At 66.5% G+C, this 54,700-nt stretch carries 57 protein-coding genes, 1 tRNA gene and 1 other RNA gene; 33 read left to right on the forward strand and 26 right to left on the reverse strand.

Annotated elements, in window-relative coordinates:
• On the reverse strand, window positions 1–964 hold a 964-nt coding region (locus AC5RVB_RS11885; protein ID WP_227902797.1), incomplete at its 3' end, for an ATP-grasp domain-containing protein.
• 136 nt (window positions 965–1,100) lie between these two features.
• Window positions 1,101–1,853 carry an SDR family NAD(P)-dependent oxidoreductase gene (locus tag AC5RVB_RS11890; protein ID WP_494142797.1) on the reverse strand — a complete coding sequence of 251 codons (753 nt, stop codon included), beginning with the start codon at window positions 1,851–1,853 and terminating at the stop codon, window positions 1,101–1,103.
• 123 nt (window positions 1,854–1,976) lie between these two features.
• Here AC5RVB_RS11890 and AC5RVB_RS11895 point away from each other — a divergent pair, with 123 nt between their 5' ends.
• The 4 genes from AC5RVB_RS11895 to AC5RVB_RS11910 all read left to right on the forward strand — a co-directional run bounded on the left by AC5RVB_RS11895 (window position 1,977) and on the right by AC5RVB_RS11910 (window position 5,804).
• Window positions 1,977–2,675, forward strand: a complete 699-nt coding sequence (locus AC5RVB_RS11895; protein ID WP_494142798.1) for a phosphoribosyltransferase — start codon at window positions 1,977–1,979, stop codon at window positions 2,673–2,675.
• A 52-nt stretch (window positions 2,676–2,727) separates the two neighbouring features.
• Window positions 2,728–3,552, forward strand: coding sequence for an SGNH/GDSL hydrolase family protein (locus AC5RVB_RS11900; protein ID WP_227902800.1), 825 nt, complete (start codon window positions 2,728–2,730; stop codon window positions 3,550–3,552).
• Window positions 3,553–3,630: 78 nt separating this feature from the next.
• Window positions 3,631–4,230, forward strand: coding sequence for an HdeD family acid-resistance protein (locus AC5RVB_RS11905; RefSeq protein ID WP_227902801.1), 600 nt, complete (start codon window positions 3,631–3,633; stop codon window positions 4,228–4,230).
• Window positions 4,231–4,517: 287 nt separating this feature from the next.
• Window positions 4,518–5,804, forward strand: coding sequence for an ammonium transporter (locus AC5RVB_RS11910; RefSeq protein WP_227902802.1), 1,287 nt, complete (start codon window positions 4,518–4,520; stop codon window positions 5,802–5,804).
• An 80-nt stretch (window positions 5,805–5,884) separates the two neighbouring features.
• Here AC5RVB_RS11910 and AC5RVB_RS11915 read toward each other — a convergent pair whose 3' ends face one another.
• Window positions 5,885–7,678, reverse strand: coding sequence for a thiamine pyrophosphate-requiring protein (locus tag AC5RVB_RS11915; protein ID WP_494142799.1), 1,794 nt, complete (start codon window positions 7,676–7,678; stop codon window positions 5,885–5,887).
• Between the two features lie 212 nt (window positions 7,679–7,890).
• On the opposite strand from AC5RVB_RS11915, the gene AC5RVB_RS11920 reads away from it, so the two are divergent.
• The 4 genes from AC5RVB_RS11920 (at window position 7,891) to AC5RVB_RS11935 (ending at window position 11,631) form a co-directional block, all read left to right on the forward strand.
• Window positions 7,891–8,424 carry a dihydrofolate reductase family protein gene (locus tag AC5RVB_RS11920; RefSeq protein WP_494142800.1) on the forward strand — a complete coding sequence of 178 codons (534 nt, stop codon included), beginning with the start codon at window positions 7,891–7,893 and terminating at the stop codon, window positions 8,422–8,424.
• A gap of 210 nt (window positions 8,425–8,634) precedes the next feature.
• Window positions 8,635–9,450, forward strand: coding sequence for an alpha/beta fold hydrolase (locus AC5RVB_RS11925; RefSeq protein WP_494142801.1), 816 nt, complete (start codon window positions 8,635–8,637; stop codon window positions 9,448–9,450).
• Window positions 9,451–9,452: 2 nt separating this feature from the next.
• Window positions 9,453–11,015 carry an ATP-binding protein gene (locus AC5RVB_RS11930; RefSeq protein WP_227928436.1) on the forward strand — a complete coding sequence of 521 codons (1,563 nt, stop codon included), beginning with the start codon at window positions 9,453–9,455 and terminating at the stop codon, window positions 11,013–11,015.
• Between the two features lie 139 nt (window positions 11,016–11,154).
• A complete protein-coding gene (locus AC5RVB_RS11935) occupies window positions 11,155–11,631 on the forward strand; it encodes a GtrA family protein (RefSeq protein ID WP_227902807.1) in 477 nt (158 codons plus the stop codon).
• Window positions 11,632–11,642: 11 nt separating this feature from the next.
• Here the strand turns inward: AC5RVB_RS11935 and AC5RVB_RS11940 are convergent, their stop codons facing one another.
• The 7 genes from AC5RVB_RS11940 to AC5RVB_RS11970 all read right to left on the reverse strand — a co-directional run bounded on the left by AC5RVB_RS11940 (window position 11,643) and on the right by AC5RVB_RS11970 (window position 17,042).
• Entirely contained in the window at window positions 11,643–13,022 is a 1,380-nt protein-coding gene (locus AC5RVB_RS11940; protein WP_227928434.1) for an NAD-dependent succinate-semialdehyde dehydrogenase, read from the reverse strand.
• Window positions 13,023–13,115: 93 nt separating this feature from the next.
• Entirely contained in the window at window positions 13,116–13,880 is a 765-nt protein-coding gene (locus tag AC5RVB_RS11945; RefSeq protein WP_227928433.1) for a trimeric intracellular cation channel family protein, read from the reverse strand.
• Window positions 13,881–14,028: 148 nt separating this feature from the next.
• Window positions 14,029–14,310, reverse strand: a complete 282-nt coding sequence (locus tag AC5RVB_RS11950) for a hypothetical protein (protein ID WP_227928432.1) — start codon at window positions 14,308–14,310, stop codon at window positions 14,029–14,031.
• Between the two features lie 102 nt (window positions 14,311–14,412).
• Window positions 14,413–15,462, reverse strand: a complete 1,050-nt coding sequence (locus AC5RVB_RS11955) for a glucose 1-dehydrogenase (RefSeq protein WP_227928431.1) — start codon at window positions 15,460–15,462, stop codon at window positions 14,413–14,415.
• 136 nt (window positions 15,463–15,598) lie between these two features.
• Window positions 15,599–15,968: a transfer-messenger RNA gene (gene ssrA, locus AC5RVB_RS11960) on the reverse strand.
• A 216-nt stretch (window positions 15,969–16,184) separates the two neighbouring features.
• Complete coding sequence (locus AC5RVB_RS11965; protein WP_227902812.1) at window positions 16,185–16,481, reverse strand: hypothetical protein; 297 nt, start codon at window positions 16,479–16,481, stop codon at window positions 16,185–16,187.
• A 66-nt stretch (window positions 16,482–16,547) separates the two neighbouring features.
• A complete protein-coding gene (locus tag AC5RVB_RS11970; protein ID WP_227902813.1) occupies window positions 16,548–17,042 on the reverse strand; it encodes a hypothetical protein in 495 nt (164 codons plus the stop codon).
• Between the two features lie 142 nt (window positions 17,043–17,184).
• Between AC5RVB_RS11970 and AC5RVB_RS11975 the strand changes: the two genes are divergently transcribed.
• Both AC5RVB_RS11975 and AC5RVB_RS11980 read left to right on the forward strand, forming a co-directional pair.
• A complete protein-coding gene (locus tag AC5RVB_RS11975; protein WP_494142802.1) occupies window positions 17,185–17,850 on the forward strand; it encodes a nucleoside/nucleotide kinase family protein in 666 nt (221 codons plus the stop codon).
• A gap of 101 nt (window positions 17,851–17,951) precedes the next feature.
• Entirely contained in the window at window positions 17,952–18,878 is a 927-nt protein-coding gene (locus tag AC5RVB_RS11980; protein ID WP_227928426.1) for an SMP-30/gluconolactonase/LRE family protein, read from the forward strand.
• Between the two features lie 42 nt (window positions 18,879–18,920).
• Here AC5RVB_RS11980 and AC5RVB_RS11985 read toward each other — a convergent pair whose 3' ends face one another.
• Window positions 18,921–19,940, reverse strand: coding sequence for a GTP pyrophosphokinase (locus AC5RVB_RS11985; protein WP_227902816.1), 1,020 nt, complete (start codon window positions 19,938–19,940; stop codon window positions 18,921–18,923).
• Between the two features lie 197 nt (window positions 19,941–20,137).
• Here AC5RVB_RS11985 and AC5RVB_RS11990 point away from each other — a divergent pair, with 197 nt between their 5' ends.
• The 9 genes from AC5RVB_RS11990 to AC5RVB_RS12030 all read left to right on the forward strand — a co-directional run bounded on the left by AC5RVB_RS11990 (window position 20,138) and on the right by AC5RVB_RS12030 (window position 28,975).
• Complete coding sequence (locus AC5RVB_RS11990) at window positions 20,138–21,211, forward strand: CdaR family transcriptional regulator (protein ID WP_494142803.1); 1,074 nt, start codon at window positions 20,138–20,140, stop codon at window positions 21,209–21,211.
• 97 nt (window positions 21,212–21,308) lie between these two features.
• Window positions 21,309–22,508, forward strand: a complete 1,200-nt coding sequence (locus AC5RVB_RS11995) for a glycerate kinase (RefSeq protein ID WP_494142804.1) — start codon at window positions 21,309–21,311, stop codon at window positions 22,506–22,508.
• Window positions 22,509–22,563: 55 nt separating this feature from the next.
• Window positions 22,564–23,919 carry a GntP family permease gene (locus AC5RVB_RS12000; protein WP_494142805.1) on the forward strand — a complete coding sequence of 452 codons (1,356 nt, stop codon included), beginning with the start codon at window positions 22,564–22,566 and terminating at the stop codon, window positions 23,917–23,919.
• 161 nt (window positions 23,920–24,080) lie between these two features.
• A complete protein-coding gene (locus AC5RVB_RS12005; RefSeq protein WP_494142806.1) occupies window positions 24,081–25,547 on the forward strand; it encodes an amino acid permease in 1,467 nt (488 codons plus the stop codon).
• 137 nt (window positions 25,548–25,684) lie between these two features.
• Window positions 25,685–26,089: a hypothetical protein gene (locus AC5RVB_RS12010; RefSeq protein WP_494142807.1), complete on the forward strand. Its 405-nt coding sequence runs from the start codon at window positions 25,685–25,687 to the stop codon at window positions 26,087–26,089.
• Between the two features lie 60 nt (window positions 26,090–26,149).
• Window positions 26,150–26,467 carry a hypothetical protein gene (locus AC5RVB_RS12015; protein ID WP_494142808.1) on the forward strand — a complete coding sequence of 106 codons (318 nt, stop codon included), beginning with the start codon at window positions 26,150–26,152 and terminating at the stop codon, window positions 26,465–26,467.
• Window positions 26,468–26,595: 128 nt separating this feature from the next.
• Window positions 26,596–26,958, forward strand: a complete 363-nt coding sequence (locus tag AC5RVB_RS12020) for a DUF1622 domain-containing protein (RefSeq protein WP_227902823.1) — start codon at window positions 26,596–26,598, stop codon at window positions 26,956–26,958.
• A gap of 61 nt (window positions 26,959–27,019) precedes the next feature.
• On the forward strand, window positions 27,020–27,508 hold the full coding sequence (locus AC5RVB_RS12025) for a DUF5684 domain-containing protein (RefSeq protein WP_227902824.1): 489 nt from the start codon (window positions 27,020–27,022) through the stop codon (window positions 27,506–27,508).
• 213 nt (window positions 27,509–27,721) lie between these two features.
• Window positions 27,722–28,975, forward strand: a complete 1,254-nt coding sequence (locus tag AC5RVB_RS12030) for an Nramp family divalent metal transporter (protein WP_494142825.1) — start codon at window positions 27,722–27,724, stop codon at window positions 28,973–28,975.
• Between the two features lie 17 nt (window positions 28,976–28,992).
• Here AC5RVB_RS12030 and trxB read toward each other — a convergent pair whose 3' ends face one another.
• Entirely contained in the window at window positions 28,993–29,970 is a 978-nt protein-coding gene (gene trxB / locus AC5RVB_RS12035) for a thioredoxin-disulfide reductase (protein WP_494142809.1), read from the reverse strand.
• Window positions 29,971–30,085: 115 nt separating this feature from the next.
• Between trxB and AC5RVB_RS12040 the strand changes: the two genes are divergently transcribed.
• Window positions 30,086–30,625: a GNAT family N-acetyltransferase gene (locus AC5RVB_RS12040; protein ID WP_494142810.1), complete on the forward strand. Its 540-nt coding sequence runs from the start codon at window positions 30,086–30,088 to the stop codon at window positions 30,623–30,625.
• A gap of 225 nt (window positions 30,626–30,850) precedes the next feature.
• Window positions 30,851–32,401, forward strand: coding sequence for an HNH endonuclease signature motif containing protein (locus AC5RVB_RS12045; protein ID WP_494142811.1), 1,551 nt, complete (start codon window positions 30,851–30,853; stop codon window positions 32,399–32,401).
• A gap of 235 nt (window positions 32,402–32,636) precedes the next feature.
• Here the strand turns inward: AC5RVB_RS12045 and AC5RVB_RS12050 are convergent, their stop codons facing one another.
• From AC5RVB_RS12050 to AC5RVB_RS12065, 4 genes are read right to left on the reverse strand one after another with little or no spacing between them, the layout of a single operon-like run.
• Window positions 32,637–33,512, reverse strand: coding sequence for an ABC transporter permease (locus AC5RVB_RS12050; protein ID WP_227902830.1), 876 nt, complete (start codon window positions 33,510–33,512; stop codon window positions 32,637–32,639).
• Window positions 33,509–34,435 (reverse strand): ABC transporter ATP-binding protein, encoded by a 927-nt coding sequence (locus AC5RVB_RS12055; RefSeq protein WP_227902831.1) that lies wholly within the window; start codon window positions 34,433–34,435, stop codon window positions 33,509–33,511. Before AC5RVB_RS12055 ends, AC5RVB_RS12050 begins: the two co-directional genes overlap by 4 nt.
• Window positions 34,436–34,456: 21 nt before the next feature.
• Window positions 34,457–34,996, reverse strand: a complete 540-nt coding sequence (locus tag AC5RVB_RS12060) for a GNAT family N-acetyltransferase (protein ID WP_494142812.1) — start codon at window positions 34,994–34,996, stop codon at window positions 34,457–34,459.
• 23 nt (window positions 34,997–35,019) lie between these two features.
• Window positions 35,020–35,160: a hypothetical protein gene (locus AC5RVB_RS12065; RefSeq protein ID WP_227928411.1), complete on the reverse strand. Its 141-nt coding sequence runs from the start codon at window positions 35,158–35,160 to the stop codon at window positions 35,020–35,022.
• 174 nt (window positions 35,161–35,334) lie between these two features.
• Here AC5RVB_RS12065 and AC5RVB_RS12070 point away from each other — a divergent pair, with 174 nt between their 5' ends.
• A complete protein-coding gene (locus AC5RVB_RS12070; protein ID WP_494142813.1) occupies window positions 35,335–35,814 on the forward strand; it encodes a hypothetical protein in 480 nt (159 codons plus the stop codon).
• A 168-nt stretch (window positions 35,815–35,982) separates the two neighbouring features.
• On the opposite strand, the gene AC5RVB_RS12075 is transcribed toward AC5RVB_RS12070, so the two are convergent.
• The 4 genes from AC5RVB_RS12075 to AC5RVB_RS12090 form a co-directional block, all read right to left on the reverse strand.
• Window positions 35,983–36,705, reverse strand: coding sequence for an SDR family NAD(P)-dependent oxidoreductase (locus AC5RVB_RS12075; protein WP_494142814.1), 723 nt, complete (start codon window positions 36,703–36,705; stop codon window positions 35,983–35,985).
• 41 nt (window positions 36,706–36,746) lie between these two features.
• Window positions 36,747–37,085, reverse strand: a complete 339-nt coding sequence (locus AC5RVB_RS12080) for a PadR family transcriptional regulator (protein ID WP_227902836.1) — start codon at window positions 37,083–37,085, stop codon at window positions 36,747–36,749.
• A 3-nt stretch (window positions 37,086–37,088) separates the two neighbouring features.
• Complete coding sequence (locus AC5RVB_RS12085) at window positions 37,089–37,538, reverse strand: hypothetical protein (protein WP_227928410.1); 450 nt, start codon at window positions 37,536–37,538, stop codon at window positions 37,089–37,091.
• Window positions 37,539–37,692: 154 nt separating this feature from the next.
• A tRNA-Ala gene (locus AC5RVB_RS12090) sits at window positions 37,693–37,765 on the reverse strand.
• 227 nt (window positions 37,766–37,992) lie between these two features.
• Between AC5RVB_RS12090 and AC5RVB_RS12095 the strand changes: the two genes are divergently transcribed.
• Complete coding sequence (locus AC5RVB_RS12095) at window positions 37,993–38,397, forward strand: four-helix bundle copper-binding protein (protein ID WP_227902838.1); 405 nt, start codon at window positions 37,993–37,995, stop codon at window positions 38,395–38,397.
• Window positions 38,398–38,420: 23 nt separating this feature from the next.
• On the opposite strand, the gene AC5RVB_RS12100 is transcribed toward AC5RVB_RS12095, so the two are convergent.
• Window positions 38,421–38,936: a mycothiol transferase gene (locus AC5RVB_RS12100; RefSeq protein ID WP_290243875.1), complete on the reverse strand. Its 516-nt coding sequence runs from the start codon at window positions 38,934–38,936 to the stop codon at window positions 38,421–38,423.
• A gap of 146 nt (window positions 38,937–39,082) precedes the next feature.
• On the opposite strand from AC5RVB_RS12100, the gene AC5RVB_RS12105 reads away from it, so the two are divergent.
• From AC5RVB_RS12105 to AC5RVB_RS12140, 8 genes are all read left to right on the forward strand, one after another.
• The gene (locus AC5RVB_RS12105) at window positions 39,083–39,304 is read left to right on the forward strand and encodes a hypothetical protein (protein ID WP_290243873.1); all 222 of its coding nucleotides are present in this window, start codon (window positions 39,083–39,085) and stop codon (window positions 39,302–39,304) included.
• Between the two features lie 79 nt (window positions 39,305–39,383).
• Complete coding sequence (locus AC5RVB_RS12110; RefSeq protein WP_494142815.1) at window positions 39,384–41,522, forward strand: heavy metal translocating P-type ATPase; 2,139 nt, start codon at window positions 39,384–39,386, stop codon at window positions 41,520–41,522.
• Window positions 41,523–41,737: 215 nt separating this feature from the next.
• A complete protein-coding gene (locus tag AC5RVB_RS12115) occupies window positions 41,738–43,333 on the forward strand; it encodes an SLC13 family permease (protein WP_494142816.1) in 1,596 nt (531 codons plus the stop codon).
• Between the two features lie 159 nt (window positions 43,334–43,492).
• Complete coding sequence (gene corA / locus AC5RVB_RS12120) at window positions 43,493–44,488, forward strand: magnesium/cobalt transporter CorA (RefSeq protein WP_227902843.1); 996 nt, start codon at window positions 43,493–43,495, stop codon at window positions 44,486–44,488.
• Window positions 44,488–44,904, forward strand: a complete 417-nt coding sequence (locus AC5RVB_RS12125) for an META domain-containing protein (protein WP_494142817.1) — start codon at window positions 44,488–44,490, stop codon at window positions 44,902–44,904. Before corA ends, AC5RVB_RS12125 begins: the two co-directional genes overlap by 1 nt.
• A gap of 49 nt (window positions 44,905–44,953) precedes the next feature.
• Window positions 44,954–45,613: a M23 family metallopeptidase gene (locus AC5RVB_RS12130; protein ID WP_494142818.1), complete on the forward strand. Its 660-nt coding sequence runs from the start codon at window positions 44,954–44,956 to the stop codon at window positions 45,611–45,613.
• A gap of 148 nt (window positions 45,614–45,761) precedes the next feature.
• Window positions 45,762–47,360 (forward strand): DHA2 family efflux MFS transporter permease subunit, encoded by a 1,599-nt coding sequence (locus AC5RVB_RS12135; RefSeq protein ID WP_494142819.1) that lies wholly within the window; start codon window positions 45,762–45,764, stop codon window positions 47,358–47,360.
• Window positions 47,361–47,551: 191 nt separating this feature from the next.
• Window positions 47,552–47,881 (forward strand): hypothetical protein, encoded by a 330-nt coding sequence (locus tag AC5RVB_RS12140; RefSeq protein ID WP_494142820.1) that lies wholly within the window; start codon window positions 47,552–47,554, stop codon window positions 47,879–47,881.
• A gap of 184 nt (window positions 47,882–48,065) precedes the next feature.
• On the opposite strand, the gene AC5RVB_RS12145 is transcribed toward AC5RVB_RS12140, so the two are convergent.
• Window positions 48,066–48,947, reverse strand: coding sequence for a manganese catalase (locus tag AC5RVB_RS12145; RefSeq protein ID WP_290243857.1), 882 nt, complete (start codon window positions 48,945–48,947; stop codon window positions 48,066–48,068).
• Window positions 48,948–49,143: 196 nt separating this feature from the next.
• Here AC5RVB_RS12145 and AC5RVB_RS12150 point away from each other — a divergent pair, with 196 nt between their 5' ends.
• Window positions 49,144–50,613 (forward strand): S10 family peptidase, encoded by a 1,470-nt coding sequence (locus tag AC5RVB_RS12150; protein WP_494142821.1) that lies wholly within the window; start codon window positions 49,144–49,146, stop codon window positions 50,611–50,613.
• Between the two features lie 10 nt (window positions 50,614–50,623).
• Here AC5RVB_RS12150 and AC5RVB_RS12155 read toward each other — a convergent pair whose 3' ends face one another.
• The 3 genes from AC5RVB_RS12155 to AC5RVB_RS12165 are packed head-to-tail and all read right to left on the reverse strand — an operon-like array spanning window position 50,624 to window position 51,896.
• Entirely contained in the window at window positions 50,624–51,166 is a 543-nt protein-coding gene (locus AC5RVB_RS12155; protein WP_494142822.1) for a class I SAM-dependent methyltransferase, read from the reverse strand.
• Between the two features lie 28 nt (window positions 51,167–51,194).
• On the reverse strand, window positions 51,195–51,374 hold the full coding sequence (locus tag AC5RVB_RS12160; protein ID WP_227903059.1) for a hypothetical protein: 180 nt from the start codon (window positions 51,372–51,374) through the stop codon (window positions 51,195–51,197).
• A gap of 21 nt (window positions 51,375–51,395) precedes the next feature.
• Window positions 51,396–51,896 carry a DUF456 domain-containing protein gene (locus AC5RVB_RS12165; protein ID WP_227902850.1) on the reverse strand — a complete coding sequence of 167 codons (501 nt, stop codon included), beginning with the start codon at window positions 51,894–51,896 and terminating at the stop codon, window positions 51,396–51,398.
• A 355-nt stretch (window positions 51,897–52,251) separates the two neighbouring features.
• Between AC5RVB_RS12165 and AC5RVB_RS12170 the strand changes: the two genes are divergently transcribed.
• Complete coding sequence (locus AC5RVB_RS12170) at window positions 52,252–53,397, forward strand: TIGR04086 family membrane protein (protein WP_227928398.1); 1,146 nt, start codon at window positions 52,252–52,254, stop codon at window positions 53,395–53,397.
• Window positions 53,398–53,745: 348 nt separating this feature from the next.
• Here the strand turns inward: AC5RVB_RS12170 and AC5RVB_RS12175 are convergent, their stop codons facing one another.
• On the reverse strand, window positions 53,746–54,654 hold the full coding sequence (locus AC5RVB_RS12175; RefSeq protein ID WP_227902852.1) for an SDR family oxidoreductase: 909 nt from the start codon (window positions 54,652–54,654) through the stop codon (window positions 53,746–53,748).
• Between the last annotated feature and the right edge of the window lie 46 nt (window positions 54,655–54,700).

Raw genomic sequence — 54,700 nt, forward strand, 5'->3', positions numbered from 1 at the left:
AGGCGTCCTGGCCGGCTAGGCCGGCGAGGTACCTGGCCAGCGCCCGCGGCGCGGACCGGGGTGCCACCGCCTCAACGGCGGCGTTGTAGTTGGTGTTGGTGTTCACGTCATAGGTGAGCAGCCGGCCGTCGGCCGCTTCGATGAATTCGATGCCGCAGACCTCAATCCCGTTGCGCCGGGCGAAGTCCAGGTACTTGGCGATCACCGGCGAGTCGAAGTCCTCGCGCAGGCTGAACAGCTGGGTGTCTGCGTCGGGGGCGATGGTGGCCCCCGGGGGCATCACGGGCCGGCCGGTGACCGGGTCAATGGCGCAGGCGTCGGCCGGGCAAAGCTGGAAGCCGCCGCGGGCGGTATCCGCCCGGATCGCGTAAATGAACTCGCCGCCGACAATCTCCGCCCGGGTAATAAAGGGTTCGGCGGCAACAATGAATTCCTGGACCAGGGTGATGCCGTCCACAGGTTCCTCGAACTCCTCCGAGGCAACGTAATCCGCCAGCTCGCCGTGCGACTCGAACTTCCGCACCCCGAGGCCCTTGCCGCCCTGGTTGTGCTTGAGGATGAACGGGGCTTCAAATTCCTTCGCAGCCGCCAGGATCTGGTCGCGGCCCACCGCTGCCACGGTGCGCGGGGTGTCAATGCCCGCAGCGCGCAGCGCGGTCAGCTGGTCCACCTTGCTCATTTCCATCTCCAGCACGCGGCGGCCGTTCACCGTGCGTCGGCCGTGCGCCTCAAGCCAGGACAGCACGGAGCGGGCATAGTCCTTGGACAGCCCGTGGTCGCGGGTATGCGCGGAGGCACTGATCCGGGACCAGAAAATCCCTTCCGGCGGTACGGCGTCCAGGTCCAGCACCCCGTCGGTGAGCAGCCATTCCTCCACGTGGATCCCCTCTGCCTCGAAGGCGCGCGCAAAGGGCGGAAACCATTCGGGATTCTCATGCAGGGCATAAACCGTGGGGGTGCTCATGGGGTTCGCTTTCGCCGGTGTACTCGTTGGTCCTGACGCGTCCCGGTGGGGCGCACCGCCACCCTAGGCCCGCCGTCGTTCTCCCGCCAGCCCGTGTGACGCTGCACGACGGCGGGGGCGGGCGCCCGGGAGCGGCCTAGCGTCCCCTGCCGGCGAGTTTGGCTACCAGCGTCTGCGGCGCCAGCTTGCTCACGGCGGCCACTGCCCGGTACCGCCTGGAGGGGATGGACATGCCCTTCCCGGCAAACGCATCGGCGAGCCCCTCGCGCACCACCTGCTCAACCTGCAGCCACATCCACTTGGGGTAGACGCTCTTGTCCATCTGCATGCGCTGGTGGAACTCGGTGTGCACAAATCCCGGGCACACGGCGGTGACGGTGATGCCGCGGTCCTTGTAGTAGATGTTGGCCCAGCGGCTGAAGTTGATCAGCCACGCCTTGGCGGCACTGTAGGTCCCGCGCGGCAGCAGGCCGGCAAGGGAGGCCACGTTGATGATCCGGCCGCCGCCGCCCGCCTGCATGGCGTTCAGCGCCGCATGGCTGAGCTTCAACGGAGCCGTCACCAGCACATTGAGGTGGTCCACCTCGGCATCAAGGTCATTCCGGGCAAAGTCGTTCTTCAACCCGTAGCCGGCGTTGTTCACCAGGATCCGGACGTCGGGCTCCTGCACCCGCCGGGCCACGGCGGCCACGCCGTCCTCGGTGGAAAGGTCCGCCCCGATGTATTCCGTTTTTACCGAGTGTTGCTCCGCGAGCCGTGCGGCGGCATCCGCCAGCCGCCCGGTGTCCCGGCCGGTGAGCACCAGGTTGTAGCCGCGTTCGGCCAGACGGCGGGCGAATTCCGCACCGATGCCGGAGGTTGCCCCTGTGATTACTGCTGTCTGCGTCATAGCCGCCACTTTGCTATGTCCCTGCAGCTTTGGCAACGCGGCAGGCTCCTTCCCGAACGGGCTTGCCGCCCTCCCGGCGCGGGCCTAGCGTGAAGAAAACACCACCTGCCGGAAATGGGCCCCATGCCGGAATCCGCCACCCCTTCAGGCCCCGTCCCCCCGCACGGATGGCGGGACCGCACCGATGCCGGCCGTCAGCTGGGCGCAGCGCTGACGGCCTATGCCGATGCACCCCAGCTGCTGGTGCTGGGCCTGCCCCGCGGCGGTGTGCCGGTGGCAGCGGAGGTGGCGGCCGCCCTGGACGCCCCGCTGGATGTGGTGGTGGTCCGCAAAATCGGATATGCGTTGCAGCCCGAGCTCGCCGCCGGGGCGGTCGCCGGGATAGCGGGAATCACCGGAGTGGTGCGGAACCATGACGTGCTTAGCTACTGGCGCAGCCGCAGCAGCCGGGCGGACACAATGTTTGAGGCTGCCGCCGAGGAAGAGCTGGCCGAAGTGCGGCGGCGGGAAGAGCTGTTCCGGCCCGGAACCCCGGTGCGGGCGGTGCCGGGGGCAACAGTGATCCTGGTGGATGACGGCCTGGCCACCGGCTCCACTATGCGCGCGGCGCTGGGGGTGGTCCGCCGGCTGGCCCCGGCCTGGCTGGTGGCTGCCGCCCCCGTGGCCTGCGGCAGCGCGGCGGACATCCCGGCGTCGCTGGCCGACGACGTCGTGGTGCCGTGGGCACACAGCGGACTGGACGCCGTCGGACTGGCCTATGACAGTTTTCCGCAGACCACGGACGCGGAGGTCCGGTTCTTTCTCGGGGTGGGCGGGCCTTAGGGGCCGCAGTGACTCTGGCTGCTGGGAAGGCGCACGGGCAGACTGTCCGCTTATGGAGACCACGCAGAGCAGTGCACAGCCGCGTCCGAACTTCTCCGGTGCCGGGTATGTCGCCCTGGGCAGCTCCTACGCTGCCGGCCCGGGGCTGGGGATTCCGGTCCCCCGCTCAGCGCCGGGTGCCCGCCGCACCGACGCGAACTATCCCCACCGCCTGGCGTCCGCCCTGGACCTGATGCTCACCGACGTCACCAGTTCCGGGGCGGTCACTGCGGACATTCTGTACCGCCGGCAGTTCGGCCAGCCGCCCCAGGCGGACGCGCTGACTCCGGACACGGACCTGGTCACCATCACTGTGGGAGGCAATGACATTGGCTACGTCACGGGTCTGGTGGCCGCCGGTTTGCCGCCCGGTCCGGCCCGGCTCGCCGGGCTGGCAGGCGGACTGCAGCGGCTGGGCACCGGGGGCCTGGACCGGCAGCTGGTCCTGCTCGAAGCCTCCCTCACCATGGTGGGCGAACTGGTCCGCCGGCGCGCGCCGCGGGCACGGGTCCTTTTTGTCCAGTACCTTCCCGTGCTGCCGCCGGACCCTGTGGTCCGTGTGCCACGGATGAGTACCCGGCAGGCAGCGTCCGGGCGCAGGTTCTTTACGCATCTGGCCGGTGCAACGGCGCGTGCGGCCGCGGCTACCGGGGCAACTCTGGTTCCGGTAGCCGCTGCGGGTGCGGACCACCATGCCTGGTCCGATGACCCCTGGACCACCGCGGGCATCCGGCCGCGGCCGGGCGGCCCGCTGCCCTTTCACCCAAACACGGAAGGCATGGCGGCCGTGGCCGCAATGATCGGGGCGGAGCTGACGGGTTCCGGCGCCGCTCCCTAGAGAAGCAGGGCGTGCCCGGCGGATACTTGAGGCGGGTCCAGCCGGTCCGTGGGGGCAATCTCTCTGGAGGTCCTAAGCATGTCCGCATCAGGAAGCAGTTCATATCGTCAGGACAACGGGTTTGCACTGGACGCCCTGAATCTTGCCAGATCCGCCATCCGCGGGATCCGCATCGGGCTGGGAATCACCGGCCTGGTATCCGTAATTCTTGGCCTGCTGGTCCTTTTCTGGCCCGGAGCGACACTGGAGGTCCTCGCTTTTCTCTTTGGACTCTATTTCCTGGTTGCCGGCATTATCCGTGTGCTGCTGGGCATCTTTACCGGAATCGGCGTCGGCCTGAAGATCCTGAACATTCTTGTAGGGCTGGCCCTGCTGGTGGTTGGCGTTATTGCCATCCGGAATCCGGCGGCAACCCTGACTGCGCTCGCACTGCTGCTGGGCATCGCCTGGATCGTGGAGGGCGTCATGAGCCTGGCCGAGTCCGACCGCGGGGGCTCGCGCTGGTTCGCCATTGTGCTGGGCATCCTCAGCATCCTCGCCGGAATTGCGGTGCTGATCCTGCCGCTGGGCTCCCTTGCCGTGCTGGTGATTTACGGCGGCATTTTCCTGATCGTCCTTGGCGCCCTCCAGCTGATTCGGGCATTTACCTTCGGCCGCGGGCTGCCGCGCACGGCATAGCCTGCCAGCCCCTGTCCCCGCGGTGCACACAGCATCCAGCGTTCTTACAGCAGACACCCAGCGGGTGTTAACACAGCGCTAACCTGCAGGCGCTGCCGCGCGTAACATCGGGCCGCCACCCTTGAGGGAGCGTCTCCGCCGCGGCTGCGGCGGGACTGCCGGTCAGTAATGGGGGCTGATCCATCCCTTGCCCCGCCGGCTGCACCTGCCCTTCCCTGAATGTCTGGTCTGTGTTCCGGGGGGGGGCACGTAAACAGCGGGCACCCGACCCGAACGGGAGTACCTCCATGGACTCTGGAAACACGGCCTGGCTGCTGGCCAGTTCCGCGCTGGTCTGTCTGATGATCCCCGGCATCGCTTTTTTCTACGGCGGCATGGTGGGTTCACGGCGAATCCTGAACATGATGATGATGTGCTTTGGCGGAGCCAGCCTGGTAGCCGTCCTCTGGGTGCTGTACGGCTATTCCGCGGCCTTCGGCAACTCACTGGGCGGCGTAGGGCTGCTGGGAAACCCGCTGGAGTTCTTCGGACTGTCTGAACTGCTCACCGAGGATCCCGCAGCATCCATCCCGCTGGCACTATTCGCCGCCTTCCAACTGATGTTCGCGTGCGTCACCACGGCCCTGGTGGCCGGGTCCGCCGCCGGGCGGATGAAATTCGGCGCGTGGATGGTCTTCGCCGGCCTCTGGGCGTCGCTGGTCTACTTCCCGGTAGCGCACTGGGTCTTCGCCTTCGACAATGCCGACGGAACGGTGACCGGCGGCTGGATTGCCAACCAGCTGGGCGCCATCGACTTTGCCGGCGGCACCGCGGTGCATTTGAACGCCGGGGTTGCCGCCCTGGCACTGGCCCTTGTCCTGGGCCGGAGCAAGGGCTGGCCGCACTCACACGGCCAGCCGCACAGCCGGCCGCTGATCCTCCTCGGAGCCAGCCTGCTGTGGATCGGCTGGTACGGGTTCAACGCCGGGTCTGCGCTGAGCGCCGGGCACTCGGCCGCCGTCGTTTTCCTGAATACCGCTGTGGCCGCTGCGGCCGGCCTGCTCGGCTGGGCGCTGATGGAACGTATGCGCCTGGGCCGCTCCTCCAGCCTCGGAGCGGCGTCCGGACTGATTGCCGCCCTCGTGGCCATCACCCCGGCCTGCGGTGCCGTCAGCCCGCTGGGAGCCGTAGCCATTGGGGCAATTGCCGGGCTGGTCTGCTCGCTGGCCATTGAGCTGAAGTTCCGGCTGGGCTTTGACGATTCCCTGGACGTGGTGGGTGTCCACGCCGTCGGCGGCCTGCTGGGCACTCTGCTGATCGGCCTGTTCGCCACCGACGCGGCACCCAACGGGGTCAGCGGCCTGTTCTACGGCGGTGGTTTCTCGCTGCTGGGCATCCAGGCGCTGGCCTGCCTTGCGGTGCTGGTGTACTCGTTCGCGGTGACCTGGCTGATTGCCAAGGTGCTGCAGCTGACCATCGGGCTGCGCATCCCGGAGGAGAGCGAACTCAAGGGCATTGACCTGATCGCCCACTCCGAATCCGCCTACCGCAATGACGAAGAACCCGTGGAACTCGGCGCACCGGCCCGCTCCTAGCCTCCTCATAGGGCAGGCCGGTTCGCTGAAAGGAGGAACGGACGCACCCTTCACGGGTGCGTCCGTTCCGTTATCCCGGCTCAGAGATCGTCGTAAAGCCCCTCCTCCTGCGCCAGGTAGGTGTCCAGCAGCCGCCGGGAATGTTCGCCCGCGGCACCCTCCTGTGCCAGCCCGTCCTTCATGGTTTGCGCCTGGGCAGCTCCGGCGGGGAAGGGCGGCAACAGCGGCACAGCCGGATCGGTCACGACTTCGATCAGGAACGGCCGCTTGGCGGCGAGCGCCACGTCCCAGGCCTCCCCCAGCAGTTCCGGGTCCTCCACCCGGACACTTTCCAGGCCCAGCAGTTTGGCGTATTCGGCGTATTTGAAGTCCGGCAGCGACTGGCTGTCCTCGAACCGCGGGTCCCCCTCCATCTCGCGCTGCTCCCAGGTCACCTCCGCCAGTTCGCGGTTATTCAGCACACACAGGACAAACCGCGGGTCCTCCCACTTCTGCCAGAGCCGGCTCAGGGTGATCAGCTCGCTCACGCCGGCCATCTGCATGGCACCGTCCCCGGAGAGCGCCACCACCGGACGGTCGGGAGCAGCAAGTTTCGCCGCCAGTCCGTACGGCACGGAGCAGCCCATGGACGCCAGGGTGCTGGAGAGGTGCGCCGGCACCCCTTCCGGCAGCTGGAGCTGCCGGGCGTACCAATAGACGGAACTGCCGACGTCGACCGCCACCTGCGCGTTGTCCGGCAGCCGCTTGTTCAGTTCCCAGACCACGCGTTCCGGGTTGACCGGATCTGCGTCGGTCATGGCGCGGACCCGGGCCAGCTCGTGCCAGCGGCGTACGCTTTCCTCCACCTTGCCCCGCCAGGGTGTATCCGGCCTGGCCTCCAGCAGGGGAATGAGGGCATCCAGTGCGGGACCGGCGTCTGAGGTAATGCCCACCTCCACCGGGTACCGGTTGCCGATGGCCGAGGCATCCCGGTCAATCTGCACGGCCCGGGCCGATCCGGGCGTTGGATAGAACTCGGTCCAGGGGTCATTGGAACCGATGATCAGCAGGGTGTCGCAGTTATCCAGCACGTAGCCTGCGGACGCGGTGCCCAGATGCCCCATGGTCCCCGCGGCCAGGGGCGCCGTTTCATCCACGTAGGGCTTGCCGAGCAGGCTGGTGGTGATACCCGCACCAATCTTCTCCGCCAGGGCATGGACCTGCGCCCGCGCGTGCCGGGCACCCTGGCCTACCAGCAGCGCCACCTTCTGCCCGGAATTGATCAGGTCTGCCGCGGCCTGCACATCAGCCTCGCCGGGCTGGGTGCGGGCGGGACGGAACACCGGGACGGTGTTCAGGATGCCGTGTTCCTGTTCCAGCTCAGGGGCCGGGGCCTGCTGCACATCATGCGGAATGATCACGACGGCGGGTGTGCCGGTGGCGAGCGCCTTCTTGAAAGCCCGGTCCAGGACCAGCGGCACCTGTTCCGGGGAATTGACCTGCTGCCGGAAGGCCGAGGCCACGTCCCGGGTCAGGTTCATCAGGTCCACCTCCTGCATATAGGAGGACCCAAGCACGCTGCGGGACTGCTGGCCGACAATGGCGACCACGGGGACACCGTCCAGCCGTGCGTCATACAGTCCATTGAGCAGGTGGATGGCTCCCGGGCCCTGCGTGGACATCACCACACCCACTCCGCCGGTGTATTTGGCGTGCCCCACAGCCATAAAGGCGGCGTTTTCCTCGTGCCGGACCTGGATGAATTCGGGATCTCCGCTGCGGCGCATGGCGCCGAGCACGGTGTTGATCCCATCGCCGCTGTACCCGAAGACGCGCTGCACGTTCCAGGCTTTCAGGCGATCGACAATCACATCAGCAACAAGCCGTTCACTCATGTTTCGTCCTTCCGCGTTCCGTCCGGCCGGAGCCGCCCGGCGGCCGGATGCGCACATAGTCAGGGTGCTTATGGTGCTTTCCTTTCAACCTATCCCCTTCGCGGCGTCCACGCCTCACCCGCCCATGATGTCCGGCGTCCTGATCCCGTTCCGGCACCACCGCCGGCTCCCGTCCCCTGCCTTTCGGCGGACGCTGCGCGTAATCTTGCAGCATGCCCAAGGTCATCTATTACGTAGCTTCGTCCCTGGATGGCTTTATTGCGACAGCCGACAACAACCTGGACTGGTTGCTGCAGTTCGGCTTCGAGCCCTTCCAGGCGCACTATGACCGGTTCATCGCCGGAGTCGGTGCGGTGATTATGGGTGGAGAAACCTACCGCTGGCTCCGTGCCGAGGAACCGGATGCCTGGGCCTACAGCCAGCCGTGCTGGGTGCTGACTTCCCGGGAGGAAACCCCGCCGCCGCAGGGCGACATACGGTTTGCCGCCGGGAACGTGAAGCAGGTACTTGACGAAGCCCGGGACGCCGCCGGGGAGCGCAACGTCTGGGTGGTGGGAGGCGGCAATGTGGCGGTGCAGTTTGCTGACGCCGGCCTGCTGGACGAACTGTGGGTGACCTACATGCCCGTTGCCCTGGGCAGCGGGCGGCGGCTTCTTCCGGTGGACCGCCCCACCCAGCCCATGCAGCTAGTGGCCACCACCCAGTTCAACGGCGGGGCGGCCGAGCTCCGGTTCTCCGTCCGCTAATTCCAACCGGCCGCCCATTCCCTCATCCGGCGGCATAAGAGTACTGTTTTTCACCGCATTGGAATCCTCCGCCGCGGAACACATTAGAGGGCATATTTATGCACCCCGGGCTGGCAATTAAGGCCGCGCGGAACCTGTAAAGTGTGCAGTTGAATCCGCTCTGGGCCCCGGGCGGGGATTGCATCAGAAGAAAAGCAGGCGCTGGGACACATGAAGACTGATATCCGGACCCGGAACAACGTTCGAGTGCTCGGACGCACGGAGGGCCCGGTATTGCTTTTCGCGCACGGGTTCGGCTGCGACCAGGGGATGTGGCAGCATGTGCTGCCGTATTTCACCGATGACTACAAGGTGGTCGTCTTTGACCACGTGGGCGCCGGCGGCTCGGACCTCGATGCCTATGAACCGGAAAAGTACTCCACGCTGGACGGCTACGTTTCCGACGTCCTGGAACTGTGTGAGGACCTTGACCTGGAGGATGTCACCTTCATCGGCCACAGCGTCAGCGCCATGATGGCCGTGGCCGCGGCGGCAAGGAAGCCCGACCGGCTGAGCCGGATCATCCTCGTGGCTCCCTCCGCCAGCTACATGGACTACCCGGAGGACGGATATACAGGCGGTTTCAGCCGCGCCGACCTCGACGACCTGCTGGTCTCCCTGGACACCAATTATCTGGTCTGGGCAGCAACCATGGCACCGGTCATCATGGGAAACCCCGACACTCCCGCCCTGGGCACCCGCTTGGAGGACAGCTTCTGCCGGGTCAACCCGGCCATCGCCCGCCAGTTCGCACGGGTGGCCTTCCTGTCCGACGTCCGCCACCTGCTGAAGGACGTTTCCCTTCCCACACTGATCATGCAGGCCTCCGCAGACCTGCTCGCCCCGGATCACGTGGGCGTCTATCTGCAGGAACGCATCCCCGGCAGCACGCTGGTGCGGATGGAAGCCACCGGCCACCTTCCGCATGTGAGCGCGCCCAAGGAGACGGCAGGCATCATCTCGCAGTATCTGCAGCAGTCGACGTAACCGTGGAGCAGCTTTTCCCCCTCGACTACGAGGCGTTGTTCAACAATGCCCCGGCCGGACACATCCTGACCCTGACGGACGGAACCGTCGTGTCCGCCAACACCATGCTCCTCTCCTGGATCGGCAAGTCCCTGGAGGAGCTGCGCGGCACCAGCCTGCTCCAGCTGCTCCCCGTGGGTGACCGCATTGTCTACACCACCCACGCCATGCCGCAGCTGGGAATGAAAGCGACTTTCGCCGAGCTCGCCGTCGACCTCCTGGGACCCGAAGGCCGGCGCATCCCGGTGCTGCTCTCCGCTACCCGCACCCCCGCCACCGCCGACCGCCCGGCGCTTGACCAGGTGGTGGCGTTCTACGCGCATGAGCGGCGGCTGTATGAACGGGACCTGATTTCCGCCCTGCGCACCGCGGAAGAGGCCGAAGCCGCACGCGCTGAGGCCGAAGCCACTCTGACCGCTCAGACCGTGGTGTTGCAGGAGAAGGACGTGGTGCTGCAGGCCTCCCTGTTGGAGAGCCTGCGCAAGGAGCTGATGCTCGAGTCCATCCTCAACACCGTGCGGGTGGGTGTGGTGGTCATTGACGAGGAAGGGCGGCGCCTGCTCACCAACCCCCGCCAGCAGTTCCACGAACGCCTGGCCGCCCCCAGTTTCACCCGGCGCCCCTCCGAGGCCGAGTTGCTCATTTTCGGGCCGGACCGCATCACCCCGGTTCCGCCGGCCGAGCGTCCGGTGCAGCGGGCATCGGAGGGGCACTCCTTCTCCGACCAGCTGGTCTGGTACGGCGAGGGCGAGGAGCAAAAGGCACTTAGCGTCTCGGCCCGTTCCATGCACGGCGACGACGACGCGTTTCAGGGCTCGGTGATCGCGTACAGCGACGTCACGGGCCTGGTGAATGCGGTGGCTGCCAAGGACGACTTCGTGGCCAATGTGTCCCACGAGCTGCGCACCCCGCTGACCTCCATCATGGGGTACCTGGAACTGGCGCTGGATGAGGAAGACGCCATCCCCTCCTATGTGGCGTCCTCCCTGAAGGTGGCGCAGCGGAACTCCGAGAAACTGCTGCACCTGGTCTCGGACCTGCTCTCCGCCGCGGCCGGTTCCGCCAGCATGGAGCTGGAGGTCACCGACCTCAGCGAGCTGATCCGCGCAGGCATCACCTCTGCGGCCCCGCGCGCGGAAATGAACGGCGTCGACATTGTCACCGAGCTGCCCGAGAACCTGCCGGCCATGCTGGATCCCAAGCGGATGGCGCAGGTCCTGGACAACCTGCTCTCCAACGCGGTCAAGTACTCCCCCGACGGCGGACAGGTCACGGTCAGCGCGTGGCGCACGGAAGCCGGGACCACGGTGCTGCGGGTCGCCGATTCCGGCATCGGCATGACCGGCGCCGAGCAGGCCGAGGTCTTTACCAAGTTCTTCCGCTCGGGCACGGCCCGCAGGGCACAGATCCCCGGCGTCGGCCTTGGCCTGGTGATTTCCAAGCGCATTGTGGAAGAGCACGGCGGCACCATCGCCTTGGAGAGCGAATCCGGCAAGGGCACTGTATTTACGGTCACACTGCCCTGATCCAGCTTGCCAGCGAACTGATTTTGCGGCCGAATGCACGGTGTGCAATCATCCGAAGGTAAAAGGCCCGGCCGTGTGTACGCACCGGCCCGGGCAGGAAGCAGCCTCCCGGGCGAGCGCGGTTGAACGGATTTCGGTAATGGCAGGAACCACAGGGGTGCGCAGGATTGCTCACCGGCTGGGCTCATTTTCAGTGGTGGGCACCGTCGCGTTTGTGGTGGATGTGGGCCTGTTCAACATCCTCTCGGCCACCCTGATCCAGGACAGCCCCATCTTGGCCAAGACCATTTCCGTGCTGGCCGCCACCACCGTGTCATGGCTGGGCAGCCGGTACATTACCTTCCGGAAACTCCGTACACGCAGCATCCGCAGTGAAACGCTGCTCTTTGCCCTGACCAACCTCGTGGGGCTGCTGATCTCCGCCGGCTGTCTCTACGTCTCGCACTACCTGCTGGGCTTCCAAAGCCAGTTCGCGGACAACATTTCCGGCAACGTGGTAGGTATCGCACTGGGCAACATCTTCCGGTATTTCGCCTACCGGTACGTGGTGTTCAACGGCCCCAGCGAGCACGCGGATGCTTCCCGGCCGGAACCGGAAAGCAGCCGCGCGGCCTGAGCGGCAGGGGCTCAGCGCTTCTTGGGAATGCGGATCAGCTTCCGGTTCACAAACTCGGCCATCCCGTACCGGGCCAGTTCCCGGCCCACGCCCGAACGCTTGACGCCGCCGAAGGGCAGGTCCTCCTGCGTACCGGAAGTGCCGTTGATCCAGACCATACCGGTCTCCAGCCGGTCAGCCACCTCCAGCGCCCTGCCTTCATCGGTGCTGAACACGGCCCCGCCCAGACCGAAGGGCGAGTTGTTGGCCAGCTCCACTGCTTCATCGGCGTTGGCGACCTTGTAAATCACGGCCGCCGGCCCGAACAGTTCCTCCGAGAAGGCACGCATGTCCTCAGTGACGTCGGTCAGGACTGTCGGCTGGACGTAGGATCCGGGACGGTCGATCCTCCCGCCGCCGGTGCGCAGGGTGGCGCCCCGCTCCACGGCGTCGCGTATCTGTTCCAGCAGCCCGTCCGCGGCGGACTGTGAGGAGAGCGGACCAAACCGCGTCTCCGGCTGCAGCGGGTCTCCGGGCTCGATGGCCGCCATGCGGGCGGTGAACTTCTCCACGAACTCCTCGTAGAGCTCCTCCACCACAATGAACCGTTTCGCCGCATTGCAGGCCTGCCCGGTGTTACCCATCCGCCCGGCAACCGCTGCCTTGACCGTCGCGTCCAGGTCTTCGGAGTCCAGGACAATGAACGGGTCGCTGCCGCCCAGTTCAAGGACATACTTCTTCAGGTTGCGTCCGGCCACTTCGGCGACGGCGGCACCGGCACGTTCGCTGCCGGTCAGCGACACACCCTGGATGCGCGGGTCGGCAATGATGTCCGCGGCCTGCTCGTTGGTGGCGAAGATGTTGGTGTAGGCACCGGAGGGGACACCGGCATCGGCGAAAATCTGTTCCATGGCCAGCGCGGACTGCGGGCAGTTGTTGGCGTGCTTGAGCAGCACCGTATTGCCCAGCATCAGGTTCGGCGCCGCGAAACGTGCCACCTGATAGTAGGGATAGTTCCACGGCATGATCCCCAGCAGGGCACCAACGGGCAGGGTACGCACCACGGCGCTGCCACCGCCCCGGGGATCAAGCTGTTCATCCGCCATAAAGCCGGGCCCCTCGGTGGCGTAGTACTCGTAGATGTTGGCGGAGAGCGCCACTTCACCCTTGGCTTCGCGCAGCGGCTTGCCCATTTCCAGGGCAATGAGGGCGGCGAGTTCGTCGGAACGCTCCCGGTAGAGTTCGGCGACGCGTGAGAGAACCTTGCTGCGGTTTTCCACCGGTTCGGCACGCCAGTGGGTAAAAGCGGCATGGGCTGAATCGATGGCCTGGCGGATTTCGCCGTCGGTGGCCGTGGGGAATTCCTGAAGGGTCTCTCCAGTGGACGGATTTACGCTCTTGTAAGCAGTCATGTGCGCCACGCTACCCGCGCGTATCGCGTCTGTAAAAGCACGGATTCCGGGGACTAAATCCGGTTGTTTCAGTGTTTAGGCGGACATTTTTTGCTAGGAATGCCGGGGCGCGTCCGGCGATTCTTCGCTGGTGCCGTTTCCGTTCCGGCGCAGGCGCGGCAGCTTCAGTTTCGGTCGCGGCCAGCCGGCTCCGGGACGCTCCGCTGGCCGTGCCCGCCGCGGCAGCCGGACGTTGAACTCCCCCGGCCCGGGCAGCCGCCAGCCGCGCCGCCGGGCCAGGATGCACAGCACGGCGGCCGTGCCGATGGCCACGCCCATGCCCACGTTCTGCAGGCCCATGTTGTACAGGACAGCCATTTCCACGGCGGCCACCAGTGCACCGGTGGCGTACAGCGTGTTGCCACCGAAAATGGCGGGCACCCGGCCCACCACAATGTCGCGGATCATGCCGCCGCCCACGGCCGTGGCCACACCGATGAGGATGGCCGGCAGCCAGTCCAGGTTCACGGCGAGTGCCTTGGCAGTGCCGGTCGCGGCCCAGCAGCCCAGCGCGAACGCGTCGATCACTATGAGGAAGCGGTTGGCCCATTTGCCTTTGAGCTCAATGGCGTAGGCGATGAAGGCACCGGCGAGGGCGGTGATGAGGTAGGCGGGGTTGGTCAGCGCCACCGGTGTCCCTTCCTGCAGCAGGGTATCCCGCAGGACACCGCCGCCCAGGGCGGATGTCAGGGCCAGCACGATGAACCCCACCGGGTCCATCCGCAGCTGCCGGGCGACGGCTCCACCCAAAACGCCGTTGGCCAGCACACCGGCCAGGTCGACGACGTCGAAGACCGCCGCCGGGTCAAAGTAATTCACGCCGCTCCTGCTGTTGATCTGCCCCTTGTGCCGCCGTTCATTCTACGCGGGCCGGCACGCCGGCAGCGGTGCCGCAGCCGGGAATCCGCGGCCGCGGACCCTGATGCGGCACGTCCGGTACCGCTGGAGCGGGCAGGGCATCACGGCATCAGCCGTCCCCCTGCGGATAGTCCTCGTCGCTTCCCGGAACGTCGGTGTTCTGTTCCAGGATGTCGGCCTCGGACCCGTCGGGGTACACCCGGCCTTCCGGACCTGCGTCACCGGCCCCCGGCACCTCCGGGATTTCCTGCTCGATACCGTCAGTGCCGTCCCGGTGGATTTCCCCCGCGGGCCCGGCATCTCCTGCACCGGGAACGGCGGGAATGTCCTGCTCCGCCCGGTCAGCTTCGGAACCGCCGGGAATCAGCGGAAGATCGGTGTCCTTATCCATCTGAGTGCCTCCAATGCGAGCTGGCGTGACCGCGGCGGCGGCCGCTTTGGTCCTTCCTGTGTATCACCGAATCCTCCGCGGCTGAATAGCCTGCGGAACCGGTCAGGCGTCCTGCAGGTCAAGCACCACTTTGATGTCCTCGCCCTGATCTTCAAAGGCCCGGGCATAGTCAGCGAGCGGGACCCGGCGGGAGATGATCTTCTCCAGCCATCCCGTGTCGGTCCGTGCCAGCACTTCAGCGGCCTTCAGGTAATGCCTGCGGTTGGCATTGACGGTTCCAAAGACCACCCGGTTGTCCATGACCAGTCCCAGGTTCAGGGCGCCCAGGTCCAGGGGCTCCTCGGCACCGGTTTCGGAGACACCGGTCAGGCAGGTGACGGAGTTTTTGGCGCCGCGGTGCAGGACCTCCCGGATCACCGCGGGCGCACCTGTGCATTCGATGATGATGTCCGCGCTGATGCCTGAATCCGTGAGGCTGTCCGTGTGGAACACAGCCCCCAGTTCCTTCACCAGATCCGCCTTGGGTCCGTCTTCCTCCAGGTCAAAGACGTGCACTTCGAGTCCGCGCTGCACTCCGAACAGGGCGGCCAGCAGGCCCACCGGTCCGGCGCCGGTCACGGCGGCTACCCGCGGACGGAAATAGGCACGGCTGCCAATCCGGTCAATCTGCTCCCAGGCCTTGGCCAGGATGGTGGCCGGCTCCAGCAGCACTCCCACCCGGTCCAGTGACGGGTCCAGTTTCACCATCTCTTCCGGTTCGCCGCGCCAGCGTTCGCGGGCAAAACCGTCCATCCCTTCAATGCCGTGCTCGGTATAGGTGCCGGTATGGCACATGTCCCATTCGCCCGCAGCACAGGCAGGGCACTTCTCGGCACAGGGCCGGCGGACAATACCCACCACCAGGTCTCCGGCGGCAAGCCCGGAATCTTCCGGCGCCTCCAGCACGCGGCCAAGGTTCTCGTGTCCCATCACCAGATAATCCCGGTTGGCGGGTGCCGTGCCGAACTCAGCGGCAATAACCTCCCGGTCGGTGGCACACAGTCCCACCGACAGGATCTCCACCAGCACGCTGCCTTCCGCTGCATCCGGTTCCGGCAGGTCCCTCAGCTCCAGCGAATCCTTTTGTCCGGGGCTGATTGTCAGTGCCTGCATGTCCATCCCTTCGCGCACGGGGCCGTTTGCCCTCTGCATCCCACATTAGTGCCGGAGGCAGAAGGTGCTTCAACGCCAGTACACGGGGCCGGACACGCGGAAAGGCCCGCCCCTTCAGGGGCAGGCCTTTCGCCTGGTGTGGAGATGGGGGGAATCGAACCCCCGTCCGGTGTTGTTTTGCCAGGGCTTCTCCGGGCGCAGTATGCGTCGGATTTTCTCGGCCCCGGCCATCCTGCATACAGGTGGCCGGTCCGGGCCCAGCCGTCAAAAAGTCCCGAACACCCCGACGGCGGAAGTGTTCAGCAGTGGCCCTCTAAACGACGCCAGGATCCGGAGCGAGAGCGACTCCGGGCTGACGGACTACTCCGGCTGCTTAGGCAGCGAGAGCGAAGTCAGTGCGCATAGGTTTGGCACTTATTTTTTTGCAGAGAGCGTTAACGAGATAACTCTGCGTTCTCGGCCCGCTTCCCCTGGCACAACCAACATCGTCGAAACCGATCATCCCCGTATTGACTTGCCAATCAACAAGTTGCCAATCAAGCGGCGGCGCCGGTGTCCCGGCTTCCGCTGCGGGCCCTGTTCCGCCCGCATCAGGTATAACGACGACGCCGGGCCGATGATTCCCGCTCTGCCCTGCCTTGTGCCGCGGGCTTGTTGCCGCGCAGGCTGCCGCCGGCACCGCCGGGCCGGGACCGTTGTCCCCGCCCGGCAGCCAGGGAGAATCAGCGCTTACGGCCGAAGACCAGCGAGGCCAGGGCCACGGCGCCGGTCACGGTATAGACGGACGGCCAGGCCCCCATTTTCTTGGCCAGCGGGTGGGACAGGCCGAACGCGGCCACGTAGCCGGCGGTGAGGGCTGCAGCCTTGCCCGTGCCGGCGTCGCGCTTCCACAGGGCAAAGGCAGCGGCACCTGCGGCGGCAAGGACGGCTCCACCAAGCTGGCGGTTGCCGGTGTCACGGGCGGTCTTGTAGCCGCCGATCAGGCCGGCACTGGTAATCAGGGGGGTCAGCAGGGACAACGTATCTCTCCTCGGGTAGACAACAACCCCAGCTTAGGCCGGGCAAAGGACTGTGCGCACGGCGGGTCAGTGGCTGGTGGTGCCCTGCCTGGATTCCAGGACCGGCGGGATCAGGGCATCTGAGACCACACCGGTAATCCAGGCATAGACCGTCTTGTGCCAAACATCCACTGCGGTCTCGGACAGCGGCCACGAGGTGGGCGGGGCTCCGATGCCGGTGGCGTTTTCAAGTGTCTGGTCCGTGGCCAGGCGGACAACGCTGAAGGTCGTGTTCGCAACCGGGCCGCGGATCCCGGTGACGGACCAGACCCCGCGCAGGGCACCGAGAACCGCGCCCGTCCCCCAGTGCATGGCGTGGTTCCAGAGCGGTGGCCGGGCATCGGCAGCGGGTTTTTGGCCCAGCAGGCTCAGCAGGGTGCGGGCCGGAACGTAGGAATTGGGCCTCCGGGTCACAGCCTGTTCCAGTTTTTCGCCGGCGGTCATTGCTGCTACACCGGCCAGTCCGGCAACTGCGCCCTGCCCTGCTGCTTTCAAGAGCTTGCGTCCTCGGAAATCTGACATATCTGCCTCCTCGTGTGCTCGGCCTTTGCCCACCACCATAGGAGAACCGGCGGACATTTTCCTGTCCGGGCGCCCGTTGCCAAGGCACCGTAGACTGGCACTTTCCGGGCGGCGAAAGACGTGGGCAGAGGAGAATGCGGTTATGTCCTTCCCTACTCTGAGGCAGCTGCAGGACAGGCTGACGGCGTTGGCCGGATCCTGTACCGGAACCCTCGTCATTGGCGTCACAGGTGCGCCGGGGGCGGGCAAAACCACCCTGGTTGAGGCCCTGGTCCGTGCCCTGAACCCGGAACACCAGCCCGTGGAGTCCCGCCGCTTTGCCCATGTGCCGATGGACGGTTTCCACCTCTCGGACCGGGAACTGGACCGGCAGGGCCTGCGGGAGCGCAAAGGTGCCCCGGAAACCTTCGACGCATACGGCTACGCTGCCCTGCTGGACCGGCTGCTCTCCGCCGGGCGTACCGACGTCGTCTACGCCCCGGGGTTCGAGCGGACTCTGGAGCAGCCGCTGGCCGGGGATATCCCGGTTTTCCCGGCAGCCCGGATCATCCTCACCGAAGGCAACTACCTCCTGCTGGACCGCCCCGAGTGGGAACAGGTACGTGCCCGCTGCGCAGAGGTCTGGTACTGCGAACCGGAGGAGGACCTGCGGGTGCAGCGCCTGGTGGAACGGCATATCCGCTTCGGCAAAAGCCCGCAGGCAGCCGCCGCCTGGGTACAGAAGGTGGACCAGCCCAACGCGGAGCTGGTCCGGGCCTCCCGCGGGCGGGCCGACGTGCTGATCCGCGGTTTCCGTAACCTGCCCTGATCACTGCCCGGCTTGGGCCGTGCCCCACGCTCGCGTATAAAAGGACGCAGACCGTACGCGCTTGACCCGGGCCCCCTGCGGCCCCGAACAGGAGACAAAGCATGGACGCAGACGCATCCCCCCGGACGCTGCTGGAAACCGGAGCCGCACTGGAACAGGTGGGTACGGGCGCGGTCTGGGCCGAGGGACCCTGCTGGGTGCCCGGACGCAACGCCGTACGGTACAGCGATGTGCGCAGCAACCGGATCCTGGAATACAGCGAAACCAGCGGTGAGCTCAGCGTCTACGGCCAGGACGTGGAGTTCACCAACGGCCGCGCCCTGGACGCGGACGGGTCGGTGGTCCAGTGCTCGCACGGGCGCCGCGCCATTGAACGGGACCGCGACGGCGCCGTGGAAACCCTGGTGGACCGTTTCGGCGGGGTGCGCTTCAACTCCCCCAACGACGTCGTTGTGAAGTCCGACGGCACCATCTGGTTCTCGGATCCCTCCTATGGCATCGACAACCCGGCCGAAGGCCACCCCGGCGAGCTGGAGTACGGGGACCGGTACGTGTTCCGTTTTGACCCGGCCAGCGGGGAACTCACCGCAGTCATCACGGACATCATGGCGCCCAACGGGCTGGCATTCTCACCGGATGAGTCCGTCCTCTATGTCTCGGACACTGCCGAGGAGACCGTCTCCCCCGCCGGTCCCGCCCAGGCCGACGGCAATCCGATCCGTGCCTACGACGTCGTGGACGGCCGGCAGGCGAAGAACGGCCGGGTGTTCGTGCGGGTAGCCCCGGGCGTACCGGACGGTTTCCGGGTGGATACGGACGGCAACATCTGGTCCTCCGGCGGGGACGGGGTGCGGGTCTTCTCCCCGGCCGGGGAACTGCTGGAACACATTCCGGTGCCGGAGACGGTCAGCAACGTCTGCTTCGGCGGCGCAGACGGCCGGACCTTGTACATGACTGCCACGTCCGGCCTGTACCGGATCCGCACCACCGCTACCGACGCCGCCGCTGCCCTCCGCGCCGGGCACTAGCGCTCCTCCTGCCGTCCCGGCCCCCAGCGGGCCCGGAACGCTTCAGGACACTAACCGGCGCAGGCGGTACTCGAGTTTCCCGCGCCGGGTGCCGTCCTCGCTCAGGTGTGCGGTGCGCTGGATATACGCCCTGCCCCATTGCTCCAGCAGGTAGTCATCCGCGGCGCGCACATGTCCGGGCGGGAAGCGGTAGCGCAGCCGGTCAGCCAGGGCTGTCCAGTCCGCCGAGCGCAGCAGGGCCGTGGCCTCCGACAGCGAATACACGGTGTTGGCCTCAAGCACCTGGACCAGCCAGTCATAGTGTTCGGCGCGGCTGCGCGGGTTCTCGGGCAATTCCTGCTCCAGCACCTCGCGCAGGGCGGCCGCGTTCAGCTCGTCGCCGCTCTGCACGCCGGCTACCCGTGCCTCGCCGCGCAGCCGCTGCAGCGCCACCACATGGTTAATGGCGTCGAACTCCCGGTCCGCCAGTTCAATCAGCCCGGAGGCCAGGGTGAATGCCCGGTTGACTTCCGGCGGGACGGGTCCGGTGCCCTTGTACCGGATCTCATGCTCAAACTCGGCCCAGGCGTGCTGCAGGATGGTGCGGAACTGCACTTCAAAACGCTGTCCGCAGAAGTTTTCGCAGCCGGCGGGCGGGTTGTCCCGGGGCACCCGGAGGACCAGGTGCTGGCCGGAGTAGCCGAAGTCGCCGCGGGCTTTCTGCTCGGCGGATTTATCTACGTGGTCCAGTTCCTCGAAGGCGCCCGCCAGCGCTTCCATGGCGGCCGGAATATCCGATTCCAGGAACAGGATGATCCGCACGCCGATCAGGTCATCGATGTCCTCAAGCCCGTTGGCGTACCGGGGCGTGCCGTCTTCGGTGCGCCGGTCCAGTTTCCGGCCCAGGGAGTCCGCCTCCTTCACCCGGTGCTGGATGTGGTGGTAGTTCAGGCCGTCATCGCCCAGCCGGGCCAGGACTGCTGAATGGATTCCCTCATCTGCGCCCTGATAACGGCTCAGGTCCATTGCGTACGTGCCCAGCCAGTCATTGATCCGCATACTGTGCGTCGGCAAAAGTTCCATGGACAACGCGTTTCCCCTGTCTCCCACGGTTCTCCGCAGCCGGCGTCCGGCGGCGGGGCGGAACAACTGCCTCAATTGTGTGGCGCGGGCCCATGCCCCGCAAGGGTCCGGCCGGGACAGGAACGGGGCCGGGGCGGGGGCGCCGGGCGGGACCGCCGGAAGGGAAGCAATTTGTCCGCCCCTCTAGACTTGGGGACATGTCAGCGCCGCTCAGCAGTGCCTTGGCGCAACGCGTCGTGGACCGCATCTCTCCCACGCTCCAGCACAACGTCAACGTGATGGACGCCGCCGGGATCATCATCGCCTCCCGGGATGCCGCCCGCATCGGCAGCCTGCATGCAGGTGCCCGGGAGGCGGCAGCCACCGGCAACCCCGTGGTCATCCGGCGCCCCGGGGAACAGGACGGAATGCGTGCCGGCGTGAACTGTCCCATCACGCTGGAGGGCACGGTTGTGGGGGTGGTGGGACTCACCGGACCGCCCGACGTCGTGCTGCCGCTGGCCGACGTGGTTGTCCTCACCATCCGCCTGCTGCTCGAGCGTGAGCGGGAAATGGATGCCAAAGCGCTGCGGGAAGCGCTGGACAGGGACCTGTTGGGACGCCTGCTCAACGGCGGGTTCGAGCCCGGATCGGTACAGCGTGCGCTGGCCGGCGGCTCGCCGTCCCTGCCCGGCCCGTGGCGCATCGCGGCAGTCCTGGCGCGCGCCGCGGACGGACGTCCCATCCACCGGCTTCCGGTTGACGCCGGCAAACTCACCGATTACCTCTCCCGCTCCGGCCGCTACCGCTGGGCGTCCTTTCAGGGTGCCCTCTGGATCCTGCTGGACGCGCACGACGACGCCGCGCTGGCTGCCGCGGCCGGCAGCAGTTCGGTGCTGCTCCTGGGCGATGCCTGCACCGCGGACGGGCCGCTGCACGAAAGCGCCGCAACCCTGGGGCAGCTGGCGGCCCGCCCGGAGCTCCTGCCGGCGGATGAAGCCGTCCTGGGGCTTCAGGACCTGAGCGCGGAACTGGCTGTCGCCTGCATGCCCAGCGGAAGCGCCCGGCATCTGGCCGCCCGGATCGCAGAGCTGTCCGAATCCCAGCGCTCAACGCTCGCCGCGTTCCTCGGCACCGGCAGTTCCATCTCGGAGACCTCCCGCCGGCTGTTTACCCACCGCAATACCGTGATCCAGCGCCTGGAACGGATTGCGCATGTCACGGCGCTGAACCCGCGGGACGTCCGGCATGCGCTGACCCTGCAGCTGGCCCTGGTGGCAGCGCGGGCCTGACACTGTGCGTTGTGCCCACTTTCGGCCGTGGATAAACGGTAATCAGTGGTTATTCCAAACATAGGCCTGTGAGTACCGACACCCTAAAGTTGGGTGGGTGCCTGATTTCCCTCCGCCCGTCATCGTCGTTGCCCCGGACTCCTTCAAGGGCAGTATCTCTGCTGCCGGGGCCGCCGCAGCCATGGCCCGCGGTGCGCGTTTCGCTTTTGGTCCGGACGCCGAGATGATCGAGATTCCAATGGCTGACGGAGGTGAAGGGACCCTCGACGCCCTGCTCGCCGCCTGGGGCCGCCCGCCGCTGCTGGTGCCCGCCACGGACGCCCTGGGACGGGCGAAAACGGCCCGCTACGGAATCTCCGCGGACGGCCGCATCGGGATCATTGAAGCGGCCGAGGGCAACGGGCTTCCCGACGTCTCGGACGTACCTCTGCAGCCGCTGCGCGCAGACAGCTACGGCGTGGGCACCATTGCCCGCAGCCTCCTGGATGAAGGCGTCGAAGAGATCCTGCTGTGCATCGGCGGGTCAGCCAGCACCGACGGCGGCACCGGGCTGCTCAGCGCGCTCGGAGTACGCTTCCTCGAAGCCGGCGGCGCCCCTGCGGCTCCCGGGGGTGGCGGACTGGCGAAGATCAGCACCGTGGACACGTCCGGACTGCATCCGCGCGCAACGGCCGTGAAGTGGCGGGTCGCCGTCGACGTCGCCAACCCCCTCTGCGGCAGCCACGGCGCTGCAGCCGTGTTCGGACCGCAGAAAGGGGCCGGACCGGAGGATGTGGCGCTGCTCGATGCTGGCCTGGCCAACCTTGCCAGGGTCCTCGCGGCACTGCGTCCTGACGCGGACCCGGACACCTACCTCGCCACCCCCGGCTTCGGTGCGGCCGGCGGCCTGCCGCTGGCCCTGGTTGCCCTCCTCGGAGCGGAAACCGTTCCCGGCGCGGAACTGGTGGCCGATGCTGTTGGCCTGCAGGCCGCACTGGCACGCGCCGACGTGATCCTGACCGGGGAGGGCTGCCTGGACACCCAGTCACTGGGCGGCAAGGTGGTGGACGCGGTCCGCCGCCTCGCGCCGGCGGCCAGTCCCCTGGTGGTGGTGGCCGGAACGGTTCGGCTCAGTGCTGCCGAGTGCCGGGACGCCGGGATCACCACCGCGGTGTCCCTGGCCCGCGGACCGGCAACGCTTGAGGAGCTCACCGAAGATGCAGAGCTCCTCATCGAGGATGCTGCGGCCCGCGCCTGTTCAGGCCTGGCGGCCGCAGGGCGGTCACCGCGGCGTTTTGGACTTGCCAAACACGCGTGATTCCATGATTTGTCCTGTTGATAAACATCGACGTTTTTCACTCTAAAGGAACCCCATGATTGATCTGGTAATACTGCTGGTGCTGGTAATCGGCATTGTCTTTGTCACGGCAAAGCTGAAAATCTCGCCTTTCCTGGCACTTCTCGGGGCGGCCTTCATTGGCGCATTCGCTTTCCGGCTGCCCGTTGAGGAAATCATTCCGACCATTACCACGGCGTTCGGAAACACCATGGGCAATATTGGCCTGGTGATCCTGTTCGGCACGATGATCGGCGTGATCCTGGAACGTTCCGGCGGAGCGATTGCCATGGCCGATGCGCTCATCAAGGTACTGGGCACGCGCTTCCCCACCCTGACCATGAGCATCATCGGCTACATTGTCTCGATTCCGGTGTTCTGCGATTCCGGCTACATCATCCTCAACTCGCTGAAAAAGGCCATGGCGGAGCGGGCCAAGGTGTCCCTGGCGGCCATGTCCATCGCCCTGATGACCGGCCTGTACGCCACGCACACCATGGTGCCGCCCACACCCGGGCCGCTGGCTGCGGCGTCCAACCTGAACGTGGTGGACAGCCTGGGCCTGCTGATCGGCCTGGGCCTGGTGGTGGCCGCAGTATCCGCCGGCGCCGCACTGCTCTTCGCCAACCGCTTCCTGAAGAAGGACGTGGAGCTGCTGCCGGTTCCCGCCGAAGAGGCGGATGTCAGCTATGAAGACCTGAAAACGCAGTACGGCAAACTGCCGAGCGGCTTTATGGCGTTCCTGCCGATCCTGCTGCCGATCCTGCTGATCTGCCTGTCCTCCATCGCCAAGCTGCCCGGCGCACCGATGGGCGACGGCGGCCTGGCCGCCACCCTCACGTTCATCGGCACGCCCGTTATCGCCCTGGCCTTCGGTCTGGTAGCAGCCGTGTTCCTGCTCCAGGGCAAGGGCAAGCTGGCCACCTTCAACACCAACATCACCGACTCCATTGTGCTGGCCGCTCCCATCCTGCTGATCACCAGCGCCGGTGCGGCCTTTGGCGGAGTGCTGGGCAAGAGCCCGATCACGTCCTTCCTCTCCGACAACCTCGCCACGCTGGGCCTGGGCATCGCCGTGCCGTTCGTCATTTCCGCCGCGCTGAAGACCGCCCAGGGCTCCTCCACGGTGGCCATGGTGACCACCTCGGCCATGCTGCTGCCGCTGCTGGAGCCCCTGGGCCTGGCTACGGGCGCGGGTCCGGTGCTGGCGGTTCTGGCCATCGGCGCCGGAGCCATGGTGGTCTCCCATGCCAATGACTCCTACTTCTGGGTGGTGTCCCAGTTCAGCCGGATCCCCACGGCCACGGCCTACCGCACGCTGACGCCTGCCACCGCGGTGCAGGGTTTTGCCGGCTTCGGCGCCGTCTGGGTGCTGAGCCTGTTTATGATCTGATCCCCTGATGCTGCGGCGGGCTGCCCTCCGGCCGGGGAAAAGTGCCCAGGCGGGGTACCCACCCGAACGCTGCGGGTCCATACTTCTGCCGTAGCGGGTGCCGGGTCTCTCTTCCGGCACCCGGTCCCGGCGGCGGACGCCGCAAACGGATGGGAGCGGATATGGCCATCACTTCAGGCGGGAAAGGTTCAGTCCTGCGGCGGAAGCCGATTGACGACGTCGACGACGAAAAAACCGGCAACAAACTCTTCAAGAGCCTGGGGCTGTGGCAACTGACGGCCATCGGCGTGGGCGGCATTATCGGCATCGGCATTTTCACCCTTGCCGGGCTGGTGGCCAACGGCGGCCCGGACGCCTCACCGGTGGGCCCCGCCGTGTTGATTTCCTTCCTCGTGGCGGGTCTGGCCAGTGCCGCAGCTGCCATGTCCTATGCCGAATTCGCCGGCATGGTGCCGCGTGCCGGTTCCGCCTACACCTACGGTTACGTGGCCCTGGGCGAACTCATCGGCTGGTTCATCGGCTGGGACCTGCTGCTGGAATACACCGCCATTGTGGCTGTGGTGGCAATTGGCATTTCAGGTTATTTCACCGAGTTTCTCGCCGGGTTCGGCATTGACATGCCGGTGTGGATGCAGGGCACCGGGGACACCGTGGAGGGCGGGGTGATCAACCTGCCCGCCGCCGTCGTCTGCCTGTTCATCACCTGGATCCTGAGCCGCGGAACCAAGACCTTCGGCCGCTTCGAGCTGGTGGCGGTGGGCCTGAAGGTGCTGCTGATCCTGTTCATTGTCGGGTTGGGTATCTTCTACATCAACACGGATAACTACACCCCGTTTATGCCCAGCGGTTTCGGGGCGGTCTTCACCGGCGCCGCCACCGTGTTCTTCGCGGTGTTCGGCTATGACGCCATGAGTACTGCCGCCGAGGAAGCCAAGGACGGCAAAAAGCACATGCCCAAGGCCATCCTGCTGTCCCTGGCCGTGGCCATGGTGCTGTACGTGCTGGCCACACTGGTGCTCACCGGAATGCAGAACTACCGCGACATCAGCCCCACCGCGGGGTTCGCGTCCGCGTTCCAGTCCGCCGGCCTGCCGGTCATTGCCACGGTGATTTCCGCCTTTGCCGTCCTCTCCATCCTCACTGTGATGCTCACCTTCCTGCTGGGTGTAACCCGGGTCTGGTTCTCCATGAGCCGTGACGGGCTGCTGCCCGGCTGGTTCGCCGGCACGGACAGGCACGGCACACCGCAGCGGGTGACCTGGATAGCCGGCGGCGCCTCGGCCCTGCTCGCCGGGTTCTTCCCCATCCGCGCCGTTGCCGACCTGACCAACATCGGCATCCTCGCCGCCTTCGTGGTGGTCTGCGTAGCCGTGATTGTGCTGCGCTACCGCCAGCCCGACGCGCCGCGGGAATTCCGGCTGCCGCTGATGCCCTGGGTACCCGCCTTCGGCGTCCTCGCATCAGGATTCCTGATGCTGCAGCTGCACTGGGAAACCTGGCTGCGCTTCGGTATCTGGCTGCTCCTCGGGATGCTCATTTACGGGTTCTACGGGTACCGCCACTCCCTGCTGAATCCCAACAGTCCGCGACTGCGGCAGGTGCGGACGGATCCGCAGCCGGAAGGCTGACCGGCACACGCCCGCAACACGGCGAACGGGCGCACATCCTATCCGCCATTTCGGTAAAAACCGGCTATTATCTGCATTAGGTCCGCATTTGGACATTAGTTGGGGAGAACAACCGAATGGGCAGTCAGTCTCAGGCCATGCCTTCTGCGCGGAGGCGGTCCACCATGCTTTACCGCCGGGCACGCAGCGGGCTCGTGCTGATCGCTGTTTTCTGGCTCTGGATGCTGATCGGCGCCGCAGACTTCATCGCCTCCCTCTTCGGGTCTCCCTTCCACGCCGCCCTGGCCCTGTACGGGCTGGGGGCACTCACCCTGGTGTCATTGCTCTTCCTCCCCATCTGTATTGCCTACCTGGTCCTGAACCGCCCCGTGGCTACGGCCCGGGACGCCTCGATGGTGCAGACGGCGCAAAACGCGGCACACAGCGACGAGGCCGGACACGGGCTGGCACCGGTAATCCGCATGATGCCGCGCCGCGCCGTGGCCCGCGGAACGGACCTGACCAACCGTGCGGCCGCTAAGTGGCGGGACCTCGCTTCCTAGCACCTGCAGGGCCAGGCGGCCCCGCCCGGGAATGTCAGTGCCGGTTGCCAGAGTGGAGGCATGCGTTCCTCCGAGACTTCCCGTTCCGTCCTGACGGCTTCCACTGCCGCTGTTGTTCCCGCCGGACCCGTCACCCACGCCCATTACCGGCGGGAGCCGTATGTCCGGTGCCGCACGGCCAGCGGCACCGTTGACGCCAAAGCGGCGGCCTGGACACGGACGCACGTCCTCCTGCACTGGATCGACGACGACGGGCTGGCGCACAATCGGTGGACTCCCGCCGCTACGGTGCGCCGGATCCCACGGGATGACTCCGCCTGGCGTGATCCCTACGATGACTTCCGCTTCTACTACCGTCCGGTCCCTGCTGCTGCCTGAGCGTCCGCCGGACAGCCGGTGGACGCGATCCCATGCCGGAGGCCCCCGCCCGGGCGCACACTCTTGACGCCGGCCCGCCCGCGGGGGCTGATGGACGTACGCAGACGGACATAAGGTGGCGGGGCTGAGTGGATTTCCAGCATGTGATCGAGGCCGTGGGGCAGGTAATGGACCTGGCAGGCGTGGCGGCCATTGTGTTGGGTGCCCTGGCCGCCACCGTTGCAGCGGCGGCGGCGGCTCTGCAGCACCGCGGGCCGGTATACGAGGAATACCGCCAGCGGCTGGGCCGAAGCATTCTGCTGGGGCTGGAGCTGCTGGTCGCGGCGGACATCATCCGTACCGTGGCGGTTACCCCCACTTTCGAATCGGTGGGGATACTGGCCGTCATCGTGCTTATCCGCACTTTTCTGAGCTATTCCCTGCAACTGGAAGTCACCGGATATCTCCCGTGGAAACGCCCTGCCGTAACCGGTAACGAAACGAAAAAATAAACGTTCAACAAACACGAGGCGGGCCCTTGACTTCTACTCCGGAGCAAATATCGTTCTCGGCATGATCAATCCAGTCTCGATTCTTCCGTCTGTTCTTTCTGCCTCCGAATTCGGCACAACCACCACGGAGACCACCGTTGGGGCCGGTGCACTGTTTGGCTCCATGCTTGTCTTCGGCGTCATTGGCATAGTCCTGGGCGGACTAGCCATGATGGGCATGTTCAAGAAGGCCGGGCGCAAGGCCTGGGAAGCCTTTGTGCCCGTGTATGCCCAGGTGCTGCTCTTCCGCATCGCCGGCATGTCCGGCTGGTGGTTCCTCGCCATGCTGGTGCCGGTCCTGAACCTCGTGGCCCTGGTGCTGTTGTCCATCAACCTTGCAAAGGTCTTTGGCCAGACAGCCATCATGGCGGTCCTGCTGTTCCTGTTCGGCACCATCATGTACTTCTACCTTTCCTACAGCTCGGTCCGTTACTTTGGCCCGCAGGCCACCAAGGGTCCGTTTGGCCAGGCCAGCAACCCCGGCCAGCCGTCCTACGCACCGCAGGCCTAACCCCTCCCCTACCAACCGATCGAAGGCGTGTACCGGAAGGTGCACGCCTTCGGCGTATCCGGAACCGTTCCCGGGGATGTTCCAACGGGGTTGTTCCGGCCGGGGTGTTCCGGGGCTGAGGCAACCGATTTCACCGGCGTGGAGGCACTCCCGCAATAATTGTTAGGCATGCCGAACTTAAACTGCTAGGTTGCTGTCATGGCTCGCGCTCAGATGACCCCCACCGCCCCAGGCACCCGTCCGCAACCACCCGCCCGGCCGCGCAATATCCTCTTGCTTCTCGGCCCGGCACTCGTAGCCGGCGTCGCCTACCTGGACCCCGGCAACGTTGCCAGCAACATGACTGCCGGCGCCAAGTTTGGCTACCTGCTTGTCTGGGTGGTGGTGGTCGGCAACATCATGGCCTGGCTCATCCAGTACCTCTCCGCCAAGCTGGGGCTGGTCACCGGGCGCAGCCTGCCCGAACTGCTGGGTGAGCGGATCGGGCGGAAGCCGGCCCGGCGGCTGTACTGGCTGCAGGCCGAACTTGTGGCAATGGCCACCGACGTGGCCGAAGTTATTGGCGGGGCCGTGGCCCTCTGGCTGCTCTTTGACCTGCCCCTGCTGCTGGGCGGGATCATCACCGGAGTAATTTCCATGGTGGTGCTCCAGCTGCAGAACACCGGCAGGCAGCGCGGCTTCGAGTACGTGATTGTGACCATGATGGCCGTTATTGCCGTCGGTTTCACCGCCGGTGTCTTCATCAGTCCGCCGGACGGTTCCTCACTGGTCGAGGGCCTGGTGCCCCGCTTTGAAGGCAGCGAGTCTGTGCTGCTTGCCGCCTCGATCCTCGGGGCCACGGTCATGCCGCACGCCATCTACGCGCATTCGGCCCTCACCCGGGACCGTTTCCCGCAGCGCTCCGCCACGCTGACCACACCCCGGCTGATCAAGGCCACCAAGTGGGACGTCACCATAGCCCTTGCGGTAGCGGGCTCGGTCAACCTGGCCATCCTGCTGCTGGCCGCCAGTTCCCTGCAGGGCGTGGAGGGCACCGATTCGCTCGAGGGCGCCCATGCCGCCATCGGCGCTTCCCTGGGCGGCGCGGTGGCGACGCTGTTCGCCGTCGGCCTGCTGGCCTCCGGCCTGGCCTCGACATCGGTGGGAGCCTATGCCGGCGCCGAGATCATGCAGGGGCTGCTGAAGGTCCGCATCCCCATGCTCCTGCGCCGCCTGATCACGCTGCTGCCGGCACTGGCGATTCTCGCCGTCGGCATCGACCCCACCTGGGCGCTGATCCTGAGCCAGGTGATCCTTTCCTTCGGTATTCCGTTTGCGCTGATCCCGCTGGTCTGGCTCACCGCGCAGCGGGGACTGATGGGCGCGTACCGGAACCACTGGGTAACCACGGCACTGGGAGTGGTGGTCTCCGTGCTGCTGGTGGGACTGAACGTCACCCTGCTGGTGCTGACTTTCACAGGCGCCTAGTTCTACCAGGAGCGGCGCTATCCGTTGAGCGAGCCTTCCACCAGGGCAGTGGCGATGCTGTCGGCGTCGGCAACAGCAGCAAGATACCGTTCGGCGTCCAGTGCCGCGGAGCAGCCGGTCCCGGCCGCGGTAATGGCCTGCCGGTAACGGTGGTCCACCGCGTCCCCGCAGGCGAAGACCCCGTCCAGGTTGGTCTGCGTGGTGGGCGCCGCCACCCTGATGTATCCGTTCTCGTCCAGCTCCACCTGACCCGCCAGCAGATCCGTCCGCGGAGCATGCCCGATGGCCACGAAGATTCCCTGGGCCGGAAGCTCGCGGGTGGCCCCGGTGACGGTATCTGTAAGCGTCAGTCCGGTGACCTTGTCCTCACCGTGGATGGCGGTGACCTCGGAGTTGAATTCAAAGCGGATTTTGGCGTGGTCCCGCGCCCGCTGGGCCATAATGCGCGAGGCCCGCAGGGTGTCTCGCCGCACGACCACGGTCACGGACTCCCCGAAGCGGGTCAGGAACAGTGCTTCCTCCATGGCTGAGTCCCCGCCGCCGACCACAACAATGGCCTGGTTGCGGAAGAAGAACCCGTCGCATGTGGCACACCAGGAGATGCCCCGGCCGTTGAGTTTCTTCTCCTCCGGCAGACCCAGTTCCTTGTACACCGAGCCGGTGGCGAGGATAACGCAGCGGGCCTTGTAGCTTTGCCCGTTTCCCCCGGCCACCTTCTTGGTGTGCCCGGCAAGATCCACCGACACGGCGTCGTCGTACTCCACCACGGCACCGAACTTCTCCGCCTGCCTGCGCAGGTTTTCCATGAGGTCCGGGCCCTGGATGCCGTCGGCAAAGCCCGGAAAGTTTTCCACCTCGGTGGTGTTCATCAGGGCCCCTCCGGCCGTGACGGACCCGGCCAGGATGCGCGGCTTCAGCCCGGCACGTGCGGCGTAGATGCCCGCGGTGTAGCCCGCCGGACCGGATCCGATGATCAGTACGGAATCGGTGCCCATTTCAGTGTCCCTTTCCGGTGCCGCTGCGGGGTTTCTTCAAGTCTGGCGGGGATCAGGTTAGGGTCGTAACCCCGGACGCAGATAAGCGGTATCGGAACCGGCAAAGGAGCCAGCATTGGCAGCGGCACTCAGGAGCATCCAGCTGATCCAGCTTCCCCGCGGGGTAATCGACGCGTTGGCGGCGGGCGATCTGGACGGCGCCAACCGTCAGGCGCCCCTGGAACTGACCGAGCATTTCTCCCGGGACCGCCAGCCGCTGTGGCGGATCCGCAGTGCCCAGCTTCAGGAGCACCCCGGCGACGCTGTCTGGATCACTCGGGCCGTTTATGATCCCGAGCTGCGGCGGGCTGTGGGACTGGCCGGGTTTCACGGGCCGCCCGACGATGCCGGGATGGTGGAAGTGGGATATTCGGTGGACCCGGCGTACCGGCGGCAGGGTTATGCCCGGGCCGCGTTGGAGGCGCTGCTGGCCGTTGCCGCGCAGGAACCCTCCATCCACATAGTCCGGGCCACCATCAGCCCGGATAATGAAGCGTCCCGCCGGCTGGTGGAACAGTACGGTTTCGTGGCCAACGGCGAGCAGTGGGATGACGAGGACGGGCTGGAGATCATTTACGAGGTGGACGCCGGCGGGGAGGCTGGCTCAGGCGGCTGACGGCGCAGGTCTGATGCGGGGCTGCCGGGTGACCGGCGGCGGGCGGCTCGAGTACGCCGCTGGCGGCGCCGTGTGCGACGACGGCGGCCAGCTGACTACGCAGCCCGACGGCGGATTCAAAGTAAGTAGGTTGCTCCTAAAGACAGGTATTTTTCGGTCAACGACGAACGGTTTTTCGGCTCATTTCGGGACCGAAAATGTCAGTGCCGGATGAAATCCTTAGGCATGGGTCAGCTCGGGAGTACCGAACGGATAACCGAAGAATCAGGGACACAACACCAGACGGCCGAAGGCCATGCTGGCAATAAGGATGGCGCCGGCACCCCGCGCACGCTCGCGGTTTTCCATGCCGACGGCGGCGGTACGGCCGACTACGGTACGGCCGCCGACGCCGGACGTACCAGTGGACCTGCTGCAGCGGCAGACGCCAGCGCAGATTTTCCGGACGGGTTCACGGGGATCCTGACGCTGAAGAATTGGGACAGTTTTGATGAACAGGCCACCTGCGACGTGCTGGCCCGCATGGCCCATTTGGTCCGCTGGGCACAGGCTCAGGAAACGCGCCTGATCAATCACTTGGAAGAACTCTTCCGCTCAGGTCTCTGCAAGGATCTCGGCCGGGAAGAACCCGGACTGGCATTTAGCTTGGCAGCCTCGGAATGCGCCGCCGTTTTGACCGTCCCGCAGACCACCGCGCAGGCCATGATGTCGGAGGCGGCCAGGCTCTGCGAAGCCCATACCGCTACCTTGTCCGGGCTCGAAGAAGGGCGCTTCTCCTATGCCCATGCCCAGGTGGTGTTGGATCAGTGCGAGACCGTTCCAGCGTCGGAACGTCACGGGTTCGAATCCGAACTGCTGGACAAGGCCGAAGGCACAACCCGTGCCCAGTTCTCTGCCCAGGCCCGGCGACTGCGGGAGCGGACATATCCCCGGACCATTCCCGAACGGCACCTGACCGCCTTTGATAAGCGGCGGGTTGTTCTGGACCGCGACGAGGACGGCATGTCATGGCTGTCCGCGCATCTGCCGGCGGCGGACGCCCAGCAGATCTACACGGCGCTCTCCACAGCGGCCCGCGGCGAACGGACGGCAGGGGACTCCAGGACCACGGACCAGCTGCGCGCAGACATCCTGGCCCAGCTCCTTATGGGCGGTCTGGGTTCCGTCCCGTCCGGCGGGCGCAACCGTGCAGGTGCCGGCAATGAAGCCCAGCCAGGAGGGGGCAGCGGATCCAAGAATGCCGACCCCGACGCGTTCCTACCGCGGGCAGAGATTATGGTCCTCATCAACGCCGAGACTCTATTCGGTGCCAACGAGGAACCGGCCGAGCTGCACGGGTACGGTCCGATCAGTGCCGAAGCGGCCCGTAGGCTCGCCCGCACAGCTACCCGGTGGACCGGTTTGGTTCAGGATCCGGATACCGGAGAGATCCTCGGGGTTGGCAGGCGCCGAAAAGTCCCTGCCGGATTGGCCCGATGGCTAAGGGCCCGGGACGGGACCTGCCGGTTTCCTGGCTGCAGGGTTAGCACTGCAATCTCGGAAATCGACCACACCACAGAGTGGGGAAAGGGTGGCACAACGGACCATGGAAACCTGGCCCACCTATGCCGGCGGCACCACCGGTTCAAGACGTTGGGGTTTTGGACTGCGCGTCAACCAGCACCCGGCGTGATGGAGTGGACCTCGCCCACGGGCCGGGTTTACCGGACTGAGCCCTTCCTGGAAATGGGACACCGGGACACCGATCAGACGTGCCCCGAACCTGCACCGTTCTGACCCTGCGACCGGGCTCCTCGTCGGAGCGGGTTACGGCTCCTCGCCGGAGCGGGAGTTACGCCCCTCGCCACAGCAGGGTGAGGGACCCGGCCGGAGCGGGTTAGCGTTCCCGACCCGAGCGGGTTCCCGACCCGGAGCGGGTTAGGGTTCCCGACCCGAGCGGGTGAGGGTTCCCGACCCGAGCGGGTGAGGGTTCCCGATCCGAGCGGGTGAGGCGTCCCGGCCGGCGCCGTCGTCAGCGAATGCGGGACCGGATCCGCACCGCGGCGAGGACGGTAAAGACCACCACCATGGCCACCAGGACCAGAACAACGTAGCCCGTAGGCACCGCCCAGTCCCCCACATAGGCCGAGATGCCGAACAGCCGCTCCACCTCGTCGACCGCCTGCGGCTGGTCCGTCACCGCGCTCAGGGGACCTTCGGTCATTTCCTGGCGGACCACCATGGAAGCCTGCAGGAACGGCAGCGCACTCACGAAGTTACGCACCCCCTCCGGGAACGCCCCCACCGGAATGTAGGAGCCCGCCGCGAAGCCGAGGATGGTGCCCACCAGCGTGGACAGGGCAGCAAAGGACCCGGGAGTGCGGACAAACGTGACAATGAACGAGCTAAGCGCCCCGAAGGCGGTACAGCTGAGCACCAGGTATCCATAGGTGCGGGCCAGCTCTCCCGCACTGAGGAACACGCCGTCGGCCAGGGCCAGGTAGGCCAGGCTCACGGCAAACACCACGGTGGTCATGATCAGTGCAATCACCACCGTGGACAGAAGATAGCCCAGCACCAGCTGCCCGCGGCCGATAGGCGAGACAAGGAAGTCCCGGAAGCGGCCTGTGGCAGTGTCATCCACAATGACGTTCACGGCGGCCAGGCCCGTGGTGATGGCGGTGATGCCGACAATGCCGGCAAACATCCAGGCGTCAACAAAGCCCTTGATGTCCTCTTCCGAGGCCTGCGGAAAGCTCTCGGCCAGGCCCTGGGTCTGCTGATTGCCCAGAAAGAGGGTATAGAGCAGGAACAGGACCAGCGCGCCCAGAAGGGAGAAGAAAACGTTCAGCCGGTCCCGGAAATACAGGCGCAGGTTCCGGCCGGTAATGTCCATAACCACGTTCATTCGGCGTCCCCCGTCCGGCCGGTGAGGGCCAGGAATACATCGTCCATGGTGCCGTGGCGGAATTCGAAGTCCAGCACGTTGCCGCCGTGTTCGGCGAGGAGCTCCCGGGCCGTGTCGGAGCGCTCCACAGCCAGCCGGACCATGTTGGCTTCACCGCCGATGACGTCCACTCCCGTCTCCCGTGCCAGCATGCGCAGGGCACCGGGATCAGCGGAGGTGATGGACAGGACACTGCGGCTGTATTGTGCCCGCAGCGTGGTGGGCGTGCCGTCCGCGATGATCCGGCCCTTCTCGATCACGCAGACCCGGTCCGCTTCCTCGGTTTCCTCCATGTAGTGCGTGGTGAGGAAAACGGTCAGACCCTGGTTTTCGCGCAGGTCATGGATGGTGGACCAGACTATTGCGCGGCTGGCCGGATCCAGCCCGGCAGTGGGTTCGTCCAGAAAGATGATCGACGGCGAGTGCAGCAGGGCACGGGCAATATCAACGCGCCGCCGCTGCCCGCCCGAGTACGTGCTGTAGCGCCGGTCAATAAAATCCTCGAGTCCGACCAGACGGCTCAATTCCTGGATCCGGGCATTGTTCGCGGCCTTGTCCGGGGAGTAGAACCTCGCCCGGGTCTGCAGGTTCTCCCTGCCGGTCAGGATGGGATCCAGCATCGAATCCTGAAAGACCACGCCGATGGCCTCGCGGACCCCGTTGCCGCGGCGCACCACATCGTGCCCTGCCACCTCCACTGTTCCGGCGTCGAAGGGAAGCACAGTGGTGAGGCAGGAGATTGTGGTGGATTTACCTGCTCCGTTGGCGCCCAGGAAGGCAAACACGCTGCCTGCCTCCACTTCGAAGGACAAATCGTCCACGGCAGCGACCCGGCCGAACCGTTTGGTCAGCCCCCGCACCGCAATAGCCGAGTCTCCGCGCACCGTTCGCTCCAGTCCCACCCATCAGCCGGGCAGATCGTTCCATTCAAAGGGTGTGACCGTCTCGTTTTCCCAGTCAGTCCGAAGTATGGCATAGGCCACGGAAGCGACCCGGGAACCCTCTGCCGTGGGCCACGCCTGACGGTAATGCGCTTCCTTCACGAACCCTGCGCGGACAAACGTTTTACGCATGGCGATGTTGTCCTCCCGGGTCTGGCCCTCAAACCGCACTATCCCGGGCATCTCGGTGAAGACCAGGCGACACAGGGCCCGGACGACGTCGACGCCGAGTCCCTTCCCGCGCCAGACTTCCGCCAGCCGCAGGTCGAAGACCGGATTATCGTCCTCTAGGTCCTCCAGCACCGCCATGCCCACATCCTCGCCGTCGGACCGGATCCAGTAGCCCTGCGACTCCTCGTCCCAGAAATCGCCGGCGGCCACCCGCGACGCTGCCTGCTCCGCCGTTGGCGCAGGGTTCATATGGAAGGGGAAACGGTTGGTGGAGAGGAATGCGGTGACGGCATCCGCGTCTGCGGCCGTCATCCGGTGAAGGGTGATGCTCATGCCGGGAGTCTAACCGGCTCCCGCTATGGGTGGGTGGTCACCATGATCAGCTGCCAGCCTTCGGGGACCTGCGCCTGCAGCGCTTCGCGTGCTTCCAGGAAGCTCTCACCCTCGGCTTCCAGTTCCCGGGTTTCGACAGGACGGATAATGCCAGTGACTTTCATGTTTCCAGCGTAGGCAGTCCGGCTCCGTAACCGGGGGTCGCCCGGTGTTGTGTCCCCCACCCCTAGTAGGATCGGGTTTCCACCGGCGGTGCATCCTGCGCTGATTCCCGGGGATCACGTACTTACTGGACACAATCACCAGGCCGGTACCAGGCACAAGGAAAGGTCCGTCTCATGGCCGAGGCCCGCAGCGACACCGGGTATCCCGCGTATGCGCACCAGACCGGCTACCGGGAAACACCCCAGCCTCCGCTGCCCCCGCAGTCCTCCAGCCGGCGGGTGGCTGCCGGTGTCCTGGCCATTCCGCTGATGATCGCCAACGGGCTCGGCGCAGCCACCATGTTCACCAGTGACCGGGCCCTTTCCCCGGCCCTTGGAGTGCTGGCGGTGCTGTGGCTGGTCCTGACCTGTGCGGTGCTCGCAGCCGGGATTGGACTCCTGCTCCGGCGCAGCGGCGTCGATAAGAAAGCCCCGATGCTCCTGCTTGGCACTACAGCGGCGCTGATTGCGGTCGGAGCCCTCACCGCCTTCCTCCGTGAGGCAGCAGGGCCCATACTGTTCAGCGCATTCTTCGGCCTGCCGATCATCATTCTGCTCCTCACCCGAATGAGGCGGGAGAAAGCCGAGCGCGCCGTCCTGAATAAGCGGGCCTGACCGGACAGAAGCCGCCGCCGGGATTCCCCGGACGGAAGCTCGACCCGCGGAGTCCGCCATACCGCCGGAAGCCTCCGCCGAATCCCCAGCCCGCCGGAAGCATCCGCCGAAGCCCACCGCCGGGATCCCCCGCCGGAATCCCCCGCCGGAATCCCCCGACCCGGGGTATTAGAGCGCAGTACCGGTTTCCGCTGCCAGGGCCTGCAGCAGTTCGTCCTGGAAAGCGGTGTCCAGAACAGCGGCGTGGGGCTGTCTGCGCCTCCTGTGGTACCAGTAGCCGCCGCTGGTGAGCGCGTCGGGATCCTCGCTGGCCGCGAGCCATTCCTGGGTTTCGTGGCCCAGGGCAAAATCATCCGGCGCGTTCGGTCCGCCCATTTTGGTAGGCACCCAGCCCGGATCCACCGCATTGGCCAGCACCTGCGGACGGCGGCGGGCAAGGGCGGCGGAGAACGTGGTCACGAAGAGTTTGCTGTCCGCGTAGGATCCCGGTTTTCCGCCGGTCCAGTCGGCGCCGGACAGTGAGGGACGGCCGCTGAAGTGGGAGCTGCTGCTCAGGTAGATGTGCCGCTGCGGTTCCTCGAGCAGGGCGCTGAGCAGGTAGGGTGCCACCACGTTGACTTCCAGCACGGACGGACCGGTTTCCACACCGGCGTTATGGATCACCGAATCGAGGCGGTTGCCCGCATTCAGCGCCCCGGCCAGGTTCTGCACCGAGTCCCGGTCCGCGAAGTCGGCCACCACTGCTTCCGCACCGCGGTCCAGCAGCGGTTCGAGGGCGGAGGTCCGCTCCCTGCTGCGGGCATGGACGACGACGTCGTGTCCGGCGGCGAGCAGCGCATCCGCCGCGGCGTACCCCAGTCCGTCAGTGGAACCGGTAACGAGGATCCTCATCAGCTGCACGCCTTTCCCTTTAGGCCCGGCACCGCACCGGACTATTCAACGAGGTTCGCCCTGATACCGGCGAGGAACTGCTCGCCCGCCCCGGTCAGGGAAATGTCCTTCCGCCGGGCTCCGGTCCGGGGCACCTCCACCTCTTCACCGTGCAGGAGTCCCGCGTCCTGAAGCCGTTTCAATGTCCGGTAGAGGCTGCGCTCGGTGATCTTCCATCCTGTACCGGAGGCAACCCCTGCGGCAATGCCGGCCACTGTGACCGGCTGGTGCTCGGCCACCACCCGCAGGATCACCGGTGTCAGCATCGATTTTTTGTAAGTCTCCACCCAGGAGGCGATTCGCGCCCGGATCCATTCCTCTTCCTCTGAGGGATGTGCCACCCCTTAGTCCTCCCACCCACGGCCCAGGACGGACCCGGCCAGGTGGATCAGCACGCCGGTCCCCCACACGGCACTCATCAGCAGCGTGGCTCCGAACCAGGGCGTTGCCAGCAGCTCCTGCGCCGCCTGCGCTTCCGTTCCGTCTGGTCCCAAGGCGAACAGCCGAATGACGGCGTGCAGGTTAAAGGACGCGGTGACGGCGAGGAAGGCAATGACGTGGGCGATGGCCAGTCCAAAGCGGATCCGGGTCAGCCGGCGGTAATTGCGCCAGATCCAGGCTGCGGTTCCGGCGGCCACCGCAGCGGTCAATGCGCCGCCGGCAACGCCGATTCCTCCCCCGGTCAGGGCGATGACGGCTTGGACCAATGCCATGGCGGCAACCAGGGCCAGCAGATACGGCAGCAGGAGGGAGCGGGCGTTGAGGGTGCCTGACGAGGCTGTAGTGGTGTCCATGGCTGGCACTGTACCAATAGAACACTACCTACGGTAGGGGTATATTTCCGGTACCCGGAACAGGAAAGGACCTGCAGCATGGACAGGCCCTGAGGAACATGAAAAAGGGGCCCGCTCCCCTTGCTAACAGGGAAAGCGGACCCCTTCGGATCTGTGGAGCTTAGGGGAATCGAACCCCTGACCTTTTCATTGCGAACGAAACGCTCTACCAACTGAGCTAAAGCCCCCAACTGCGCCACACGGCGCGGGTCCGGCATCGCCTTCGGCATCAAAGCCGACACCACGCCGGATAACCACCCGCTAGGCTACATCGATTCTAATCACGCCGCCGGGCCGCAGCCAAACCATAAGCCCCCTTTGGAAGTCCTGCACGGTGTCGTTACGGTGGTGGCAAGGCCGCAACCGGAGCCCGGGCGCGGCCGAAGGCAAGCTCACCGGAATCAAGGAGAATCCCATGTCCGTGATCACCAAAATGCTCGAAAGCCACCCCGCCGGCCCCCGCGCCGCAGATCCCCGACTGCTGGCCGAATGCCTCGAAGCCTGCGGCGAATGTGCCTCCGTCTGCAATGCCTGCGCAGACGCCTGCCTGGGCGAGGACATGCTCGGCGATTTGGTCACCTGTATCCGGACCAATTTGGACTGTGCGCAAATCTGCGCCGCCACGGCCGCTGTGCTGTCCCGGACAGCAACCACGGGCCCCGCAACCGCCGCCCTGCTACATGCCTGCATGGCAGCCTGCGCTGCCTGCGCCGAGGAATGCCAGCAGCACGCGTCCATGCATGAGCACTGCCGGATCTGCGCCGAGGCCTGCCGGCGCTGCCTTAACGCCTGCGAAAAACTCCTGGTCTCGCTGGGCTGACCCGGCCCCGCTGCCGGGGAAACCTAGGAACGCCGGGACAGCACCAGGCCGCGCACATAAGCGGCCTGGCCGGCGTGCTCCAGGCAATCCGCGAGGATGCTCACCAGCCGGACACCGAGCGTGACGGGCGGATCCCAGGCCCGGTCCACCACCTGGTCCAGGTCCTGTGCGGAGAGCCCGGAAACAAACGCCTCCGTCCGGGCATGGACGTCGTCGTAATAGCCCAGCAGCACCTCGGCGGAATGCACCCGCACCTGCGCCACCTGCTCGGAGGTATGCCCGTACCCGGTGTCCTCCACGGCCAGCGGCAACCCCACCCGTTTGGCCCAGCCGTCCGCGGTCCAGGCCTGTTCCTGCCCGGCGACGTCGGCAATCTGGGCGTCCTCCACCCGGCCAAGGTGCCAGATCAACCAGGCAATGGAGTTCCCTTCCGGGTATGGGCGGTGGTTCAGGGCGTCGGCGTCCAGATCCTGGACGGTCCGGCGAACCGTGTCGGGGAGGCGTCCGAAGGCATCAATTAACAGGTCGCTCTGGTCCATGAGGGCAAACTCCGAAGGGTTGGCGGCAGGGTGTCGCCATCCTTTCACGTGCCTGGCACACCGTGAAGAGCCGAAGTGGCTGGCTGCGGCAGAAAAACCGGCGCAGGGTGGGTGCGCATGGACCCGTCCCGCCCTAAAATTGCCGGATGAGCTGGACTGACGAGCGTCCCGCATGGCTTCCGCCCCTTCCGTCACCACACCGCGGCCTTCTCCGGATCACCCTGGGCCTGATCCTGGTGTGCGGCACCATGCTCACCTGCCTGGCAGTTGCCGCATTCGGCGCCCTCCTGAGCATGTACTTGCTCTGGCCCCTCGCCGTCGGGCTCCTGCTCCTGACGTCCGGCCTGCTCAGCCGCCGCGTCCTCTAGCCCGCCGAATGCCTGGCGCGGTAGTTAGGTGAGGTTTCGCTTGCTGGAAACCCCGCACCGACAGGCTTACAACAGAGACATGGCCACTCTGTTCCGTCTCCCCCGCGCGGTCCGCCGCTATCCGCTGGTGTTCGCCACCGTGCTGGCGGGTGTGGCGGTTCTGCTGCTGCAATGGGCCGGTGCGGGCACTGCCGCTGCCTGGACCGCCAGCCTCTTCGCCTCGGCGGTGGCACTGAAAACCGCTGCGGGCATGGTCCGGGACATCCGGGCCGGCAACTGGGGACTGGATATTCTGGCGGTTATCGCCATTGCGGCCACGGTTGCCGTGGGGGAATACCTTGCGGCGCTGATCATCGTGCTGATGCTCTCCGGCGGGCAGGCCCTGGAAGACTATGCCGCCGGGCGGGCCCGCGGTGAACTGGATGCCTTGCTGGAACGCGCACCGCAGCGTGCGCACCGGTTTCCCGGCGGCGACACCACAGCGGCCGCCGAGGACATTCCGGCCACGGAGGTGGTTGCCGGTGACCTGCTGCTGATCCGTCCGGCCGAGGTGGTGCCGGTGGACGGGGAACTCGTCTCCCCCGAAGGCGGCTTTGACGAATCCTCGCTGACCGGCGAGCCGCTGCCGGTTACCCGCTACGCCGGCGACGCCGTGCTCAGCGGTTCGGTCAACGGCACCCGCGCCGTACTCCTGCGGGCCACCGCCACGGCGGAGAACAGCCAGTACCAGCGCATTGTCGCGCTGGTGGCCGAAGCCGCAGGGTCCAAGGCACCGGTGGTCCGGCTTGCAGACCGTTTCGCGGTTCCCTTCACTGCTGTTTCCCTGCTGATCGCCGGGGTGGCGTGGGCGTTGAGCGGTGACCCCGTGCGGTTTGCCGAGGTGCTGGTCCTGGCCACGCCGTGCCCGTTGCTGATTGCCGCTCCCGTGGCATTCCTGGGCGGAATGAGCCGTTCGGCCCGCGCCGGGATCATCGTCAAGGGCGGAGCCGTGCTGGAGCAGCTGTCCAAAGCCGAGAGTGCGGCCTTCGACAAAACCGGCACCTTGACGCACGGGCAGCCCGAACTCGTGGAGGTCCGTCCGCAGCCCGGCTTTGACGCGGAGGACGTGCTCGGCCTGGCGGCCTCGGCAGAGCAGTACTCTTCCCACGTCCTGGCCGCCGCGGTGCAGCAGGCAGCCGCAGCCCGCGGACTTGGCCTCCAGTCCTCCCGGGACGCCCGGGAAGTGGCAACCAACGGTGTGGAAGCCGTGCTGGGCGGGCACACCGTCCGCGTGGGCAAGGAACGCTTTGTGGCTGAAACCGCCGCTGACACGGTTCCGGCACACCTGGAACCGGGCCAGATGGTGGTTTACGTCGGCATCGACGGACACTTTGCCGGCACCCTGATCATGAGTGATGCGGTGCGGGAAAACGCCGCCGCCACCCTGCACCGCCTGGCCGCACTCGGCATCCGGCGCACCGTGATGCTGACCGGAGACGGTCCGGGCACGGCAGGCGCCGTGGCGGCAGGACTCGGGATCACCGATGTCCGGGCCGGGCTGCTGCCCGCGGACAAGGTGGACGCGGTACGCACGTTCTCGCCCCGGCCGGTGATTATGGTGGGCGACGGCGTCAATGACGCTCCGGTGCTGGCGGCCGCCGACGTCGGCATCGCCATGGGGGCGCGCGGTTCCACCGCCGCCAGCGAATCCGCCGACGTTGTGCTGGTGGCCGACGACATCAGCCGGGTGGCCGACGCCGTGGAGATCGGCCGCCGGACCATGCGGGTGGCTTTGAGCAGCATCTGGCTGGGCATCATCCTGAGCGTAGGGCTGATGCTGACCGCCGCCTTCGGGTTCATTCCCGCGGTGGCCGGCGCCCTGACGCAGGAAGCGGTGGACCTGGCGGCCATCCTCAACGCCCTCCGGGCACTGCATGGCGGCCGGCGGCCAGGTGCCGCCGCCTGGGAAGCACGCTCCGGGGCAGGCAGCGGCGCGGCAGGCAGCGGCGCGGCAGGCCGCGGCGCCGACGGTGGGACAGGCCGCAGCACCGAGGGTGGGACAGACAGCGGCGCGGACGGCGGGGCAGGCACCGGGACGGGCGGTGGGACAGACCGCAGCACCGACGGTGGGACAGACAGCGGCGCGGACGGCGGGGCAGGCACCGGCACGGGCTCCGGCCCAGACAGTGGGCAGGACAACGGGCAGGCCCCGGCAAAGCCGTTTTTCCGGGCCGAATAAGCCTGCACCCTCTCTCCCCCACCCGGAACCGGCATCGGGATACGCCGATGAGCAGGTACGCCGATGACGGGACAAATGTGCCGCCCCGTTGGTGCCGCTATGGCTTTGCACGGGTTCCGGAGGCAGGCTATTGAAGCGGGGAAAATCCCGCGTGCACCAGCCGTCGGGGCGCCGACCCAGGGGTGAGAAGTGGATACAACCGAAAGCCCGGTCGCATGATCCCGCCCATGCTCGCCACCTTTGCGGTCCTCGCCCTGGCAGTCGCGGGGTTTATGACCAACCGGGTGCCCCTCGTGATCGTCGCGCTCTTTGTTCCAGTGGCACTGTGGGCCACCGGTGTGCTCACGCTAAACGAAGCCCTGCAGGGTTTCAGTGACCCGATCACCCTGTTTATTGCCTCGCTGTTTGTTCTCAGCGAGGCCCTCGACGCCACGGGAATCACTGCTTGGATCGGACAGCAGCTCGAACTTCGCTCCTCCCTGAGCCGCACCGGCCTGCTCATCACCATCATGGCCGTCGCTGCACTCCTCTCCGCGGTGATCAGCATTAACGGCGCCGTCGCTGCACTGCTGCCCGTCGTCGTCGTCGCAACCGCGCGGGCCGGCGTCGTCCCCTCGCACATGCTGATTCCGCTGGCCTTCGCCGCGAGTGCGGGATCGCTGCTGACCCTGACCGGAACTCCGGTGAACATCATCGTCTCGGACCTCTCCGCCAGCTCCGGCGGGCGGGAGTTCGGGTACTTCGAGTTTGCCCTGGTGGGGCTCCCCCTGGTTGTGGTGACAACTCTCCTGGTGGTGCTCCTCGGCCGCAGGCTCCTTCCCGGACGCACGCCCGAGCGGCTCGCGGAGGCGGGCGCCGACCCGCGGGCCCGGGTGAAGTCCTGGCGCGAGAGCTATACGGCCGACCTCGACACGGAACGGCTGTTCACGGGAAAAATGGGTGCCGTCGAGGTCCTCGTCGCTCCGCGTTCAACGCTGATCGGACGGATCGTCAGCCCAGGCATGACCACGCAGCGGGAAGACCTGGTCATCGTCGCGCTGCACCGCGGCGGGACCGCCGATGCGGCTCCCGATGATCCCGCCCCGCCCGGGACCCTGACGCTGCGGGCCGGCGACTCGGTACTGGTCCACGGCCCCTGGGACGCGCTGCGCCGCTACGTGCAGTCCGCTGATGTCATCGCCGTCGAACCGCCGCATATCCTCCAGCGGGGCGTACCGCTGGGACGCGGATGGCGCCGCTGCCTTACCGTGCTGGCCGCCACGATCCTGCTGCTGGCAACCGGCCTCCTCCCGCCGGTAATGGTGGGGCTGCTGGCTGCAGCCGCCCTGGTCCTCCTGGGGGTGGTGACCGTGCCCCAGGGGTTCCGGGCCATTTCCTGGAGCACCGTGGTCCTCATCGGCGCGCTTATCCCGCTGTCCTCGGCTTTCGTTTCCTCGGGCGCGGCAGATGGGATCGCCGCCCTGGTCCTGGATTCGGCCGGTGACGTGTCCCCGCATTTGGCCCTGCTGGTGATCTGCGTCCTCGCCCTCATCCTGGGCCAGTTCATCTCCAATGTGGCCACCGTGCTTGTGATGGGGCCGGTAGCGGTGACCTTCGCGCAAACGCTGGGGGTCAGCGTGCTGCCCTTCATGATGGGACTCAGCGTGGCCGGGGCCGCCGCCTTCCTCACCCCCATCGCCACCCCGGCCAACCTCATGGTGATGCAGCCCGGCGGATACCGCTTCGGAGACTACTGGCGCCTCGGTTTGCCGCTCTCCCTGGTTTTCCTTGCCGCCGCCGTGCTGTACGTGCCGCTCATCTGGCGGTTCTGAGTCACTGGGGCTCCGGGCTGAAATGCCTGAACCCGGCTAACGGTGCGGCGCCGATGGCCGCAACACGGCGGGAACGAGGATAATGGGCCATGGTCCGGCGCCCGGACCGCTGCCGGCCATGCTGCCGGCACTAAGGGTTTCGACGCTAGGGGAATGTCCATGACGCTGGTCGACAATGCGGTCTACGTGGACGGCAAACGCAGTCACGACCCGGACAGCCTGGACGAGACCTTCGAGCTGACCCGAACCTCCGGCGGCATGGCCTGGATTGGCCTCTACCGGCCGGACGAAATAGAGCTGCTGGCCGTGGCCGAAGAGTTCGGACTGAACCTGCTGATTGTCGAAGACGCCCTGGCCGGCCATCAGCGCTCCAAGCTGGAGCAGTACAACGAGCAGCTGTTTGTGGTGCTTCGCCCCGCCCGCTACCTGGACGACGTCGAACGCGTGGAGTTCGGGGAGCTGCACCTCTTTGTGGGACCCAACTTTGTGGTCACCGTCCGACACGCCGAATCCCCTGACCTTGCCCGGGTGCGCAAGCGGCTGGAGCAGGAACCGGAACTGCTGATGCTCGGGCCGCAAGCGGTGCTGTACGCCGTACTGGACCAGGTGGTGGATGAGTACGCTCCGGTGGCGGCCGGACTTGAAAACGACATTGACGAGATTGAGGACCAGCTGTTCGGCGGCGACGCCGAGGTCTCCCGCCGCATCTACGAACTCTCCCGCGAGGTGATCCAGTTCCAGCGCGCCATCTCCCCGCTGCAAACCGTAGTGGGGGAACTGCGCAACAACGCTGACCAGTACGGCGTTCCGGCTGAGCTGCGGGACAACCTGGGCGATGTACTGGACCACGTGCTGCGGCTGATCGACCGGGCCAACGCGTACCGCGCCATCCTGGAAAACGCGCTGACCCTGTCCTCCACGCTGGCCTCGAACCGGCTGGCCGAAACCAGCATTGAGCAGAACGAGCAGGTGAAACGGATTTCCTCCTGGGCCGCCATCCTGTTTGCGCCAACCCTGGTGGGCACCGTCTACGGCATGAACTTCGAGAACATGCCGGAACTGTCCTGGCAGTTCGGCTATCCGCTGGCCCTGCTGGGAATGCTGGTGACCGGGATAGTCCTTTACCTGACCTTCAAGCGGAATAAGTGGCTGTGATGTCCCGGTGGACGGGCCGGGCACTGCTGGCACTGGTGCTGCCCGCCGCCCTGCTGTTGGCGGCCTGCGGGGACGCCGCCAACAGCGCCTCACCGGACGACGGCGGCACCGGCCCGGACGCCGACGTCACCGGGGCCTGGGGAGACACCGCCAACCCGAAGGCACCGTCGCTGGAGTTTGATCCCGGCGGGCGGGTTAGCGGCACCGACGGCTGCAACCGGCTGATGGGCCACTGGAGCATCGAGGGCACCCGCGTCACCCTCCAGGACATGGCCTCCACCATGATGCTCTGCCACGACGTGGATGAATGGCTTTCCGCCGGTACAGCGGCCGACGTCGACGGCGACACCCTGCGGATCTACAACCAGGCCGGCACCGAAATCGGGGTCCTGGCGCGTCCACGCTCCGGGGCCTGACAGACACCGGGCCTAACAGAGGGAACACCGGCGGGGAGAAAGGGATGCCGTGTCCGAGGCAGCACCAACAGCACCGGCCATCCTGCGGCTGCCGTTCACCGGCCGCTGGCTGACGCAGAACAGCCCTGCCAACCGCGTCCCCAGCCACGGCACCGACCTGTTCGGCACCGCCTACGCCATCGACTTCGTGGCCGTGGACGCACACGGCCGGTCCGGACCGCCCGGATGGCGGTCCCTGCTCTCCACGGAGGCGCCGGAGATCTTCCACGGCTTCGGGGTGTCGGTGCTGGCACCGGCGTCGGGCACCGTGGTCTCCGTGCACGACGGCGAACCGGACCATCAGGCACGCCGCTCCCAGCCCGCACTGCTCGCCTACGCCCTGACGCAGCGCGGGCGGGTGCGGCAGGGCCCGAACGCGATTGCCGGCAATTCTGTGGTGATTGCCCTGGAACCGGAGGGCCCCTTTGTGCTGCTCGCGCATCTGGCCTGCGGCTCCGTGGAGGCGGTGCCGGGTGCCCGGGTTCGGGCAGGCGTCCGGATTGGCGCCTGCGGAAACTCCGGCAACAGCACCGAACCGCATGTCCATCTCCAGGTCACGGACTCTATGGACTGGGGCACCTGCCGCGGCCTGCCAGTGGCTTTTCGGCATCCCGGAGGCGGGGCCGGACCGTGGCTGCCGCGCAACGGAGAGGTTTTCGACGCAGGTTAGGCGCGGGCTGGACGCGGGTTAGGCGCGGGCTGGACGCGGGTTAGGCGCGGGCTGGACGCGGGTTAGGCGCGGGCTACCGGCGCCGCTTCTGAAAGCCGGAATACCGAAGGACAGTCCCGGGTTGGTCCTAAGGGAGCCTAAGTGCACAATGGATTTCGGCTCTTTTACGGCCCGTCCCGGGACACATCCCGGCCCGGCACCCCCACTCTCCAGAACGGCAGCAAGCACCTTGAAAAACCTTTCCCCGGAGACGGTCAGGCCCTGGCCCGCACTGTGGTCCCTGGTCATCGGCTTCTTCATGATCCTGGTGGACTCCACGATCGTAAACATCGCCACCCCGGCCATCATGGAAGACCTTGGCGCAGGCCTGGACCAGGTGATCTGGGTGATCAGTGCCTACCTGCTGGCCTACGCGGTGCCGCTGCTGATTACCGGACGGCTGGGCGACCGCTTTGGTCCCCGCCGCGTTTACCTGATCGGACTGGTGGTCTTTACCCTGTCCAGCCTTTGGTGCGGCTTTGCCAACAGCGTGGATGCGCTGATTGTTGCCCGTGTCTTCCAGGGCTTCGGCGCGGCCCTGATGACCCCGCAGACCATGTCCGTGATCACCCGGATCTTCCCACCGGAAAAGCGCGGCACCGCTCTGGGTCTCTGGGGCGCCACGGCGGGCGTCGCCACTCTGGTGGGACCGATCCTCGGCGGCGTCCTGGTGGACGGCCTGGGCTGGGAATGGATCTTCTTCATCAACATCCCCGTGGGCATAGTTGGCTTCATCCTCGCCTACCGACTGGTGCCCCGGCTTTCCACCTCGGTGCACCGCTTCGACTATCTGGGCGTGCTGCTCAGTGCGGCGGGCATGTTTGCGCTGGTCTTCGGCATCCAGGAAGGCGAGAGCTATGACTGGGGAACCATCGCCGGGCCCATCTCGGTCTGGTCGCTGATCATTGCGGGCATTGTCCTGCTGGCCCTGTTTGTGCTCTGGCAGCGCCTGAACCGTGCCGAACCGCTGCTGCCGCTGAAGCTCTTCCGGGACCGCAACTTCTCGCTGGCCAATATCTCCATCACCGGCATGGGCTTCGCCGTGACCGCGTTCTCCCTGCCGCTGATCCTCTTCGCGCAGAACGTTCGCGGACTCAGCCCCACCCAGGCCGCCCTGCTGCTGGCCCCGATGGCTGTCCTGTCCGGCGTGCTGGCCCCGCTGGCGGGAAAAACCGTGCAACGCGGCAACCCCAAGTTCATCGCCGTCGTCGGCTTCGCCTCCATGGCCGCATCCCTGATCTGGCTCGGCGCACTGCTCAGCCCGGATGTGCCGTACTGGCAGCTCGTGCTCCCGATGCTCCTGATGGGTTTCGCGAACGCCTGCATCTGGCCCTCCGTCTCGCTCACCGCCACCCGCAATCTGGCCGCTGATGTCGCCGGCGCGGGATCCGGCGTCTACAACACCACCCGCCAGTTCGGTGCCGTGATCGGCAGCAGCGCCATTGCCGCCATCATGCAGTCCCGCCTCAGTGCACACCTGGGCGCCGGGGCTGCCGACGGCGGGACGGCACCTGCCGCCGGTGCGTTCCCGGAGGCGCTCAAGGCAGGCTATTCGGAGGCCATGGGCCAGTCCCTGTACCTGCCCGCCGCCGTGATCATCGTGGCCCTGCTGGCGGCACTGTTCTACGCCAAGCCGGCCCCTGAGCTGACTTCCCGCGGCGCCCCCGGCAGTGCCCGCGGGGATGCCGCGAAGAGCACCGCGGCCTAGCAGACTTCGGCCCGGCGGCCGGGACCCGCGGGGCGTAGGTCCCGCGGGCGGGTGGGTGCTGGTCCGGCCGCGGGCGGGAAAATCGACCGGTTTGCGCTTTTTCAGCCAGTCCAAACTGTGCGAAAGAATGCAAACAGTGCGAAAGAATGCTTATCGGCCGTAAAACCGGCGTCGGCGGGTACGCTCGCGCCATGACTATCGTCTCGAAGTTTTTCGCCGGGGTGCTCCTCGCCAACGCCGTTCCACACGGCGTCAGTGCCGTGCAGGGCAAGCAGTTCCCGACCCCGTTCGCCTCCCCGCCCGGCGTCGGGCTCTCCAGCCCCCTCGCCAACGCCGCGTGGAGCGGACTGAACACCGCCGGCGGCACCGCGCTGCTGGGCGGGGGCGTGACCGGACCCCGCGATCGTGCCGCTCTACTGGCGGGGACCGTCTCCATGGGCTTTTTCCTGGCCTGGTACTTCGGCAAAGCGGATCGGCCCGCGAACGGACCGGACACGGCCATATCCGGGCGGACCGCGTAGGAGGCTGGCCGGTCAGCATCTGCAGGCAGCCCAGTCCGGGACCGTCGCGGCAGCCCCAGTCCGGGCCGGACGCGGCAGCCCAGTCCGAGCTTGCGCAGCCCAAAAAACCCGTCGCGGGAGCCCATCCAAGCCTGGGCAGCCCAAGACCCGGCGCGGTGACCTCCGCGCCGGGGCCGGCTTCGGGCTATTCCTTCTTCAGTTTGTCCTGCGCCGCTCCGGCAGCCTTCTCCACCACATTGGGCACGTCCGTGGTCCCGTAGAACCGTGCGTCCGGATGGGTGGGCGGAGGCATGGGAGCCGACGTCGTCGGTCCGTCATGGTAGCTGAACTCACCGTGTCCGTCCGGCGTGGGTCCGGACGCCCAGGAGCCTTCGGAAGCATGCTCGCCGTCGGAGAAGTTCAGGTACTGGTAGGAGACTTCCCGGTATTCCTTGTTGAGCGGGAAGTTGCTGGGGACCGGAAGCTGTTCCATATTCTCCGCCTGAAGTTCCAGGGCCGCGGCGGTCCATTGGTTCTGGTGCATGGTGTCCCTGGCGAGCAGGAAGGACAGCAGATCCCGCACGCCGTGGTCATCCGTCATGTGATAGAGCCGGGCGACCGCGAGGCGACCCTGCATTTCGATGTTGGCATTGGAGGTGAAGTCCGCGAGCATGTTGCCGCTGGCGGTGATGTAGCCGCCGGTCCAGGGGTTGCCGTTGCTGTCCACCGGGCGGGCGCCGGCACCAGCGACAATGGCGTGCTGGACATCCATGCCTCCCATCACTGCGGCCACCGTCGGATCGGACTGCACCGCGTCATTGGTGATGCCCAGCGGGGCCTTTTCCAGCAGTTGGGCGATCATCACGGCCAGCATTTCCACGTGGCCCATTTCCTCGGCTGCGATGCCGTAGAGCAGGTCCCGGTACTTGCCCGGCACATGGGAATTCCAGGACTGGAAGCCGTACTGCATGGCCACCGTGATTTCACCGTATTGTCCGCCCAGAACCTCCTGCAGCTTCCGGGCATAAACGGCGTCGGGCTTGTCCGGGGTGGATTTGAATTGGAGCTCCTGCTTATGGAAAAACATGTCATTCCTCCGCACCTTGTGGACCGCCGCGTGAGACGAGCCTCCGTTTGTTGGGGCCGTGGCCGGTCACAGTGGTCCCAACGTAGACCGGTGTCCGGAGGCAGGGAAGAGCAAACCTGCCCCTTTCCGCGGCCAGACGGGAACCGCCCGTTTCAGGTACCGGCCAATTGCTCCCGGCACGGGTAGTCTGCTTGCCATGGTCTCCCCCGAACTCCCGCCCGCACCGCCTTCCGATCCAGCCGGTGCATCACCGCAGGTCACCGACGATTTCGCGGTCCGCCGGCACACCCTCCCCTCAGGACTTGGCTACACCACTACCACCGGACGGCTGGTGTTCCGGAAGGAGGAGGTGAAGGACGGGAAGTCGGACGGATTCCAGCCCAAGGCGGAGATTTTTATGACCGCCTATGCCGCCGATGCCCCGGAGAGTGGACCCAACCGCCGGCCCGTGGTCTTCGCTTTCAACGGCGGGCCGGGGTCCGCCTCCGTCTGGCTGCACATGGGCCTTCTGGGTCCGCGGATGGTGGACTCGGGCGACGCCGGGGCACTCACACCGCCGCCCTTCGGCCTGGTGGACAACCCGCAGACCCTGCTGCAGCACGCGGACCTGGTGATGATCGACCCGGTGAACACCGGCTTCTCCCGCGTGGTGGACGGCAACGACGCCGGCGAGTTCCACGGTTTCGAGGAGGACCGGGACCTGGTGGCCGAGGTGATCCGGCTCTGGACCACCCGCAACAACCGCTGGCTGAGCCCCAAGTACCTGGTGGGCGAGTCCTACGGCACGCTGCGCGCCGTCGCCGTGGCCGGGAAGCTCTTTGACGCGTACGGCCTGGCGGTCAACGGCCTCGGCCTGATTTCCACCGTGCTGAACATGGCCACCCTGGACTTTGCGCCCGGGCGGGAAACCCCGTATCCGCTGCACCTGCCCACCTATGCCGCCATTGCCCACTATCACGGCCGCCATCCCGGACGGGAACTGGCCGACGTCGTGCGCGAAGCCGAGGAGTACGCCTCCCGCGACTACGTGTACGCCCTGCACCAAGGGGCGCGGCTGGACGCCGGGGAGTACGACGACGTCGTCCGCCGGCTCGCGGAAATCACCACCCTGGACGAGGGTTTCATCCGCCGCACCAACCTGCGCTGGGACTATGCCATGTTCTCCGCCGAACTACTGCGCGGGGAGAACCTGTCCGTGGGCCGCATCGACGGCCGGTTCGCGGCCGCCCCGGCGCACCAGCAGGACTGGATCAACTGGGACGATCCCAGCCTCACCGCCATCAACGGGCCGTACTCGGCAGCGATTAACCACTACGTGCGTGCGGAGCTGGGGTACGAGAACGACCTGCCGTACGAAATCCTCACCGGCCGCGTCCAGCCGTGGAGCTACAAGAACTTTGAAGGGGTCCCCGTGGACGTCACCGGCACGCTGGAACGGCTGCTGGTCCACAACCCGGCACTGCGGGTGCACGTGGACTACGGCTATTACGACGGCGCCACGCCGCACTTCGCCGCAGAGTACGTGTGGGCGCACATGCGCCTGGACGAGGATGCCCGGGCACGGTTCTCACACCACTACTACGAGGCCGGGCACATGATGTACATCAAGCCGGAGTGCCGGGTGGACCAGCTGCGCAATCTCGCGGAGTTTGTGGCCGGCGCTTAGGGCTCGGCAGTCACTCCGGGCGGCGGAACAGGGCGGTAAGCAGGAAAGATTCGCCAAACCACGGAGAATCCCGGTCTTGGGTTGCCATTGGGCGGATTTCGATCTCGCCCAGGTCTGCGAAAACCCACCGAAGATCGTCCGGACTGAAGGCTATCCCTGCTTCAAACTCCCCATCTTGGTAGAGCTGCTCGTCTGGTGCTTCTGCGCCCATCTTGCCCCTGGCAAGATGGGCCAGCCCCAAATACCCGCCGGGCGCGAGGGTCCGCTGCAGGAGTTGCAGGTAGCTGATCCGGCGGTGCGGGGGAAGGTGATGCAGACAGCCCGAGTCGTAGACCAGTCCGTACGGCCCAGGCAACGCATCAGGCGGAAGCGTGAAAGCGTTGCCACAGGTGAAGGAGACGTCCAGCTGCCGGTCTGCAGCCCGTTCCCGCCCCCACTTCACCGCAGCCGAGGAGAGGTCTACGGCGTCCACGGCGTATCCGCGCTCAGCAAGAAAGAGGGCATTGCGCCCGGGCCCCGAACCCAGATCCAGTACACGGGTCGGAGAGAGCACGCCTTCGCGGACCCACCGCGCCAGGTTCTCATCGGGCTTGTCCGCAAAAAACGGAACGGGCCCGGGTGCGGTCTGCGTAGAAGTTGTTCCACCAGGCGCTCCCGGCGTCGCTGGTCCAGCGGACCGATTCACGCGCAAAGAGCCCGTCCATCAGGTCGAGGAGGTCTTCAACGGACCGCATCCTGCGGTTGATCGAGGGTTCGCTCATACCGCCACACCCTATACATGATCAGCGGGTGGCGAAGTGCACCCAGACGCCCGCACCCCAGATGCCGCCCGCGGTTAGCGCCAACGCGAGTTCAGCCAGGATGCCGATCCCCATCGCCTTCAGGGTGGCCAGGCTGGAGGACCAGGCGGTGGACAGGTTCCGCTGCCGCTGCCATTCGCTCAGCAGCAGGCCGGCGGCGAACCCGACGAACAGGCCAACGGCGGGGATGGTGAACATTCCGACGACGCCGAGCACCACGCCGGCAACGATGGAGCGGGTGGGAATCTGCCGCTGCTTCAGCCGCCGCCCGGTGAGAAAGAAGCTGGCGAGCATACCGGCAACCAGCAGCACCGCACCGATCCCGAAAGCCCACCAGCCCGCCGGGCTCTGCACGCCGAAGGCCCAGCCCAGCAGGGCAATGATGATCAGGATGCTGCCGGGCAGCACGGGCACCACTATGCCGGTCAGTCCCACGGCAATCACGAGGGCAGCCGCAAGGGTTACTAGGAGATCGGGATCCATTCCATCAGTCTTGCACCGCTTCCCCGCGACCGGCGTATTTCCTTTCGGGTGGTTCGGCGCCGGCGAATGTACAGATACGGGGCTTAAACCCGCCGAATAAGCCCGTTATGTGTACACCGGACGGTCATGCCCTGCTGCCGGGTTGGGTTTCAGCTGCCGGATTGGGAAATCGCTCCGCTGCAAACCGGCAGGGATTTCCCAAACCGGCAGATTCATCCCCAAACGTAGTGTTATCGCGCTCCTAGGGCCCCCTAAACCCGGACGCACTGCCTCCCTCAGGTGGAGAAATTAGTAAGGATGCTTATAAGCTGGCATCTTCAGCCCGATTCCCCGGACGGAAACAGGAGATGCAGTAATGAGCACCGACCCAGAGAACCCCGCCAACACTTCCTCGAACGGCCGCGGCGCCAACGACGGCGGCCCTCTGCGGGACCGCTCGGAACGGTCTGCCGCAGCTGCTGAGACCGCGGGCACCGTTCCCGCAGACGGTCGTAGGGTTGAAGACACCGGCACACGGGTGAGCGACGCAGCCTCCGCCTCAGCTGCCGATCAGGGTCAGGTACCGGGCCGGCATACGGGCAGCCACGCCGGTAGCTACGCCACGGATCCGGACGGCGGGCGCAACGATACCCGCGCAGTCCCGGCAGCAGAGATGCGCAACGACAGCACCGCCGGCGAGGACACCTCCACCCGGGCCGTTCCCACGCACACCACCGGCGAGGACACCCGCACCCGGGCCGTCCCCACGCACACCGCCGGCGAGGACACCTCCACCCGGGTCGCTCCGGTAACGGCAAGCCGCGACCTGCCCGGCGACTCCGGCGGTGACCGCCGCGCCCACAGGACTGCGGAGGACGGCGATGCAAGGAACGCGCGGAACGATCGGCACAGCGACGGTGTGGCGGGCGACGCCGCCCTGCCGAACCGGGACGCCCTCCTGGCCTTGGAAAAGGAACGTTTCGGCGGCATGAAGTTCGGCTCGGCGTTCTTCGGCTGGCTGACGGCCACCGGTATGGTGGTGCTGCTGACGGCGCTGGCCGCCGCGATCGGCGCCGCCATCAACCTTTCCGCCGAAACGGATCTGGGGGCGGCCCTCGAATCCGCCGCCGCCAACCAGTCCGCCGGTATTATTGGCGCCGTCATCATGCTCGCAGTACTGCTGCTTTCCTACTTTGCCGGCGGTTACGTTGCCGGCCGAATGGCACGCTTCAACGGTCTCAAGCAGGGCCTGGCTGTGTGGCTGTGGGCGCTGATCGCGGCCGCCGTCGTCATTATCCTGGGCCTGATCTACGGCAGCGATATCCGTAGCATCAGCCAGCTGAACTCCGTGGCTCCGCTGCCGGAGGATCTGAACAACGTCAGCCCCGGCACCTGGATCGCCGTGGCCGCGAGCCTGGTGGTTACACTGCTCGGCGCCGTGCTGGGCGGACTGGCCGGTATGCGCTTCCACCGCCGTATTGACCGTGCCGATTTCCGCACGGAAGACACCGTCACCCGCTAGCGGAGCGCCCTCGGATCCAAAACGGCCGCTGCTCCTCCGGGTTTCCGGGGGTGCAGCGGCCGTTTTTAGTAGGTCGGCCGGTTTGTGTGGCCGGGTGGTTTGCTGCTGGTTTTCCGCTGCCCGATCCGCAGGATTTCCCACTCTCTGGTACCCCTGCGGCTGCTGTGACCTCACCGGTACCACCGACACCACTGGGTGGGATGCTGTGCACCCGACCAGTACTACCTTGCATAACCCTTGGAGCCGGGCCTCACATCATCGTCCACGGCACCTGTTCTAACCCGCTGTATAAACAAACCGGGGCCCCGCAAACGCGGGGCCCCGGTGCAACGGTGTGTAACCAAACGGTTACGGCGAAGGCGTGCCGCCGTTGACGTTCAGCGTCTCGCCGATCACGTAGCTGGACTCCGGGGAGGCCAGGAAAACGTAAGCGGGGGCAAGCTCGGTCGGCTGGCCGGCGCGGCCCAGCGGAACGCTCTGGCCGAACTCCGGCAGGTCTTCCTTGTTCTGCCCGTCGCTGGGCTGGAGCGGCGTCCAGAACGGACCCGGCGCCACAGCATTCACGCGAATGCCCTTGGGAGCCAGCTGCTGGCCCAGGCCCTTGGTGAAGTTGTTGATCGCAGCCTTGGTGCTGGCGTAGTCCAGCAGGTTCGGCGACGGCTCATAGGCCTGGATGGAGGTGGTGTTGATGATGCTCGAACCGGCCGGCAGGTGCTTCAGCGCAGCCTTGGTCACCCGGAAGAACGAGTAGATGTTCGTCTTGAAGGTGTGGTCCAGCTGCTCGTCGGAGAGATCCTCGAGATTGTCCACCGCAACCTGCTTGCCGGCGTTGTTGACCAGGATGTCCAGCCCGCCGAGGCCGGCTACGGCATCTTCCACGAGCTGGCTGCAGTACTCGGCGTCCTTCAGGTCACCGGGGAGCTTAACCACCTTGCGGCCGGTCTTCTCAATGACTTCGGCGATGTGCTGCGCGTCCGGTTCCTCTTCGGGGAGGTAGGAGAGGGCGACATCGGCGCCTTCCCGGGCGAAGGCGATGGCCACGGCCGCGCCGATGCCGGAATCGCCGCCGGTCACGAGCGCCTTGCGGCCCTCCAGCCGTCCGGTGCCCCGGTAGGTGTCCTCGCCGTGGTCCACGTGCGGGGTCATGTCCTTATCGAGTCCGGGCTCGGACTGGTCCTGGACGGGAGGGGCGATGGACGGGTAACGGTCCACCGGGTTCTGGAAGGTGTACTGGTCCGAGTTGTTGCCGTTTGTCATAGAAGTTCCCACTTTCGGTAGGTCAGTCCATTCGGGCGGTCCGGTC

The sequence above is a fragment of the Arthrobacter sp. Y3225209 genome (assembly GCF_059090685.1).

Excerpts from the sequence above, each read along its gene's own strand:
- AC5RVB_RS11890 (WP_494142797.1), bottom strand. The coding sequence starts at position 1,853 with ATGACGCAGACAGCAGTAATCACAGGGGCAACCTCCGGCATCGGTGCG.
- AC5RVB_RS11895 (WP_494142798.1), top strand. The coding sequence starts at position 1,977 with ATGCCGGAATCCGCCACCCCTTCAGGCCCCGTCCCCCCGCACGGATGG.
- AC5RVB_RS11900 (WP_227902800.1), top strand. The coding sequence starts at position 2,728 with ATGGAGACCACGCAGAGCAGTGCACAGCCGCGTCCGAACTTCTCCGGT.
- AC5RVB_RS11905 (WP_227902801.1), top strand. The coding sequence starts at position 3,631 with ATGTCCGCATCAGGAAGCAGTTCATATCGTCAGGACAACGGGTTTGCA.
- AC5RVB_RS11910 (WP_227902802.1), top strand. The coding sequence starts at position 4,518 with ATGGACTCTGGAAACACGGCCTGGCTGCTGGCCAGTTCCGCGCTGGTC.
- AC5RVB_RS11915 (WP_494142799.1), bottom strand. The coding sequence starts at position 7,678 with ATGAGTGAACGGCTTGTTGCTGATGTGATTGTCGATCGCCTGAAAGCC.
- AC5RVB_RS11920 (WP_494142800.1), top strand. The coding sequence starts at position 7,891 with ATGCCCAAGGTCATCTATTACGTAGCTTCGTCCCTGGATGGCTTTATT.
- AC5RVB_RS11925 (WP_494142801.1), top strand. The coding sequence starts at position 8,635 with ATGAAGACTGATATCCGGACCCGGAACAACGTTCGAGTGCTCGGACGC.
- AC5RVB_RS11935 (WP_227902807.1), top strand. The coding sequence starts at position 11,155 with ATGGCAGGAACCACAGGGGTGCGCAGGATTGCTCACCGGCTGGGCTCA.
- AC5RVB_RS11940 (WP_227928434.1), bottom strand. The coding sequence starts at position 13,022 with ATGACTGCTTACAAGAGCGTAAATCCGTCCACTGGAGAGACCCTTCAG.
- AC5RVB_RS11950 (WP_227928432.1), bottom strand. The coding sequence starts at position 14,310 with ATGGATAAGGACACCGATCTTCCGCTGATTCCCGGCGGTTCCGAAGCT.
- AC5RVB_RS11955 (WP_227928431.1), bottom strand. The coding sequence starts at position 15,462 with ATGCAGGCACTGACAATCAGCCCCGGACAAAAGGATTCGCTGGAGCTG.
- AC5RVB_RS11970 (WP_227902813.1), bottom strand. The coding sequence starts at position 17,042 with ATGTCAGATTTCCGAGGACGCAAGCTCTTGAAAGCAGCAGGGCAGGGC.
- AC5RVB_RS11975 (WP_494142802.1), top strand. The coding sequence starts at position 17,185 with ATGTCCTTCCCTACTCTGAGGCAGCTGCAGGACAGGCTGACGGCGTTG.
- AC5RVB_RS11980 (WP_227928426.1), top strand. The coding sequence starts at position 17,952 with ATGGACGCAGACGCATCCCCCCGGACGCTGCTGGAAACCGGAGCCGCA.
- AC5RVB_RS11985 (WP_227902816.1), bottom strand. The coding sequence starts at position 19,940 with ATGGAACTTTTGCCGACGCACAGTATGCGGATCAATGACTGGCTGGGC.
- AC5RVB_RS11990 (WP_494142803.1), top strand. The coding sequence starts at position 20,138 with ATGTCAGCGCCGCTCAGCAGTGCCTTGGCGCAACGCGTCGTGGACCGC.
- AC5RVB_RS12000 (WP_494142805.1), top strand. The coding sequence starts at position 22,564 with ATGATTGATCTGGTAATACTGCTGGTGCTGGTAATCGGCATTGTCTTT.
- AC5RVB_RS12005 (WP_494142806.1), top strand. The coding sequence starts at position 24,081 with ATGGCCATCACTTCAGGCGGGAAAGGTTCAGTCCTGCGGCGGAAGCCG.
- AC5RVB_RS12010 (WP_494142807.1), top strand. The coding sequence starts at position 25,685 with ATGCCTTCTGCGCGGAGGCGGTCCACCATGCTTTACCGCCGGGCACGC.
- AC5RVB_RS12015 (WP_494142808.1), top strand. The coding sequence starts at position 26,150 with ATGCGTTCCTCCGAGACTTCCCGTTCCGTCCTGACGGCTTCCACTGCC.
- AC5RVB_RS12025 (WP_227902824.1), top strand. The coding sequence starts at position 27,020 with ATGATCAATCCAGTCTCGATTCTTCCGTCTGTTCTTTCTGCCTCCGAA.
- AC5RVB_RS12030 (WP_494142825.1), top strand. The coding sequence starts at position 27,722 with ATGACCCCCACCGCCCCAGGCACCCGTCCGCAACCACCCGCCCGGCCG.
- trxB (WP_494142809.1), bottom strand. The coding sequence starts at position 29,970 with ATGGGCACCGATTCCGTACTGATCATCGGATCCGGTCCGGCGGGCTAC.
- AC5RVB_RS12045 (WP_494142811.1), top strand. The coding sequence starts at position 30,851 with ATGGGTCAGCTCGGGAGTACCGAACGGATAACCGAAGAATCAGGGACA.
- AC5RVB_RS12050 (WP_227902830.1), bottom strand. The coding sequence starts at position 33,512 with ATGAACGTGGTTATGGACATTACCGGCCGGAACCTGCGCCTGTATTTC.
- AC5RVB_RS12060 (WP_494142812.1), bottom strand. The coding sequence starts at position 34,996 with ATGAGCATCACCCTTCACCGGATGACGGCCGCAGACGCGGATGCCGTC.
- AC5RVB_RS12065 (WP_227928411.1), bottom strand. The coding sequence starts at position 35,160 with ATGAAAGTCACTGGCATTATCCGTCCTGTCGAAACCCGGGAACTGGAA.
- AC5RVB_RS12070 (WP_494142813.1), top strand. The coding sequence starts at position 35,335 with ATGGCCGAGGCCCGCAGCGACACCGGGTATCCCGCGTATGCGCACCAG.
- AC5RVB_RS12075 (WP_494142814.1), bottom strand. The coding sequence starts at position 36,705 with ATGAGGATCCTCGTTACCGGTTCCACTGACGGACTGGGGTACGCCGCG.
- AC5RVB_RS12085 (WP_227928410.1), bottom strand. The coding sequence starts at position 37,538 with ATGGACACCACTACAGCCTCGTCAGGCACCCTCAACGCCCGCTCCCTC.
- AC5RVB_RS12095 (WP_227902838.1), top strand. The coding sequence starts at position 37,993 with ATGTCCGTGATCACCAAAATGCTCGAAAGCCACCCCGCCGGCCCCCGC.
- AC5RVB_RS12100 (WP_290243875.1), bottom strand. The coding sequence starts at position 38,936 with ATGGACCAGAGCGACCTGTTAATTGATGCCTTCGGACGCCTCCCCGAC.
- AC5RVB_RS12105 (WP_290243873.1), top strand. The coding sequence starts at position 39,083 with ATGAGCTGGACTGACGAGCGTCCCGCATGGCTTCCGCCCCTTCCGTCA.
- AC5RVB_RS12110 (WP_494142815.1), top strand. The coding sequence starts at position 39,384 with ATGGCCACTCTGTTCCGTCTCCCCCGCGCGGTCCGCCGCTATCCGCTG.
- AC5RVB_RS12115 (WP_494142816.1), top strand. The coding sequence starts at position 41,738 with ATGATCCCGCCCATGCTCGCCACCTTTGCGGTCCTCGCCCTGGCAGTC.
- corA (WP_227902843.1), top strand. The coding sequence starts at position 43,493 with ATGACGCTGGTCGACAATGCGGTCTACGTGGACGGCAAACGCAGTCAC.
- AC5RVB_RS12125 (WP_494142817.1), top strand. The coding sequence starts at position 44,488 with ATGTCCCGGTGGACGGGCCGGGCACTGCTGGCACTGGTGCTGCCCGCC.
- AC5RVB_RS12135 (WP_494142819.1), top strand. The coding sequence starts at position 45,762 with ATGGATTTCGGCTCTTTTACGGCCCGTCCCGGGACACATCCCGGCCCG.
- AC5RVB_RS12140 (WP_494142820.1), top strand. The coding sequence starts at position 47,552 with ATGACTATCGTCTCGAAGTTTTTCGCCGGGGTGCTCCTCGCCAACGCC.
- AC5RVB_RS12145 (WP_290243857.1), bottom strand. The coding sequence starts at position 48,947 with ATGTTTTTCCATAAGCAGGAGCTCCAATTCAAATCCACCCCGGACAAG.
- AC5RVB_RS12150 (WP_494142821.1), top strand. The coding sequence starts at position 49,144 with ATGGTCTCCCCCGAACTCCCGCCCGCACCGCCTTCCGATCCAGCCGGT.
- AC5RVB_RS12160 (WP_227903059.1), bottom strand. The coding sequence starts at position 51,374 with ATGAGCGAACCCTCGATCAACCGCAGGATGCGGTCCGTTGAAGACCTC.
- AC5RVB_RS12165 (WP_227902850.1), bottom strand. The coding sequence starts at position 51,896 with ATGGATCCCGATCTCCTAGTAACCCTTGCGGCTGCCCTCGTGATTGCC.
- AC5RVB_RS12170 (WP_227928398.1), top strand. The coding sequence starts at position 52,252 with ATGAGCACCGACCCAGAGAACCCCGCCAACACTTCCTCGAACGGCCGC.
- AC5RVB_RS12175 (WP_227902852.1), bottom strand. The coding sequence starts at position 54,654 with ATGACAAACGGCAACAACTCGGACCAGTACACCTTCCAGAACCCGGTG.